At 33.7% G+C, this 57,671-nt stretch carries 45 protein-coding genes and 1 tRNA gene (2 of these 46 running past the window's edge); 18 read left to right on the top strand and 28 right to left on the bottom strand.

Going from position 1 to position 57,671, the window contains the following annotated elements:
* Both GCQ56_RS13970 and GCQ56_RS13975 read right to left on the bottom strand, forming a co-directional pair.
* Window positions 1-272, bottom strand: partial view of a hypothetical protein gene (locus GCQ56_RS13970; RefSeq protein ID WP_152735109.1) — the beginning only. 325 nt of this gene lie to the left of the window's left edge; 272 of the gene's 597 nt are visible here — the first part of the coding sequence; its start codon is at window positions 270-272; the stop codon falls past the left edge of the window.
* A gap of 230 nt (window positions 273-502) precedes the next feature.
* On the bottom strand, window positions 503-2,218 hold the full coding sequence (locus GCQ56_RS13975) for a glutamine--tRNA ligase/YqeY domain fusion protein (RefSeq protein WP_152735110.1): 1,716 nt from the start codon (window positions 2,216-2,218) through the stop codon (window positions 503-505).
* A 329-nt stretch (window positions 2,219-2,547) separates the two neighbouring features.
* Between GCQ56_RS13975 and folB the strand changes: the two genes are divergently transcribed.
* The 3 genes from folB (at window position 2,548) to GCQ56_RS13990 (ending at window position 4,881) form a co-directional block, all read left to right on the top strand.
* Window positions 2,548-2,898, top strand: coding sequence for a dihydroneopterin aldolase (gene folB, locus GCQ56_RS13980; protein ID WP_152735111.1), 351 nt, complete (start codon window positions 2,548-2,550; stop codon window positions 2,896-2,898).
* A 116-nt stretch (window positions 2,899-3,014) separates the two neighbouring features.
* Window positions 3,015-3,085 (top strand) — tRNA-Cys (locus GCQ56_RS13985).
* A 245-nt stretch (window positions 3,086-3,330) separates the two neighbouring features.
* Entirely contained in the window at window positions 3,331-4,881 is a 1,551-nt protein-coding gene (locus GCQ56_RS13990; RefSeq protein WP_152735112.1) for a Fic family protein, read from the top strand.
* Between the two features lie 62 nt (window positions 4,882-4,943).
* Here the strand turns inward: GCQ56_RS13990 and GCQ56_RS13995 are convergent, their stop codons facing one another.
* Entirely contained in the window at window positions 4,944-5,606 is a 663-nt protein-coding gene (locus GCQ56_RS13995; protein ID WP_152735113.1) for a helix-turn-helix domain-containing protein, read from the bottom strand.
* A 146-nt stretch (window positions 5,607-5,752) separates the two neighbouring features.
* Here GCQ56_RS13995 and GCQ56_RS14000 point away from each other — a divergent pair, with 146 nt between their 5' ends.
* From GCQ56_RS14000 to GCQ56_RS14030, 7 genes are all read left to right on the top strand, one after another.
* Window positions 5,753-5,989 (top strand): hypothetical protein, encoded by a 237-nt coding sequence (locus tag GCQ56_RS14000; RefSeq protein WP_152735114.1) that lies wholly within the window; start codon window positions 5,753-5,755, stop codon window positions 5,987-5,989.
* 41 nt (window positions 5,990-6,030) lie between these two features.
* Window positions 6,031-6,324 carry a helix-turn-helix domain-containing protein gene (locus GCQ56_RS14005; protein ID WP_152735115.1) on the top strand — a complete coding sequence of 98 codons (294 nt, stop codon included), beginning with the start codon at window positions 6,031-6,033 and terminating at the stop codon, window positions 6,322-6,324.
* 214 nt (window positions 6,325-6,538) lie between these two features.
* The gene (locus GCQ56_RS14010; RefSeq protein WP_152735116.1) at window positions 6,539-7,957 is read left to right on the top strand and encodes a hypothetical protein; all 1,419 of its coding nucleotides are present in this window, start codon (window positions 6,539-6,541) and stop codon (window positions 7,955-7,957) included.
* Window positions 7,958-7,959: 2 nt separating this feature from the next.
* The gene (locus GCQ56_RS14015; protein WP_152735117.1) at window positions 7,960-8,283 is read left to right on the top strand and encodes a hypothetical protein; all 324 of its coding nucleotides are present in this window, start codon (window positions 7,960-7,962) and stop codon (window positions 8,281-8,283) included.
* A 3-nt stretch (window positions 8,284-8,286) separates the two neighbouring features.
* A complete protein-coding gene (locus GCQ56_RS14020; RefSeq protein WP_152735118.1) occupies window positions 8,287-8,916 on the top strand; it encodes a recombinase family protein in 630 nt (209 codons plus the stop codon).
* 144 nt (window positions 8,917-9,060) lie between these two features.
* Window positions 9,061-9,303, top strand: a complete 243-nt coding sequence (locus tag GCQ56_RS14025) for a helix-turn-helix domain-containing protein (protein ID WP_152735119.1) — start codon at window positions 9,061-9,063, stop codon at window positions 9,301-9,303.
* A gap of 48 nt (window positions 9,304-9,351) precedes the next feature.
* A complete protein-coding gene (locus tag GCQ56_RS14030; RefSeq protein ID WP_152735120.1) occupies window positions 9,352-10,032 on the top strand; it encodes a hypothetical protein in 681 nt (226 codons plus the stop codon).
* A 646-nt stretch (window positions 10,033-10,678) separates the two neighbouring features.
* Here the strand turns inward: GCQ56_RS14030 and GCQ56_RS14035 are convergent.
* The 6 genes from GCQ56_RS14035 to GCQ56_RS20635 form a co-directional block, all read right to left on the bottom strand.
* Complete coding sequence (locus GCQ56_RS14035; protein WP_152735121.1) at window positions 10,679-11,197, bottom strand: hypothetical protein; 519 nt, start codon at window positions 11,195-11,197, stop codon at window positions 10,679-10,681.
* A gap of 57 nt (window positions 11,198-11,254) precedes the next feature.
* Entirely contained in the window at window positions 11,255-13,474 is a 2,220-nt protein-coding gene (locus tag GCQ56_RS14040; protein ID WP_227006081.1) for a peptidase domain-containing ABC transporter, read from the bottom strand.
* Window positions 13,475-13,480: 6 nt separating this feature from the next.
* Complete coding sequence (locus GCQ56_RS14045; RefSeq protein WP_152735122.1) at window positions 13,481-15,703, bottom strand: outer membrane beta-barrel protein; 2,223 nt, start codon at window positions 15,701-15,703, stop codon at window positions 13,481-13,483.
* 4 nt (window positions 15,704-15,707) lie between these two features.
* A complete protein-coding gene (locus tag GCQ56_RS14050) occupies window positions 15,708-17,012 on the bottom strand; it encodes a radical SAM/SPASM domain-containing protein (RefSeq protein ID WP_193323792.1) in 1,305 nt (434 codons plus the stop codon).
* A 588-nt stretch (window positions 17,013-17,600) separates the two neighbouring features.
* Window positions 17,601-17,774: a hypothetical protein gene (locus GCQ56_RS20310; RefSeq protein WP_193323793.1), complete on the bottom strand. Its 174-nt coding sequence runs from the start codon at window positions 17,772-17,774 to the stop codon at window positions 17,601-17,603.
* A 271-nt stretch (window positions 17,775-18,045) separates the two neighbouring features.
* A complete protein-coding gene (locus GCQ56_RS20635; RefSeq protein ID WP_255473221.1) occupies window positions 18,046-18,177 on the bottom strand; it encodes a hypothetical protein in 132 nt (43 codons plus the stop codon).
* A 423-nt stretch (window positions 18,178-18,600) separates the two neighbouring features.
* Here GCQ56_RS20635 and GCQ56_RS14055 point away from each other — a divergent pair, with 423 nt between their 5' ends.
* Window positions 18,601-19,977 (top strand): sensor histidine kinase KdpD, encoded by a 1,377-nt coding sequence (locus tag GCQ56_RS14055; RefSeq protein WP_152735124.1) that lies wholly within the window; start codon window positions 18,601-18,603, stop codon window positions 19,975-19,977.
* Between the two features lie 12 nt (window positions 19,978-19,989).
* A complete protein-coding gene (locus GCQ56_RS14060; RefSeq protein ID WP_152735125.1) occupies window positions 19,990-20,667 on the top strand; it encodes a response regulator transcription factor in 678 nt (225 codons plus the stop codon).
* 47 nt (window positions 20,668-20,714) lie between these two features.
* Here GCQ56_RS14060 and GCQ56_RS14065 read toward each other — a convergent pair whose 3' ends face one another.
* The 8 genes from GCQ56_RS14065 to GCQ56_RS14095 all read right to left on the bottom strand — a co-directional run bounded on the left by GCQ56_RS14065 (window position 20,715) and on the right by GCQ56_RS14095 (window position 27,669).
* Window positions 20,715-21,989, bottom strand: a complete 1,275-nt coding sequence (locus GCQ56_RS14065) for a site-specific integrase (protein ID WP_152735126.1) — start codon at window positions 21,987-21,989, stop codon at window positions 20,715-20,717.
* 376 nt (window positions 21,990-22,365) lie between these two features.
* Window positions 22,366-22,851: a hypothetical protein gene (locus GCQ56_RS14070; RefSeq protein ID WP_152735127.1), complete on the bottom strand. Its 486-nt coding sequence runs from the start codon at window positions 22,849-22,851 to the stop codon at window positions 22,366-22,368.
* A 442-nt stretch (window positions 22,852-23,293) separates the two neighbouring features.
* Window positions 23,294-23,890 carry a transposase gene (locus tag GCQ56_RS14075; protein WP_152735128.1) on the bottom strand — a complete coding sequence of 199 codons (597 nt, stop codon included), beginning with the start codon at window positions 23,888-23,890 and terminating at the stop codon, window positions 23,294-23,296.
* A 56-nt stretch (window positions 23,891-23,946) separates the two neighbouring features.
* Window positions 23,947-24,678, bottom strand: coding sequence for a DUF6261 family protein (locus GCQ56_RS14080; protein WP_152735129.1), 732 nt, complete (start codon window positions 24,676-24,678; stop codon window positions 23,947-23,949).
* Window positions 24,679-25,032: 354 nt separating this feature from the next.
* Window positions 25,033-25,197, bottom strand: coding sequence for a hypothetical protein (locus GCQ56_RS20315; RefSeq protein WP_193323794.1), 165 nt, complete (start codon window positions 25,195-25,197; stop codon window positions 25,033-25,035).
* A 52-nt stretch (window positions 25,198-25,249) separates the two neighbouring features.
* Window positions 25,250-26,230 (bottom strand): permease, encoded by a 981-nt coding sequence (locus GCQ56_RS14085; protein ID WP_152735130.1) that lies wholly within the window; start codon window positions 26,228-26,230, stop codon window positions 25,250-25,252.
* Between the two features lie 251 nt (window positions 26,231-26,481).
* On the bottom strand, window positions 26,482-27,054 hold the full coding sequence (gene sigZ, locus GCQ56_RS14090; protein ID WP_152735131.1) for an RNA polymerase sigma factor SigZ: 573 nt from the start codon (window positions 27,052-27,054) through the stop codon (window positions 26,482-26,484).
* A 216-nt stretch (window positions 27,055-27,270) separates the two neighbouring features.
* Entirely contained in the window at window positions 27,271-27,669 is a 399-nt protein-coding gene (locus GCQ56_RS14095) for a mercuric transporter MerT family protein (protein WP_152735132.1), read from the bottom strand.
* Between the two features lie 358 nt (window positions 27,670-28,027).
* Here GCQ56_RS14095 and GCQ56_RS14100 point away from each other — a divergent pair, with 358 nt between their 5' ends.
* The 3 genes from GCQ56_RS14100 (at window position 28,028) to GCQ56_RS14110 (ending at window position 33,196) form a co-directional block, all read left to right on the top strand.
* The gene (locus GCQ56_RS14100) at window positions 28,028-29,044 is read left to right on the top strand and encodes a LacI family DNA-binding transcriptional regulator (protein WP_152735133.1); all 1,017 of its coding nucleotides are present in this window, start codon (window positions 28,028-28,030) and stop codon (window positions 29,042-29,044) included.
* Window positions 29,045-29,123: 79 nt separating this feature from the next.
* On the top strand, window positions 29,124-32,681 hold the full coding sequence (locus GCQ56_RS14105; RefSeq protein ID WP_152735134.1) for a glycosyl hydrolase-related protein: 3,558 nt from the start codon (window positions 29,124-29,126) through the stop codon (window positions 32,679-32,681).
* Between the two features lie 188 nt (window positions 32,682-32,869).
* Window positions 32,870-33,196 carry a cupin domain-containing protein gene (locus tag GCQ56_RS14110; protein WP_152735135.1) on the top strand — a complete coding sequence of 109 codons (327 nt, stop codon included), beginning with the start codon at window positions 32,870-32,872 and terminating at the stop codon, window positions 33,194-33,196.
* Window positions 33,197-33,307: 111 nt separating this feature from the next.
* Here GCQ56_RS14110 and GCQ56_RS14115 read toward each other — a convergent pair whose 3' ends face one another.
* On the bottom strand, window positions 33,308-35,023 hold the full coding sequence (locus GCQ56_RS14115; RefSeq protein ID WP_152735136.1) for a M56 family metallopeptidase: 1,716 nt from the start codon (window positions 35,021-35,023) through the stop codon (window positions 33,308-33,310).
* On the bottom strand, window positions 35,020-35,388 hold the full coding sequence (locus tag GCQ56_RS14120; protein WP_152735137.1) for a BlaI/MecI/CopY family transcriptional regulator: 369 nt from the start codon (window positions 35,386-35,388) through the stop codon (window positions 35,020-35,022). Before GCQ56_RS14120 ends, GCQ56_RS14115 begins: the two co-directional genes overlap by 4 nt.
* A gap of 372 nt (window positions 35,389-35,760) precedes the next feature.
* Here GCQ56_RS14120 and GCQ56_RS14125 point away from each other — a divergent pair, with 372 nt between their 5' ends.
* Window positions 35,761-36,114: a rhodanese-like domain-containing protein gene (locus GCQ56_RS14125; RefSeq protein ID WP_152735138.1), complete on the top strand. Its 354-nt coding sequence runs from the start codon at window positions 35,761-35,763 to the stop codon at window positions 36,112-36,114.
* A 117-nt stretch (window positions 36,115-36,231) separates the two neighbouring features.
* Here the strand turns inward: GCQ56_RS14125 and GCQ56_RS14130 are convergent, their stop codons facing one another.
* The 7 genes from GCQ56_RS14130 to GCQ56_RS14160 all read right to left on the bottom strand — a co-directional run bounded on the left by GCQ56_RS14130 (window position 36,232) and on the right by GCQ56_RS14160 (window position 51,829).
* Window positions 36,232-36,939: an ABC transporter permease gene (locus GCQ56_RS14130; protein ID WP_152735139.1), complete on the bottom strand. Its 708-nt coding sequence runs from the start codon at window positions 36,937-36,939 to the stop codon at window positions 36,232-36,234.
* 43 nt (window positions 36,940-36,982) lie between these two features.
* Window positions 36,983-41,722: an efflux RND transporter permease subunit gene (locus tag GCQ56_RS14135; protein ID WP_152735140.1), complete on the bottom strand. Its 4,740-nt coding sequence runs from the start codon at window positions 41,720-41,722 to the stop codon at window positions 36,983-36,985.
* A gap of 64 nt (window positions 41,723-41,786) precedes the next feature.
* Window positions 41,787-44,930, bottom strand: a complete 3,144-nt coding sequence (locus tag GCQ56_RS14140; RefSeq protein WP_152735141.1) for an efflux RND transporter permease subunit — start codon at window positions 44,928-44,930, stop codon at window positions 41,787-41,789.
* 51 nt (window positions 44,931-44,981) lie between these two features.
* Window positions 44,982-46,031 carry an efflux RND transporter periplasmic adaptor subunit gene (locus GCQ56_RS14145; protein WP_193323795.1) on the bottom strand — a complete coding sequence of 350 codons (1,050 nt, stop codon included), beginning with the start codon at window positions 46,029-46,031 and terminating at the stop codon, window positions 44,982-44,984.
* Between the two features lie 40 nt (window positions 46,032-46,071).
* Complete coding sequence (locus GCQ56_RS14150) at window positions 46,072-47,571, bottom strand: TolC family protein (protein ID WP_152735143.1); 1,500 nt, start codon at window positions 47,569-47,571, stop codon at window positions 46,072-46,074.
* Between the two features lie 22 nt (window positions 47,572-47,593).
* Window positions 47,594-50,938: a hypothetical protein gene (locus GCQ56_RS14155; protein ID WP_152735144.1), complete on the bottom strand. Its 3,345-nt coding sequence runs from the start codon at window positions 50,936-50,938 to the stop codon at window positions 47,594-47,596.
* Window positions 50,939-50,944: 6 nt separating this feature from the next.
* Window positions 50,945-51,829, bottom strand: coding sequence for an ABC transporter ATP-binding protein (locus GCQ56_RS14160; RefSeq protein WP_152735145.1), 885 nt, complete (start codon window positions 51,827-51,829; stop codon window positions 50,945-50,947).
* Between the two features lie 488 nt (window positions 51,830-52,317).
* Here GCQ56_RS14160 and GCQ56_RS14165 point away from each other — a divergent pair, with 488 nt between their 5' ends.
* On the top strand, window positions 52,318-52,710 hold the full coding sequence (locus tag GCQ56_RS14165; RefSeq protein ID WP_193323796.1) for a carboxymuconolactone decarboxylase family protein: 393 nt from the start codon (window positions 52,318-52,320) through the stop codon (window positions 52,708-52,710).
* A 107-nt stretch (window positions 52,711-52,817) separates the two neighbouring features.
* Window positions 52,818-53,162 (top strand): rhodanese-like domain-containing protein, encoded by a 345-nt coding sequence (locus GCQ56_RS14170; RefSeq protein ID WP_152735147.1) that lies wholly within the window; start codon window positions 52,818-52,820, stop codon window positions 53,160-53,162.
* A gap of 46 nt (window positions 53,163-53,208) precedes the next feature.
* On the opposite strand, the gene GCQ56_RS14175 is transcribed toward GCQ56_RS14170, so the two are convergent.
* Complete coding sequence (locus GCQ56_RS14175; protein WP_152735148.1) at window positions 53,209-55,326, bottom strand: hypothetical protein; 2,118 nt, start codon at window positions 55,324-55,326, stop codon at window positions 53,209-53,211.
* 4 nt (window positions 55,327-55,330) lie between these two features.
* Window positions 55,331-57,671, bottom strand: partial view of a carboxypeptidase-like regulatory domain-containing protein gene (locus tag GCQ56_RS14180; protein ID WP_152735149.1) — the 3' portion only. 380 nt of this gene lie beyond the right edge of the window; the window shows 2,341 of its 2,721 coding nt (coding positions 381-2,721); its start codon lies off the right edge, out of view; it ends in the stop codon at window positions 55,331-55,333.

Raw genomic sequence — 57,671 nt, forward strand, 5'->3', positions numbered from 1 at the left:
TTCCAACCTTTACGTACAATTTTACCGAATGATTTTTGACCTTCATCGAAAAAAGTGTAAGCAGTTGAGAAATCTAACCATTTATCTGCTTTGATACTGTAATTTATTTTTTCTCTTGAATCATCGCTATAAATTTGGATGTCTTCTTTTAGCTTAAACATTTTTTGTCTCACATAAGCCAAAGTCTTTCCATCAGCGTCAGTAGCAGTAAAATCGTTCGCTAGTGTAGAAATGTTGAATTTGAAGTTTACCGGGAATTGTAAGTTTTGCATGCTCTGTATTATATTAGTTTTAACAAGGCGCAAAATTAACAAAATAAATATATTTTAGAAGTTGAGCTATTTCTTTTCTATTGAGGCACTCACTCTAAGTGAATGTCTCAATTAATTTTTTGGGTATATTTTAAATAAGGAGAGGTAATAAAAAAACCTGTCAGGATTCTAAATCCCAACAGGTTTCTAATATTATCTTGAAGCTTGCAGCTGAATGCTGACAGCTTAAATTATTTCTTCTTCTGTGCCTTAGCCCATGAATCTTTCAATGAAACTGTACGGTTAAAGATTAGCTTGTCAGCTGTTGTATCTTTATCAACCGAGAAGTATCCCAAGCGAGTAAACTGGAAATGTTCCTCAACTTTGGCATCTTTCAAACATGGTTCAACGTAACACTCTTCCAATACATTTAAAGAATCAGGATTAATGAATTCTTTAAAATCTTTGTCTTTGTGTCCGTCAGGAGCTTCGTCGTTGAATAAACGATCGTAAATGCGAACCTCAGCTTTAGCAGCATGCTTGGCAGAAACCCAGTGAAGTGTTCCTTTGACCTTACGCTTGCTCTCTTCAGATCCGCTACCACTTTTCGATTTAGGATCGTAGGTACAGTGAATTTCTGTGATGTTACCATCAGCATCTTTCACAGCCTTTTCGCACATTACAATGTAAGCAGCCTTTAAACGAACCTCACGTCCCGGAGTCATACGGAAGAATTTACGTGGTGCATCTTCCATGAAATCGTCACGCTCGATATACAGTTCACGAGAAAAAGGAATCTCACGAGTTCCTGCATTCTCATCTTCTGGATTGTTATCGATGCTTAATAATTCTTCCTCACCTTCAGCATAATTGGTAATAATCAGCTTGACTGGATTTAAAACCCCCATTACACGAGTAGCTGTTTTGTTCAAATCCTCGCGAACGTGGTGCTCCAATAAGGAAACATCGATTACATTGTTACGTTTTGCCACACCAATGGTATCGGCAAAATTACGAATTGATGCTGGCGTAAATCCTCTACGACGCAAACCAGAAACGGTTGGCATTCGCGGATCATCCCATCCATTAACATGACTATCGTTTACCAATTCCAATAGCTTACGCTTACTCATAACCGTGTAGCTTAAGTTCAAACGTGCAAACTCGCGCTGTTTTGGTCGGTACTCAGTATCGGTTAAGTTCTCAACAAACCACTCGTAAAGCGGACGGTGAACTTCAAATTCCAAAGTACAGATAGAGTGAGTGATACCCTCGATATAATCCGACTCGCCATGAGCATAATCGTACATTGGGTAAATACACCACTGATCGCCAGTACGGTGATGATGTGCATGCATGATACGATACATCAATGGATCGCGCATGTGCATATTTGGTGATGCCATGTCAATTTTGGCACGTAATACTTTCTCTCCATCCTTAAATTCACCATTCTTCATTCTTGCGAACAAATCAAGGTTTTCTTCTACGCTACGACTACGGAATGGACTCTCGGTTCCTGGAACTGTTGGTGTTCCTTTTTGCTCTGCAATTTGCTCTGCAGTCTGATCGTCAACGTAAGCTTTACCATCGGTAATCAACTTCACAGCCCAATCGTATAACTGATCGAAATAATCAGAAGTATACACTGGATCTCCATCCCACTTAAAACCTAGCCATTTGATGTCTTCCATAATGGAATCAACATATTCGGTATCCTCTTTTACAGGATTGGTATCGTCGAAACGCAGGTTACATTTTCCCTGATATTGTTGGGCAAGGCTAAAGTTCAGGCATATTGCCTTTGCATGACCGATGTGAAGATACCCGTTTGGTTCCGGTGGGAATCGCGTGTGAATTCTTCCATCATTTACATTGTTTTTCAGATCTTCCTCGATAATCTGTTGGATAAAATTAAGAGATTTGCTTTCGTTAACACTCTCTTCTTTTACAGTTTTGTTATCCATACTTTTCAATTTAAAATGATACATGATTTGCCCTGGATTCTCTCGAATCCTGCCTTGCCTTTCGATTCGAAACGCATGAATATAAATTTACAATAAATAAACTTATCCGATGGCATTCGAAAACGAAAAAACAAAAGTAGATAAAATACGCTAAACTCGTTTCAAATTAAGCCATAAAGAAGAGTTGAGAAAGGATAAAGTTTGAAGTAAAAAGGAGAAAGTGGTAAAATCCCAGGAATCAAATCCCAAATCTAATTGTTTTGGAACCTGGGTTTTGGAATTTGAATTTTCTTACTTTAATTTCGCCACAGATTAATAAGAGCAAAAAGATGGGAATTATTGAATTGGAAGGCATGGAGTTTTATGCCTATCACGGATGTTTTAAGGAAGAACAAATTGTTGGGAATAAGTTTACCGTGTATGTGCGTATGGAGTACGATGCAAGGCAGGCAGCGAGTAGCGACCACATTGGTGATGCTTTAAACTACCAGAGAGCTTACGAGAAAATTAAAGAACAGCTGCAAATTAAATCGCATTTGTTGGAGCATGTTTGCGAAAGAATTTTGGATATGTTGTACGAAAACTTCGCAGAATTGAAGCACGCAACAGTAAAAGTTTCGAAAATGAACCCTCCAATGGGTGGGCAAATCGAAAAAGTGAGCCTAACTCTCTCTCGCTAATTGTTTGATTCTGCAAGAATTGCAAAAAAGCTGTAATTTTTTTCTTACAAAAGCTTTAAAAAGTTTGTTTTGATAAAACCAAAATTTATATCTTTGCAACGCCTTTAAGGAAAAAGGGTCTCTTGGCCGAGTGGCTAGGCAGTGGTCTGCAAAACCATCTACGGCGGTTCGAATCCGCCAGAGACCTCAAGAAAAAAGCTTAACTTGTTAAAAGTTAAGCTTTTTGTTTTTTATGCCTGACGGAATACCTGACGGTTTTAAAATCTACTGTGATATTTACCACCAGCCGTCATTCAATCAAAATTAAGATCTCTACAGTAATAACTGATAGTAATTATCGTAATTCATGAAAAATATCGATTTGTCATCATATTTCATGATGAATAAATATTATTCATGTATATTCGTAATTGAATTTCATACAATAATCACATGAGTAATCAATTTTCACAGAAAAAAACTGTTTTTCACGGTAGAGAACTTCCAGAAGAAGGATTTTTAATCGGTTATGCATTAATAATTGATATTATTGAATATGAAACTAACAAATCCATTCCTTTACCTGAAATATTAGCTATTGCAACTGAAAAACATCAAAGATACAATTCTAATAATTGGCAGATATTTACAATTAGGCATAAACCAAATGACAATTTGATTAGTCATTTGATATTTGCGATAAAGTATGAAGGTATTGATCTCTTTATTATTAAAAATCTTTTTCAATTAATGGGTAAAGATCCAGTTTTGAAAATGATTAATGAAGAACCTACAAGTCAATATACTAGAAGGATATGGTTTTTGTATGAATGGCTAATGAATATAGAACTAGACGTACCAAATTTAAAAGCAGGAACTTATGTAGAAATAGTTAATTCTAAGTTTCAATATGCTGGTATAGCTAGAAATTCAACCAGACATAGAATCAAAAATAATCTTCCCGGTATTCCTGAATATTGTCCAATGATTAGGAAAACAGTTAAATTGGATAGATTTATTGGTGAAAATTTATCTGGTCAAATTGAAAAGGGATTAAATAAGCACGATAAAGAATTAGTTAGAAGAACTGCTGCTTTTTTATTACTAAAGGATTCTAAAGCATCATTTGCAATCGAGGGAGAATATCCTCCAAATTTAAGAGCTCGAAATTGGGGAAAAATCATAGGACAGGCTGGAAAGATAAAGTTGACTATAAGTGAAATTGAACGATTACAAGATATCGTAATTGGTTCGAAAAAACTTAAGAATATGGGGTTACGAAAAGAGGAGGGTTTTATTGGAGAACATGATAGAGATACTTTTTCACCGATTCCTGATCACATTTCTGCGAAGGCAAATGATTTACCAATTTTAATGAAAGGTTTGATTGATACAAATAATTTATTGACCCCAATAAATTATGATCCAGTATTAATTGCTACAACTGTTGCTTTTGGATTTGTGTTTATACATCCGTTATCAGATGGGAATGGTCGAATACATAGATATATTATTCATCACATACTTGCTGAAACAGGTTACACAAAAAGGGATATGATTTTTCCTGTATCAACGGCAATTTTAGACAGGATTAGCGATTATAGAGACATATTAGAATCATATTCACATCCAAGACTTGATTTAATTAAATGGGAAGAGACACAGAATCACAATGTTAAAGTTCTAAATGAAACAATAGATTTGTATCGTTATTTTGATTTAACTAAACATGCTGAATTCTTATATGAATGTGTTGAAGAAACTATAAAGACTATTATTCCTGATGAATTGGATTATATTAGAAAGTACGATTTATTAAATAATTATATTAATAGTAAAGTAACTCTTTCAGATAATAATGTTGACTTATTAATAAAATTTCTAGACCAAAATAATGGAAGGTTATCCAAAAAAAGAAGGTTAAATGAATTTGAAGAATTATCAGACAATGAGTTAGCACTAATAGAAGAATATTATAACGAGATATTTTTAACAGAAGATTAGAAAATTTGAATATCTAATACAAAAAAAGCCACATTGATAATATTATCAATGTGGCTTTTTTGTTATTCTGTTGCTTTATTCTTTTGGTTGATGAAGTTGTTATAATCTTTAATTTGTTGTTCCAATCCTCCTAAATAGTTTTCTATATGATTGTAATATATTGGTACAATAGATTGTAAATTGTCAGGATCTGAGATGTTAATATATCTAGTCAGTTCTTGTACTTTTTTTAATATCTCCCAAAATTGAAGATCAACAATTCTAGAAAGCTCCAATTCACTTTTATCAAACAAACTATATTCAGTTTTGGTTTTGATATTATTAATTAGTTTGGAAGTTTCTAATATTTCATCAATACCAGTATGTATAGCTTTAATGCGTTCATAGGTTTTACTATCTTTTTGAGCAAAACTTTCTAAAGATTCAATAAACGGCTTAAAGTGAGTAAGGCAGGGAGTTAGCAAAGAAAGTTCAAATATTCTTCTTGAAATCAATTCTTCACTATCATTACTACTATTTTCACTTGCCTCAGTACCAAATAATAACCAATCAGAAGAAATCTCAAATTGCTTATGAAGAGATTCGATCATCTTAAAGTTGATTTCTCTTTCTCCTTTTTCAACCAATAAGTAAGTTGATCTTGATACGTTCAATATCTCGGCAAATTCATTTTGAGATATTTTTCGTTCTTGTCTTATTTTCTTTAAACGTTCACCTACAGACATTTGGATAAGGATTTAGGTTTTGTGTTGAATAAAACACAATTAAAGTGTTGTTTTGTAAACTTTAAATGTGTTAATTTGTGAATACAAAACATCTCTAAAAAGAAACTTAATCGTTACTAATTGTTCACAAAAAACACACAAGCACAATGATAAAGATAGAGAAAATAATAAAACTAGGAAATCAACTACCTAGAGGAGCAAAAGTTAAAATTTCAAATAAGTGTGGAGTTTCTAGATCTCTTGTTGCTCAATTCTTTAAAGGAACAAAACTTCCTTCAAATAAAACAATGAAAAAAGTACTCAATGCTACGAGTGAAGTTCTGGAAGAGTATCGAAATGAATCCAATAATATCAACACAATTGTTGATGGAATGAAACTTTAATAGTCACAAAAACGAACTCTCATATCTACAATACAACACATATGACCGAAAAACTACTACAAGTCTCTGAAATGAATGCTGCCGATTTAAACAGGCAGTTTCAAATAATTGCCAAAAAACTAAGTGAGTTGGAACAATTCGTTAAACCAGCAAAACAAGAAACCTTACTAAATCCTAAAGAAGTAATGGAATGGCTCAAAATTACACCACCAACTTTAAATGATTGGGCGAAAAAAGGAATTCTTAATCGCTATAAACTTGGAAACAGAGCTTTTTATAAAAAAGAAGAAATTATTGCAAGCCTTGACGGAACCAAATATGCTGATAAGCTTTAAAACTTGATTATTGTAATTGGCATGAAAGCCAATAAAAAACAGGAAACACAGAACACATCACGCAATAAAAACTGTAACGAATACACCAGTATTTTACAGGCACATTTTACTCAATTTTTCAATTTTTGAGTAAGGAAAACGCGGCAAAAAGTGTAACGCATACACCACATTTTTGGAAAATTAACTCACCTCTTTTTTTACTCTTTTCTCACCCTTGATTGACGGATTTATCATAGAGCTTGCTGACTTCGATTTTAGCCTTTGGAATGAACATCCAAATCTAAAATTCTCTTATCGGGTCGATGAAGATTCAGGTGAGAAAATGGGAAGTAAAAAAGCCAGTTACAAGGGTTTAGACTTCATCATCGAACCCAAAGGAAAGGTGAAAATTAAAGGTTCTATTCATAAATTCTTTAATGACGGAGCTCACAATGCAAATCGATTCACCTTTGATAACTTTCTGGAAGCTGTAAGCCGTTTATCTGAATTCGGAGTTATACCAGATAAAGCCATTCTGAGAGGTTTTGAAATCGGTTTGAACCTTGATACAACATCCTGTAAGATTGACAACAAGACTTTTTTAGATAGTATCCTGTATTGCCGTGGTGTTAGGCGTTCTGATATGGATATCAACGGAGAATCAGGCAACGGATACAAGTTTAAAACCACAAACACCAAGTACAAATTCTACGATAAATCGGCTCAATCTCAAATACATCATGTGGATTTACTGAGAATTGAAACCAAGTTCACCAGAATGAGAGCCGTTGAAAACTTCAAGATAAGAACATTGGCAGACCTAATGGATAAAGAGAAACTTAGTAAGTTGATAGCTACTAAATATCTGAAATTCATTGATGAAACCATCTTCTTTGAATGGGATCAAATCAAGACTACCCGAAAACTTCCAACCAAGTACAAAAGCAAATTCAAGGATTTGAGAAATCCTGATTGGTGGATAAAAGACGAAAGAAGCCGTATAGATCGCCAGCGAAATAAGGAATTACTTGAAAAGCTAGTAAAAAAGTATGCAAAACGTGACATTAAAAACATCCTGAAAGATTTGATTTTATTAGAGCTATCAGAGTTTTCACGCAATAAAAAACGTTACGAATACACCGAATTTGAAGAGCTGAAAAACTGGAATAATCCAGAAATAAACGCAAAAAAAAATGTTACGAATACACCACGTATTGTACGGTGCGAATCAACCGATCAAGGAGAGGTTAAAAAAGAGAAAAGATATTGTTTGACTTGTGGAAAAGAGATAACAGGTCAGAAAAGCGGTTCCAAGTACTGCAACGATCAAAGAAAATGCAGGGATAAAGCCTATAACCTGAAAGTATCCCAGAAAAGAAAAGCCAAACGAAGCAAAAAGGAAAAAGAGATTATCAAACTGATTAAAGATTTAGGAAATGAATTCAACCTGATAAGAACGACCAACCCAAACAGAAAAAAGATAAAAGGAGTTCCGAGTCGAAAGACATCAATCATTGCAACCATAGGAGGAAAGAAAAAATATTACCATGGAGCTGATGCCCGCTTCTTCCTCAATGAATTTGATAGAAAGACCAAAACTGAAACATTAACTCAATGCCCTAATGATACAAGGCTTGAACAAGAACAATTTTAAAGATGAGTACAAAGAAAAAGAATGTCATTATTGATCTGATAGAGGATATTGTGGTCACCACCCGAATATTTGAACATATAGAAAAAATAACTTCATGTACCGATCATGGCTTAAACAGTTGGTATCCTATCACCTATTTAATGGGAATTGATATTAATGAAGGTGGAGAGGAAAGTGATATTATAACCGATCAATACAGAACTGTCTTTTCAAATTACCTAGATAAAGAAATTGACAATAAAGATACTGCTGTTTTAATCTACAATCAGTTTGATAAGATGGTAACTGATCATTTAAAAGAATATCCATACCTAAAAGCATCCTAACCTATGAGTATCGAAAAGAAAGTGTATAAATATGCCCGAGTATCAACCACAGGACAAAATGAAGATAGACAGGTTGACGGACTAAAAGACATTAAAGGTGAATTGGTCGTAGATAAGTATTCGGGCATGATGCCATTTGCAGAAAGACCAAGCGGAAAGATCATTATTGATGCAGTCCGAAAGGATAAAATATCTGAATTGGTGGTTTATGACTTTGACCGATTAGGCAGAAGCGTTCCCGATGTTTTAAACACTCTGGAACTGATGAAAGATAATGAGGTAACGGTTACCATTTACAAAATCGGAATGAAAAGCTACATCGATGGTCATTACAACCAAATGTTTGATTTCATGTCTGCTCTTATGGTATTGGCTGCAAAAATGGAATATGACCGAATCAAAGACAGACAATCGGAAGGAATTGCGATTGCAAAAGCTAAAGGAGTATATAAACTTCATGCTGGAAAAGGAAAAATGACAAAAGAGCAATACGAAAAACAGCATGCCGATATTATTGAACTTTTAGGTGATGGGAAATCCATTCGGAATATTGCCAAGCTGGTAAAAAAATCCGCTACCACAGTTCAACGAGTCAAAAAGCATATCGAAACACAAAAAGCGTATTCAAATTAGGCTCACCACAATGAATACACAAAACAGGACAGTTTTCACCCTATTTGATGTGTATTCCTGTAAAACCTAAAGGGTATACGCTAAAAAGAATACAAACAGTGAAAAAACCGAACTGAATACATCCACAATAAAAATTTTGAAGAAATGAAATACAGAACAATGAACCGAACAGAGCTTGCAATAGAATTAGATATTTCAAGATCAACTCTTATTCGAAGAATGAAAAAAATGGATCCTGCTTTTTTGGAACACATCAAGAATCGATCATTGCTTTTCGAAAATGAAATAAAATACATTCATGACAATATCGAGTGGAGAGCTCCGTGGGAAATTGGATTAGATGAACAAACCAGAAATTCCCTATCAAAAGAAGAATCACCATCCTAAAAAATCAGAGCAATTAAATAAATCAACAATTTAAAAAACAATGAAAAAATGAAATGTGAAGTATGTAATGAAACCATATCAGGAAAACGCTCAGATAGCCGTTATTGCTCTACAACTTGTAGAAATAAGGCATATCAATTGAGAAGCACTGATAAAGATGAAAACGAACTGGAAGAAACCTATCCAAATGAAGAAATAGAAATTCCCGAACTGAAACCTATTCCTTTAAATGTTATGGAGGAACTAAGAAGAGTTGAAAGAGAGCATTTCAATACAATTCTTGATTTAAAAACTGATTACGGTGATAAGATCAGAGCTTTGCAGGAAGTAAAATTGAAAAATGAATTTACCATTGATAAGCTAAAAGACAAAATTAGTGACCTCAAGGATGATCACACAAGGGAACTTGCAAAAATAAGTACCAATACAACCAAAGATACAGTAACGGCAATCACCCAAATGCCAGCCATTCAATCCGTATTGGGAACACTAGCAAACAACCTTATTCCGAGTGGTGGAAATTCTTTGGAAGGTGTTGCTGATCAATTCAATGTTCAGGAAAAACAAATAATTGATGCAATCAGGCGAATGGAATCTGATGCACAAGGTTATTTAATACAAATGCTCTATTTTCTTTTTGCAAAAAATCATGATGAGCAAATGGAAATATTCACCACTTTGCAATCATTCATGATGCCAACTGAGGAAAACGAGGATGTTGATATTTAATTTATCCCAGATAAAAACCATCTAACCACAATTCTTTAGTTGTGATCGAGCCAACTGATATTTTAGACTTCGGGCAATTAAGACCTGAGCCAATAAAATACCAATTGGCTTTTTTTATCTACTCATCCGTCTTATAAACGTTTATTAAGTAGCTTATGGTAGGGTGTGATTATCTGCAAATCCCCTGTTTTAAGGGCATAAGAGGGGTTTTACCTATGGTAAACTACTTAAATACCTTAATTAGCCGTTTATCCGTCTTATAAGTAGTTTAGTAAGTAGCTTATAGTAGGGTGAGATTATCTGCAATTTCCCAATTTTAAAGGCTTAAGAGTATTTTCACCTATGGAATACTACTTTAAATATCTTAATTAGCCGTTTATCCGTCTTAATAAGTAGTTTAATAAGTAGCTTAAGGTAGGATGTGATTATCTGTAAATTCCCTATTTTAAAGGCTTAAGAATGTTTTTAGCTATGGAATACTACTTTAAATACCCTATTTATCCGTTTATCCGTCTTATAAACGTTTAGTAAGTAGTTTAATGTAGGATGTGATTATCCGTAAAATCCATGTTTTAAGAGCGTAAGAGTTTTTTACAAAAAAATCTATTTAGATCTGTAAAATTCTATTTAAGGTTTTTATTATGCTTTATAATGATAAAGTAATAGAAGGAAGAAATTTTTCAAGTAAACGTTGTTCACCTACGGTAATTTTAGCATCTCCTTTTAAATTTTGATAAAATGGAATTATTTTATTTTGATTGCTCTTCATACCATTTACTAAAATCACGTTCACAATAAAACAATTTACATTATTTAATACTATTGGTGTAGGATTAATTTCAAATATTTCACCTTTTAATTGTCCAAATTCATTAGCAGAATAACCTTCAATTATGATATTTAATTTTTGCTTTTTTTCTATTTTATTAATGAAATGATATGGTATATACACCTTAGCAAGTGATGAACCAAGAGAATCAGAATATAAATATGCTGTTCCTTTCACAGTATCAGGATATCTAAAAAAATAACTTCCAGTTAAAAGTATTATTACAACTACAAATAAGATTGTAATTCCATTACGAATTATGTGAGATGGGATTTGACCAATAATATTTCTTACTTTTTCACTTCGTAGTTCAATTTTATCTGTTTTTTCTGACATGTTGTAAATGAGATTCGTAATGTTAAAATTATAATTTTAAAATCACTTTTTTATAAATTAATTCCCTAACTCGAGTTGGTTCTTGACTAATCCATAGTAGTATTCTCTATTTTGTATTAATTCTATGTGTGTTCCTTTTTCAACTATTTTACCTTTATTTAATACAATTATTTGATCAGCATATTTAACCGTACTTAAGCGGTGTGCAACAATAACAACAGTTTTACCTTCTAAAAAAACATCTAAATTCTCATTAATTTGTTTTTCATTGTTTGCATCTAAAGCATTTGTAGCTTCATCTAAAAATATAAAATTTGGATTTTTATATACTGCTCTAGCAATCAATATCCTTTGGCGTTGTCCTTGACTTATACCTTGTCCTTCTTGACCAATTATTGTATTATACGATAATGGTAATTCTGATATAAATTCGTGGCAATTAGCTACTTTAGCTGCATGCATTAATTTATCATCATCTATTTCGTCATCCGACACAGCAATATTTTTAGCTATGGACTCAGAAAAAATATATCCATCCTGCATTACGGCTCCACATTCATTTCGCCACCATCGTAAATCATAATCTGAAAGATTATTCTTATCTACCTTAATACTACCATTTTGTGGAATGTAATAGCCTAATAATAATTTGACTAAAGTAGTCTTACCACTTCCACTGGCTCCAACAATTGCAGTTATTTTTCCTTTTGGAATTTTTAAATTAATATTGTTAAGCACTTGGCGGGAGTGAGGACCATCATATTGAAAAGATAGATTCTCTATGTCAATACTTTTATCTCCGAATGGATATTTTTGATATTTTGTCACATTGTTCTCGTCTTCATTTTCTTTTTTGTGAATTTCTGCTAAACGATCAAGACTAATTTTTACATCTTGCATGTTGTGAATAAATCCAACTATTTTCTCTAAAGGACTATTTAATTGACCAATTATATATTGAATGGCAAGCATCATACCTAGCGTTAGTGAGCCGTTTATAACCGCTGTAGCTGCAATAATCGTAATTACAATATTTTTTAATTCATTAATAAATATCATACCACCTTCTTGGTATTGTTGTAAAGTTAGGGATTCGGAATTTACCTGAAACAAATCTGCCTGGATATCTTCCCATTCCCATCTTTTTCGTTTTTCACAATTTTGAAGTTTAATTTCTTGCATCCCACTTATTAGTTGATAATTTTTACTTTGGTTAAGTGCTCGTTGCTCGAAAAGTTTATAGTCAATAGTTCGGCGTTTTTTCAGAAAGAAAATAATCCAAACTGCATATAAAGTGCTTCCAGTTAAGAATATTGAAAATATTTTTATACTATAAATCATAAGTACAATACCGAAGATTATAAAATTGAATAAAGAGAAGATTACACCTAATGATTGGGCTGTAAGGAAACGTTCTACCCTCTTATGGTCTTCTATTCTTTGCAGAATATCACCTACGAGTTTTGTATCAAAAAAATTCATTGGTAGTTTCATCAATTTGATGAAAAAGTCTGAAATTAAAGATACATTTATCCGCGTACTGATATGTAAAAGTATCCATCTTCTGATAAAATCTACAGACATTCGGCTAATAAAGAGGATTACTTGAGCTAGAAGAATTAAATAAATGAAATTAATATTATGATCTGAAATACCAACATCAACGATTGCCTGTGTTAAAAAAGGAAAAATCAATTGTAGAATACTTCCTAAAAGTAAACCAAGCATTATTTGGGTGAAAAATTTCTTATATCTTCCAAAATATGAGAATAAGAAAGAGAAGCTACTCTTATCTGATTTTTCTCCTTCTTTATCGAAAAATTTTGTTGTTGGTTCAATTAATATAGCAACACCTTTATCTTCTCCCTGAGTTTTTGTACTAACCCAGTTTTCTATAAATTCTTCCTTACTGTATTTTACGATTCCCCTTCCTGGATCCGCTACAATAAATTGTATTTTAGGACTTTTAAATAAGGTTTTTCTTTTATTAATAGAGTAAACTACCACAAAATGATTTTGTTGCCAATGCACTACACAAGGAAGGGGTGCTTGTTTGACCAATTTTTCAAATGTAAAGCGACCACAAAGTGTTCTAAATCCTATATTTTCCGCACATTCACTTATACCAGAAACTGATACACCTTCACGAGTTATATAACTTCGTTTACGCAAATAGTCTAATGAGTAATGGCGTCCGTAATGTTTAGCAATCATGCGAATACATGTTGGTCCGCAATCCATAGCATCATGTTGTATATATACCGAATATTTTCTCAAAATGAATTATCTATTTAAATCGTTATCATCTAAAGATTTAATACTTTTAACTTTAGCTTTTCCAAAACTCCATTTAAGTGAAACATATCCTATGCTTTGGACATTTAAATACTTTCTACTTGTTGCAATATTATTATAATTCAAGACCTGATCTTTTGCGTTAGACTTGAAAATATCTCTAACCCCAATTTTAGCTAGTAATTTCTTTTTTAAAAATCGTTTTGATAAAGAAGCACTAAACGAAACCCTATCATCATATTCAACATAACCATTATGTCTGTTATTTAAATAGAGTGTACTTAATGTGACTGTATAAGTTTTGATAAAACGAAAAGCGGTTGTGTTTTTTAATTTAAAGGACCAATAGTTGTAATTAGAATCATCTCTTTTTATATTTTCTGAGTAATTAATGGAAGCTGTTGTATAGCTTGAAAACCACTTATTATCTAAGGAATAGCTACTAGATAAATAATACTCATTCATTCTTTTGAGGTTGATTCTTTGTTCAATTATTACTGGTTCTAAATTGATTAGATCAACAAAGAAATTTGATTCAATAAAATCTCTATTTATTTTCGCACCAATATTAGTTTTAAATCTTTTACTCAAATAAGAAATTTCAAATAGGTCACTTGTAAACGCTTCTAATGATGGATTTCCTTTTTCATACGTCCAAAAGTCAACCTGAATTAGATTATTTTGAATTTCGGATAGTTTAGGGTTACGCATTTTTCTTTTATAGGAGAATGATAGATTTTTCCTTTTAGCTATTGAATACATAACACGAAAACTAGGCAGTAAAAAATCATATTGTTTTTTGTCCTTTGCATTTTTTACAATCAAGTGTTCGAATCTAATTCCACCATTGACGGATATTTTTTTACCAATTTTTTTTGATAATGAAGCGTAAGTTGATATTTTCTCTTCGTCATAGGAAGAATTTTCGTCAGAATAAGTGTCTTCACTACTTAATTTCAGATATTTACCTCCATATCTTAATTTGGTTTCTGAATTACTAAATTTTAGAAAACCATCAAATTTTGTAAGAATAAGGTTGCTTTCATAAGAGTTAGAGAATGATTGTGACGCATTATCATCACTTTTAGAGTAATTTTTGTATTTTGAATAGTTTAAAGTAAAATCATAATAAGAATTCGAATTTGGAGTAAAGGAGTACAATGCTCCAAATTTATATTGATCATACTCTCTATCTGATTGTAAGTCTTGAATGTTTGTGTATTGTTTGATTCCATTCTTAATTTCTAGTACAGATATTTTACTACTTAATAGATGTTTCTTGTTTTCATATGCCAGTCTTGTGTGCCCATATTTCATTCTCATTTTCTCATACAATTTTGAATGAGTTGTATTAGTAAAAGAATCATCTCCGTATTGATAAAAAGTATGATCATCTATATGATTTACTTTCTTATTATTATGATTTGTACCATAAATTTCATAGCGGAAATTTTTAAATTTGCTTTTCAAACTTAGAGATTCATGTCCCGACAATTTTCTATCGTATTCTCTGTAAAATTGTATCCAGCCTTTTGTATAATCTGATATTTTATTTTTTCTTGTGATTATCAAGACGGCATCAACGTCATTATCAAACTCAGATCCGGGAGATTCGATTAATTCAATGTTCTTAATTTCATTGGGTTCTAGACTAGCTAATTCTTGGTGGTTGTTAATCTTTTCTTTATCTATATATATAACAAGATTGTCTTTATTAAATGCGGCAATTGAGTTTTCAGTTGCGACAATTCCAGGCATCATCTTCAATAAATCAATGGCATCATTATGATGTTCTTCAAATTTTTTATTAATACTCATTTTAAAACCACGATCGGTGGGTTGAAACCTTGGCGAAAATGCATTTATACTAACCTCATTTAAGATGATTTCTTGTAAATATATTGGTTCAAGTTTTATTGTATCATTAGAAACATTACAATTAATTGTTTTTCTAAACTCTCGATACCCAACGTAAGATGCTGTTAGAAGAACTTTAGAATTTGAAATGTTATCGAATCCAAAATTACCAAACTTGAAAGCTCCTCCAGCAATAAAGGATGAATCAATATTATTTTTTAAAACAACATGAACTAAATCTAGTGATTCATTTTGCTCGTTTAAAACATTCCCAATAATAACTTTTTGAGAATATAACATTGTATTGAAAAGTATTGATAGAATAAAAAACGCGAAAGTCAAAAAATATTTCATAAATTTATTTTTGTGTTTTAGCTCTAGGTATGTGTAATTCAAGTAATTGGGAAAGGAATTTCTTTCGGATATTACAAAGTTTATTTTCTTTTTGTATTGAATTATCTTCAGCTAAATGCATCCGTTCACTACTGCATCCACCAGTGCAAATTGGAAAAATATTACATTCTAAACATTCAGGGTCTTCATATTTATTGTGCCTTATAAGATAGTTTAATACAACTCCATCATTTGTTCCTTTTTCTGAGGAAATATTACCAATAATTCTATCTTCAATACCAAAATCTGCCATACACTTATATAATTCTCCTTTTGGTCCAACAATATAGGTGTACAGGTTATTTGCCATACATGCACCATTTTTTAATGAAGGATAATAGTTATAAGACACATTATTCTGAGCTAATGAACTTATAAATTCATATTCTTTATCTTTTGTATCTAGGCAATCACAAACACAATTACCGGTATAATCTTTTATAAAGGCAGGATATATTTTAACTTTCTTATTCCATCTTCCAGAATATTTTTTATGAAATTCAATATATTCCATAGCGTTATCCTTATCAACATTAAAGCGAATGTTAATTTTAATCTGAGGGCAGATTTGATTCAATAAATCTACATTCGACAAAATCTTATTGAATGTTTCATATCCCTTTTTATGTACTCTTTTATTATTATGAGTCAACTCCATTCCATCAAAGGTTATCTGAATGGAATTAAAATTGTATTTATTAAAAAAATGGCAAATTTCTTTGTTTATTAGATATCCATTAGTAATAATTGAGTTGTGTATTATCTCAATATCGTTTGACTTAATGCCATCTAGTAAGTCCTTGATAGTATTAATTGATAATAAAGGTTCACCACCAAACCATTTGATAGCTACTTGTTTTTTTTCAAAGCTATTTATAAATTTTAGCAATTGGCTTTGTATTGAAGAAGACATGGTATTGGCATTCGGAATATCTTCAAAACAGTATGTGCATTCAAAATTACATGCAGATGTAGGACATATTACCAATTTTGGATAGGATACCTCTAGATTTGATTTATAGTATAAAAGTTTTTGTTTTGCTATATATTGCAATTCAATTTCTTTTGTGGTTATTGCTCTAGCTTTCTTCAAAGTTTTAATGGTGGTATCATCTAATAAGGATAATTCTAATTTTCCTAATTTTATTTCGCTTAATTGTATATATAACTCATAATTTATTTTTAAAAAGCTATTTGTCATAGCATTATATAGATAATATTCATCTATTTTCGTTTTAAATAAAAAGTTATACTTAGACCAAATTTCCATATGATATTTTTTATGAACTACCATTTGACACTTATATCAATTGATAGATTAGTTACCAATTATTTTCTGATAATTTTCCGCAAATAAATTTATCGTAATTAATTGTTTACATGGATGAATTACCTTAGTTTATTAAGTAATCTTATCCTCATTTAATGTTGATTGTTGTATCTAATTATAGTATATCCTGTAGTCTTAATATTTTCAAATCTAAGCTAGAGAGTGAAATATATACATGTATATAATAAAATTGATATTATGGTAATTTTAAAAACTATCATTTGAAAGTAACATCAAATGATAGTTTATTTTTAATGTTATTATTAACAAAAATCTCCGCAATGAAATTCATCACAGTCAAATGCTCCATCACATTCGAAGGCTGGACAATAAACTGCTAATTGTTTTTGTCCCCCTTTAATGTTGATTGTTTCATTTAAAGACATTATTTCGGAGGGTTCTAAAATTGAAATCATATTTGTATTAATTTTATTAACACTCATATTGAGTAAACTATTAATGATTTATTATTGATAATCCCACCCCCTAATATCTTCGGGAGTGGGCTGATTGATAATCCAATGATTATTAGTTTTCAAAAACTTCACATGAATATTCATCACAGTCAAAGGAGCCGCAACCAAAATCTTCACAAGATATTAATTGGTTCTGTAGTCCACCTTTAAGATTAATGGTTTCATCTAATGTTAATGTTTCAGGTTCTTCAATAAATTCTATTCTTTTTACATTTAAATCTTTCATAATTATTTTTTTTACGCTATTAAATTATATCCAGTCCTTTTACATTAATTTGTAAAATTCACCTCTTTCTAGTAGTTTTGACGTCTCAATTAGGTAGTTTAACTACTTAGGCCGTCCACGGTAGAGGATGGATTTCTAAAAAATATCTTAATCCGGGACGGCTACTTTCCTAAATTATTTTTCCCTAAAATGAAAATTGATGGATATGATTTTCTCATTAAATTCATTATTATTTGAATATTGATTTCTTTTATTTATTGAATGTAAAATATTAAACATATATTTTCACAGGAATTCCATCGATAAATACAACATAGTAATCTCTTTCATCCCCACCTTTTAGTGTCAATAATTCATTCTGAGTTAGTACTTCAAATGTCTTCTTGATATTGTGATTTTTCATCTCTTTTTATTTTAGAAATTTTAACTTAAAACTAGAGAATACTTTGTGTTTTAAACGAATAGGTATCTAATTGTTATTAATTAGAAACCTATTCGTTTAATTTAAAATAACGAGCTCCTAAAATATTTTCTATGTGATAAATGATGCTGCATTGTATTTTTTATTACGAACTTATTTGTAATAAAATTTGTGTTAACTAGTTTACGGTCAAGAGGTAAAGGATAATAAAGAGTGCGTAAGAAAAAGTTTAGACTATCAATAAAAAAAATATATTTAGTTATAATAATTCAGTGGTATTATTAGAAAACTATTTGTACATTGATTAGATTAGAAGGGGTTTATATTATAGCAATTTTATAATTTAGAATAGTTCCAGTAAATATGATTTTCTTTTTTATGTATAAAAAATTATATCTTTAATTTATGAAACTAAGATTACTTCATAGAATAGGAGCAATTATCATATTTGTACTTGTAGTACTGGTTTTTTCACAGGTTCTTTGGTTGTCTAAGCAACTGGATGAAAGGAAAAAATCGTTTAGTATGGATCTTGAAAACACATTACTGAGTATTGTTAATTTCCATGCCTTGCGAGGGTATAGCTCTGCTAATCGGTTAGGTGAAGATACAGCTACTATTTCTATGGAAAGATCTACAGTTAAGGAAACAAATAATGATACCTCTCATGAATTGGGACGTCATGAAATTAGTACGAATAAATATATTAAGAATTTTTCATTGCATAGAGCTATAGAAGCTGCATTTATTGATATATGTTTAGCAAATAAGAGTTTTAAACTTGAAGTTATTGATTCCTTATTTCAAAACAATTTTAAGGATATTCGATATGTTAAGTCGTATGAACTACAAATTCTTAAAAATGGACAAGTTATTGATAGTGTTTGTCATGGAAAAATTGAGCAAATTAAATTCCAAAATTCATCTGACAATTTAAAAATACCTTTAGGAACAGAGGATGTCTATGTTTTTTTAGCAAAGTATAAGTTAAAAAAAATTCCTTTCTTACAATCCATGATTTTTTCTTTAAGTCTATCTGGTATTGCTATTATTTTTGTTGCTCTTCTACTACTTTGGTTACTTTGGGCATTACAACAGCGAGCAATTCAATTACAATGGCGAGAACAAACAGTAAGAGGTATTGTACATGATTTGAAATCTCCACTTTCTTATGTTTATACACTTTTAGATTACATTGCTAATAAAGAACACCATAATTCTATGCAAGAACAGCTTCGAATTACTGGAACAAATGTGTCAAAATTGATCACTAAAATTGAACTTATACTCACAATTTTTAGTAGTAAGAAAAAACATTTTTTTATGGAGGCTGCTCCATATAATTTGTCTGAAAGGTGTGAAAATTTATTTGCAGAATTAAGTGTTACTTATAAAGAGAAAAAGCCAAAGTGTAAAATGCTTATACCTAAGGATTTATTTGTTAATGTAGATCCACTTTATTTTGAAGCTGTGTTGAGAAATCTGATGGATAATGCAATTAAATATTCTGATAGACCTGCAATGATAATTATTAGTGCTATTCAAGAAAAAAAGGAGTTATTACTTAACATTGAAGATTTAGGCATTGGTATATCAAAGAAGAAACAAAGAAAGATTTTCCAGGAATTTTATCGGGTAAATAATACAACCAAAGGTCATGGTATTGGTTTAACTTTTAGTAGACAAATAATTGAAGCACACGAAGGACGAATAACATTAAAAAGTGAATTTGGAAAAGGAAGTACTTTTAGTATTAGTTTGCCTTATTCTTTAGTGTTGTAAATATAAAATAGTATGAGGAAAATATGCGTAATATTCGTTGATGATGATATCAACTTAGGAAATTTGGTATGCACTGCATTAGAAACTGATTACGGTTATTGTGTTCATTTTCAAAATACGATGGCTGGAATTAACAATATCATACCAAGTATTAATCCTGATATTATCATTTTAGATGTTGAAATTGGTAGAGAAAATGGAATTGAGAAAGCAAAGGAAATTATTGAAAACTATCCTCAAATACCACTCATTTTTGTTTCGTCACATACAAAAGAAAGTTTTATTACAGAGGGTATAAGTATTGGTGCAAACGCGTACCTTCCAAAACCATTATCAATACCCATCCTTGCTTCGTACATTAAACGATATACAAATTGCTCTCAATCAAAAGCAATTATAAAAGTTGCTAGTTATGAACTTAATTTGTCATCAAGTGAACTTATTTATGAAAAAAAATTATTAAAGAAATTGAGTCCATTTGAAAAAAATACACTCGAGTTATTGATGAATCATGCAAATAAAACTGTAAGTAGAGAACAATTAGCTAAAAAATTATGGGGTCATTCTTTGAAAGAACAAAATATTGCTAGCATCCACAATACGATTTCAAAATTAAGAGACTTGTTTAAAACTCATAACCGTGTTAAAATTAATACAATTAGAAATATTGGATATATTCTTCAATATTAAAATATATGGAAATATCAATTATTTAATAGATAATTGGACCAATGGGATCATGTATGTATTGAATTTTTATCCGTAAAGAACGGATGCTGAGCCATCCTATCAGCCTGTTGTTCTTTCGTTACTTTGATATACTTCATAAAAGAGCTTTCGGTAGTGTGTGTACTGATAGCCATAATATCAATAACTGGAACACCAGCTAGGTAAGCATTCGTACAAAAACTTCTTCGGGCGGTATGTGTTTTTATAAGTTCGTATTTAGGTACATGCTTATTTTCTTTAATACCGCCTTTTGATTTTGCAGTTGATTCAATATCCTTAATTTCTGCCATTTCACCTACCTCTTTTATTTTATAGTTGATGGTTTGGTCAGCCATAGTTTTAGGTGGTTTACTTCCATTTTTTTCTAAGATTTCTACTACAATTGGATGTAAAGGAATAATTACTTTTTGACCTGTTTTCTTAGTGTCAACCTTTAGCATATGAGTGTTTGATCTTAGAATAATATTTTCTGGTTTGAGATCATTAAAATCAGAAACTCTTAAGCCGGTAAAGGCACCAATTAAGAATAAATCTCTGGCTCTTTCATGTTGTGGTTTGTCAGATAAATCAAGTGCATACATTTTCTTAAGCTCATCAACTGTAAGATAGATGTTATCAACCTCTTCTTTCAGAACAATGAAACGCTTACCCTTAAAAGCCATATTGTTAGTTAAACCTTGCTCAACGGCTTCGCCCATAAAAGTTTTTAGGTTTTTAATGTGCTTTCCTGTGTTGTTGGTTGCATAGTTTTTAGAATTACACCATGCAATTAAATCATAGTAGAAATCAAGTGTAATAGCCTCAAAAGTAAGTTTGTATTTAGCAGCTTCAAAGAGCTCTAAAACAACTTTAGTGCCTTTAAGGCTTTTAATGGTTCCTTTGGTTATTGGTCGTCCTGTATTTGGGTTTATTTTAAACTCATATGCTTCGATAACTTTGTTGATAAAACCGAAAAAGCTCTTCTCTTCTTCATTTATTGGTGCAAAATAATCATCAAGGAATTTCTTTAGGTTTGTTTTTGATATTGAAACACCTTTAACCACACATTCATCATAAAATGCAGAAACTTTGTTTTCTAGATCATTTAAGAGACTATTAATTGAAGATTTATCTTTGGCAGCGGCAACATTTCTTACTCTTTGTCTTGACTTGTCCCAATACTTAGGATAGACTTTAACAGGTAAATAGTACACAATTCTTTTATTGTTGAATCGTGTTATTAAAAGTATCTTAGTTTCAATTTCCTTATTTGGGTATTCTAATACAAATCGAACGTTAGCCATGTCTCAAAGTTTTGTTTGAAACAAAGGTAAGTATATTTTAAAACCTGACGGGAAACCTGACGGAATTTCTTTATTGATATTAATTTGTCTTTATCTATTCTTTATTCGAACATATCCTAAAAACCCTAAAAGGTTAATGTTTGCAGGGTGTGTAGTGTAAATCTCAATTAGTTAAGAAATATGTAATTTAAGTAATTTTCAGTCCGCCAGAGACCTCAAAAAACAAAACCTCATTTACTTATGTAGATGAGGTTTTGTTTTTGATACCATCCAACTCTTAGGTCATTCTTCCAATTCTGATTGTCTTTTATCACACGAAAGGATTCGTGCGATAGCAGGGGAAAAGAAATAATATTATTGTGCTTATAGTTTTAATTTAAGTTTCTTGATAATTTTTATCCGTTAATAATTCTTTTAACTCTGGAGCAAAGTGTGACCAAACAAGGTAGAAGGTTTTTCCATTGTGAGAAATAATTTTACATCCCTCTTCTTTCTCTTTTGGAGTAAAAACAATTTCTTGATTATTTATCTTCACATCATTTAAACTTAAAAGTATAGTTCTTCTCTTTAAGAAAAGAATTTTATTAGTACATATCTTAATTTGGTTACTGCTAATAAAATTAACTTTAAAGATTACCCTATTAAAAGTTCTGATATTCTTAATAAAGCCTATCACAATAAAAACTAAAAGAAATACTAATAACGCAATCCCTAAATAAACTATACTCTTATTTTCCGCAGAACCAATAAATATAAAAGACATAATCACTAAATATATTGGAGATAGAAAAATATACTGATATATATTATTTTTTCTTCTTTTAAAAAAAATCGCACCACTATTATTTATTCTAAATTTCATAGTTCTTTATTTTTGATTCTTCAATGTTCTGACATCTCCTACAATAGAATGGACTGTCCCAGTTGTAATAGTTAGATAGTTTATAGAATTAAAAAAAGCTCGAGTGCGAGTCGAGCTTGATTTATTCTATTTAAGACTACTAGATTTTAATTAAAGGTATAAAATATGAAAACCTTTGTTGGATGGGCCAACGACCCAAAATCCGTTAGACGGCAGCGTCTTAAAACACTTGGTATTATTACTGTCGCTATTATAGGTCTTATCGGAATAGCTATCAAACATGCCGATAAATTACAAATACTTGTAGATATGATTTCTAGTAATAGCTGATATTGAGAGCCCTTATGGGCTTTCTTTGTTTCATCTACAAAACAAATATATTCTATATCGGTTTAAATTTAAACCAATTGTTCACTTTTCTCTTATAAATAATATCTATAAGTTAATAATATCTCTTTGATTTCCACCACTTCCGCGGATTCTTCTCAATATATTCCGAAATCATTAAAAAAGCACGATCGTTTCGTATGATTCGTTCATAATAATTTCGGTGCCACAATCTTTTATGGAATGCTTGCCAATTATGCTCTTTTACCCCTTTAATGTACTCTACCGTTGTTATCGACTTAAAAGCCCCAATCATATTGCCTACCGTCGTTTGGGCAATGCCTTGTGCTTGCCCTAACGTTTGGGCAGTATCTTGTTCTTGTTGTTCTGCGGCAACCACAAGGGATTGCCGCCTACGTGTTTCTTTTTTTGTGGGGTGGGGATTGTTTGCGGTTATTTCTATTATCCCATGAAAATGGTTTGGCATTACCACGAATTCGTGCAACTCGATGTTGGGGAATCGTTTTTTTAATGCCAGCCATTCATGTTCTATCATTTTGCCCGCATCGTTTAAAATCATCTTTGCATCGATGATTTCTCCAAACAGAAAAGCTCTGTGCTGGCATACCAGGGTGATAAAATACAATCCTTCTTGAGAGTAATCGTATCCTTTCAAACGTATGGATTGTCGGTTTCGTAATTTTTGAATCATGATAACTACCATAAAAAAGAGCCCCGAAGGGCTCCATACTCATGGCATATAGTTAACTACTCGGCAGCCTCTTCGGCTGGAGTTTCTTCATCTTCCTTTTTAGGAATCATTTTATTGTATTCATCAATCAATTGGTTGATGCGATTGTTGATGGTATCGTAAGCACCATCGGTGCTAAGGGTTGTGTGGGCTTGCAGGTGAGCCAATAGTTCGCGATAAGCTGTAATAATTTGTTTGCGCAATTCTATCGATTTCATATCCGGAGTATCGGCTCTTTCGTTTACCCTTGCCTGGAATTTGTTATCGAACAGGGTATTTTCATCCTTTAACTTGTTTAGCCAGTCGGTTAATCCAAGTAAGCCAATTGCAGCACTTAAATCAGCGGTATTTTCCCACTTGTTGATGATTCCGCCTAGAGTATTGGTCTCTTCGACATATTTAAGGCGAGCAATGCCAGTTCCAAAAGGCGTTAAGGAATTCTCCAGAGCAATAGCTGCTTCCTGTTTAGCAGGATCGAAATGATGGGAAAATGATTGAATTTGCAAATCGATTCCGAACCAGGTGGCATCTCTTTTGCCATCCAATTCCACCAACTCTTCCGAGATTTCGGAGCCTTTATCCGCTTGGGTGAGTTCAAACAATACAGCTACCAATGGCAACAATTCATCGTATTGTTCTTTTACCAGTAAAGTTTCAGGATTTCCTGATTTGACTATTTCCAAAAGATGTTGGAAAAATTGAACGAAAGTTCTGTTCTTAAGTCTTCTGTAATTTAAAGTAGTATACATATAAAAGTTTTAAGTGTTTATAAGTACTATTAAATTTAGACAATTATTACTACAGATAATGTGATGAATTAATGGGATTTATCGTGCAATTGTATGTTTTACAACACATTCAGAGTGAGTATTAGAACAGCAAGTTGAGCTTGGAGGTGTATTTTTGCTCCTGCAGCCTGCAGGAAGAAAAATACACCCCTGAAAATCCTTCCTGCAACCTGCAGGGAACAATTTACACCTTGTGTAATGCTTGCTGCAGCCTACCCGAAGCAAATAAATTTGCTATTTGCTAAATGCCAAATGATCTGTTGCATTAAAGTCATTTTTAACTCAACAGATCGTTTGGCGATACAATTCTATGGATTAACCGCAACATCCTCCATTCGATTTTTTATCTTCTTTTACTTCTTCAATTTTTATATCGCAACAGCTGTTTGCTGCTGGCTTTTTCTTTTTCTCTTCTTTTACTTCTTCAACCTGAAATGTACAACAGCTTGAATTCTTCTTCGATTTTCCAAATAATCCCATAATCTTATATTTTAAAAATTTATTTTAGCGATCAGTTAATCACTTTTGTATATTACATGATAATATTAAATGCATAGCCCGTGATTACCGCTACAAGGAAGATGACCCCGATGAATGATAGCAGTAATTTTCTTTTGAAAATTTTAGCCAGCATGGTCATTTCAGGAATTGCCATTCCAGCGCCACCAATAATAAGAGCAATAGCAGTCCCCATACCAACACCTTTCGAAATTAAGGACATGGCAATTGGGATGGCAGTTTCGGCACGGATATACAATGGAATTCCAACTACCGATGCAATAGGCACCGCAAAGAAGTTTCCATCACCGGCATATTGAGCTATGGTTTCTCCTTTTGGTAAGTAGCCGTAAATTCCGGCTCCAACAGCAACCCCAATAAACAGGTAGGGAAGGATAGGTAGCAATGAATCCCAACCGGCTTTCAATGAAAGTTTCATTTTTTGACCAATTGATAAAGCTCTTCGGGTATCGATACCATTATTAACAGCATGTGCTCCGCCTGATACTTTTACTGCTTTTACATGTTTCGCAAAGCCGAACTTTTGAAGAACGTAGCCAAAAATAACAGCTAAGGTGAATGAAAAAGCAAAGTAGATTGCTGCATTTGTAACACCTACTGTTGCTGCTAACATGGCAACAATAATAGGGTTCAACAGAGGCGATGAAATCAGAAATGACATTACTGAACCAAATGGTACCTTAGCATTAAGGAAACCAACAGTCATTGGAATGGTTGAGCAGGCACAAAATGGTGTTACTGCTCCGAATATGGCTGCTGCAATGTTTCCAATTACACCCTTTCCTTCGAATAATTTCTGAAGTTTGTTTTGGTTTACGTGCATCATGATGTACTCGATGATTGCACTAATGGCAATAAATAAAATGAATAATTCGAGTGTGATAAATACAAAATTACCCAAGGTCTTGGTTAAGCCGTCGTAGAATGGGGTTTGTATTACCCCGAATGTATTGTAAAATAAATTTTTGAATACTAATATTAAACTTTCTTGCATGATATTTTTCTTGTTGTTTGTAATAAAATAATTGTCTGTTTTTCCAGCCAATTACTATCCTGGACAACAAGCGGTTTTTCCGCTTCTTCCATAAATTTGCCTAAGGCAGATTATCGATTCCTTCTTCGCCATTTGATACTCTCATTTAAAATTGAAACTCATAGTAAAGGCGTAGAGGAGATGCGAAAGATGCAAGAAGGGGTGATTTTTTTTTAAAAACCACCCCTTCTTCTGTATAATATCACTGTGTATTAGTCTTTTCTATTGATCTTTTTTTCGAGTAAAGGTGTACAATGGCTCTTTATTACGCACGAAATGATATTGCCCTGGGCATCGAATTCCATATCGCAACATTCATAAAACAGATCGCGAAGTTTTTTACGTGCACGTTGCACTCTCGATTTTGCTCCTGGTAAGCTAATCTCTAATTTTTCGGCAATTTCTTTCTGTGGTATCCCTTCAATATCACTTAGTTTTAAAGGAATAGCATATTCTTCAGGCAAAAGGTCTATCATATCAGATATATCCTCCGAAAGGATCTGTTGAAAATCAATAGAATTCAAATGATTCATATTGATATAGTCATCCTCCTGTATGGATTTGTTCTGGAGTCGGAAGTAATCCACAATTGTATTTCTAGCCACAAAGAACAACCAGCTCTTCAGGTTTCTGATTTCCGTATCGCGAAGGCAGGATTCCATAGCCTTTAGAAAAACCTCTTGCAAGACGTCGTCTGCCGTTGATTCATCTTTAATCTGTTGACGAATAAAAGCCAATAAATGTGTACTGTATTGTTGATATATGCTATGAATATCGCATTGCATGCTGCTTCGGTGTTTGTTAGAAGTACAAATTAGAAAAATATTTCTGGCATTACAAAAGCTGACAATGGAATGGTCTAAGATGATAATTTAAGTCTGTAAAATCGATTTTCAATTGTACAGCGAAAGCCCCACATCAATCTGATATGGAGCTTTTCCTAAATCTTAAATCCAACTGTTTGGATTTCGTTTTTCTATTTTAACCCAACTTATATCTGGTTATCCACAGCATGATTTTTCTGTTGACTCCTGACTTTTTATTGGAGTATCAGCCTTCATATTATTGGTATATATCAACATACCCACAGTAAATACAGTTACAATCCATAAAAATACTTTGGATTTTCTATTGCTTGGAGGTGTAGCTGTAATTGCATCTGTACCACAGCAGTTCTTATTTTTCTTAATATAGAGACGGTAAAAGGCAATCGCCAGTGAAAATAGGGCTAAGGCAATTAGATAAGGCTGTATGATATTTAGAAAGTTAAGCTGACTTGCACCTATTCCTACAGATGCTAAAATTCCTGCAGCTATTGGAGCTCCACAGCAGGTAATACTTCCTAAAATTGCCAAAAATGCAGCTCCGAATCCTGCAAGTGTTGATTTTTCTTTCTTCATTTTTAAAACTTTAATAGTGAAAACACATAGATAAGTCGGAGTGGGATATGGAAAGATGCAAGATTGGAGTAAAAATCTTCCTGGTTTTTACAATTGCAGTGTTTTCCTAATAGTAGGTATTCTGAAGAAAAAGATATCCTGCATCTTATGAGGCTCGTTTACATTTTTAAAATAGAAGGTGAATATTGAGGATCTTTAATTCAATTCTAAATTCTTATTCCAGGTTTGCAGAATAAAAGGATTAGTAGTAAGTTTATCAGAGTAAAAAGCAGAGATAGATGAGTTAATGGTTCAATATGAAGGTGTTGGACTATTTTTAGAACAAAGAGCCAAACCGGTTTAGCAAAATCAATATAAAATGAAGAAAGTTTCCATACAGGATATAGCAAAAAGCTTACAAGTTTCGAAAAGTACCGTTTCGTTGGTACTTAATGGGCGTGGCGATGAAAAGCGTATCCGAAAAGAAACACAGCAAAAAATATTGGATTTTGCAAAGGAACAGAACTATTCTCCCAACCATTTGGCAAGAGGCTTAAGTCGAGGAAAAAGTGAAACCATTGGTCTGATTGTTCCTAATATTTCTGATAATTTTTATGCTCGTATTGCTAAACGAATCGAAACAAAGGCAATTCATCATGGTTATAATGTTGTATTCGGAAGTGCGGATGAAGATCCGAAACGCGAAGCACAATTAATTGATATCATGCTGAATCGACAAATTGATGGGTTGATTATTGCATCGACTCAACAAAACCAGAAAGAAATTAAGCAACTAAAAAACAAGGAATTTCCTTTTGTATTAATTGATCGCCATTATCCGGATATTGAAACCACCTACGTTATTGTTGAAAACTCGAATGGGATTAAGACAACAGTTAATCATCTGCTGAAGAAGGGAAGACGAAACATAGGCTTTGTAACTCTGGAATCTGGTTTGGAAGCAATGGAACAACGTTTGAAAGGTTATAAAACGGCAATGTTGGAAGCAGGAGTAGAGGTAAATCCAAACTGGATTCAGAAGTTGGATTATCAGGATTATGCTGTACAGATGGAACCGGCTATTCAGAGCTTGACAAGCGAACAAGATGAAGTGGATGCTATAATATTTGCAACACATTACCTTACATTAAGCGGAATAAGAGAGTTAAGAAAGGCGAATATCTCCATTCCAAAGCAGGTTGCAGTAGCTAGTTTCGATGGACTGGATGGATTTGATCTGATCGATCCACCGGTTACAGCAATTTCTCAGCCTGTAGATCAGATGGGGGATACGGCGGTTGAACTTCTACTTAAGAAATTGGATAACCATACAGATGAATTGATTCAAATGGAATTACCTCTGGATTTTGTGATTCGAAAGTCATGTGGAGAATAAGAGTACAATGGAATATATTTTAAGAGCCAATAGCCAAACCGGTTTAGCCGGGATCAATAATAGATAAAGAATTGATTGTATGAAGACAAGAACTATTTCGAGATGGAAAATCGTAAAATGCGCAATACTTTGTGTTTTGTTTTTTTCATCAGGGAGCTTGAAAGCTCATGAAAGTGCTGGAAGAAATCAAATTCATGAGATGAACGACAATTTCAAATTGTTTGAGATTTGTAAGAATGATTTAGAAGGTTATTCCAGTCAAGTGAGTGGAGGAATATTTACCTATCCGTCATTGCGTTTGGAAATTAGCGAAGCTGCAATCGCAAGAGCTTCCACAGGGAAAATGGGTTTCGAGATTTTAACTTCCAGGGTTCCTGCCAATTTTCAGGAGAAGGAAGTCAATTTTTTCTTCTACTCCGATATCGATTTGAACAACTTAGAACCATTCGATATCAAAGTAAATGACCAGCCTTTACTGAGCTTTATTGCAGAGAAGAACGGTGAATTGAAGATTCTTGAAAATCCTGCTAAGGGAAAAGCGCAATACATTTTGTTGAGAAGAGATGGGCATGGTGATGGAGTTGGAGCATTTCGATTGAGTGTACCAGTGGGAATGATTCAAAAGGGTGAAAAGGCAAAGATTTCTGTTGTAGGTAGAGCAAAAGGAAGCAATGCTTGGTTTATGCTGTTTAAAGCACCTAATGTAATTCAATGGTTAAAAATGGCTTCGCAGAATGAAATTTCTTTTGCCATTCGTCAATTTAGCGACCAACTACTAATTGATGTGCCTGCTCACTGGGCTGGCAAGAGGTTGTCGGTAGTTTGCGATGGTAAAGAAAGTAAAGAGGTTACTTTTAAGTTACAGGGTGAAATGGCCAAGGGAGCTGTTGTTGCAAATGCTCCTAATAAATCAATTCAAATCATTTATGGCGACGATTATTTTGATGTATCCTTTGAGAATGAAAATGGAATTACCAACCAAAATATGGTTAAAGGAGATTTCTTTTATTCCACAAAATCACATTATCATAGTGTCTGGCAGGCTAGCTTTACAAAGCGTTATCGACCAGATTATTTTGCTTCCTACACTCCATTTTTCGAGAACAAGTACGAAGAAGGTCTGGTTTCAATTATGAATTCCAGCCATCAGGATATTGCCTGGGTTGATCGTCCAGAAGCTTGCATTATTATGCGCGATACCATGCTTTTTACACCAATTATTAAGGCTGCTTTTGAACGTAATGATTATGGCTTTGACATAGAGGATGGTTTAATGCTAAGAGAATATCTTGATCGACATCCGGATGCTCAGGAGAAATTGACTCAACTTTTAAATCGCAAATTACTTTCGGTTGGCGCCACCTACAATTGCCCATACGAAGACATGTACGATGCTGAAGATTTGGTTCGCCAGCTTTATTTGGGCAAGAAATGGGTGAAGAAGAATTTTGGAGGATACGATTCGAAAGTATATTGGAATGTTGATGTTCCCGGAAAAACAATGCAGTTGCCACAGATTTTGAAAAAGGCAGGTGTCGATTACATGATTATTAGCCGACATGCCAGAAGTATGTTTCATTGGATGAGTCCTGATGGAAGCTCAGTTTTTACTTATTCTCCGGGGCATTATGGAGAGGATTTATTGTATCTGGAAAAAGATACTGGAGATAAAATTAAATATGGAGCGGAGCAAGTTGCCTGGTGGAGTCGCTACTTTGAAAATGGTAATACACACACTCCTCTCTTGTCGAGTCAAGATATGTTGCCAGCAATTGATTACTCAGATTTTATTGATAGCTGGAACAAAACAGAGTATGTAACTGATGGTAATGATCAGGAAAGGGAAGTTTATTTTCCACCTATGGAGTTAATGACTGTAGATGAGTTTATGCCTTTGGCTGAACAAAATGCTACTTCCGTAGATACAATTGTAGGTGAGCGACCAAATGTATGGGTGTATATTCATGGTCCGGCTCATCACGATGCATTAACAGCCAGTCGAAAGGCTTCTAAACTTTTGCCAGCTGCGGAGAAATTCCTGACAATTGCTAGTGTTTTAGATGAAGAGAAAATGCCATATCCTACAAAAGAATTAGATGAGGGATGGCAAGCTAAGATTTATCCAGATCATGGTTGGGGTGGACACGATGGTGATGTTACCGATAACTTGTTTAAAGAAAGTTTGATTGAATCGTCTGTGATTGGGGAAAAACTATTGGATAAAGCCACTAATTTTATTGCACAGCGTGTAAAAACGGAGGAGGAAAAAGGAATTCCGGTAGTACTTTTTAATAGTTTATCGTGGGAACGAACCGATCCGGTAACTGTAAGTTTAGATTTACCAAAAGGAAAAGCAAATGGATTGAGTGTAATAGCCTCGAAAAATGGGAAGATACCAATACAATTTTCGGAACTTACGAAACATTCTGATGGTAGTATTAAACATGCGGATATCGTTTTTATTGCTGAAAATATTCCATCAGTAGGCTACAAAACTTACTATGTGAAGCCTGAAATGAAAAGTAATGACCAGAAAATTCTTTCGAATAGGGTTTCTGAATATGAAAATGATTTCTATAAAGTAAGTTTTGTTGATGGTGGAATTGAACAAGTTTACGATAAGGGATTGAAACGTGACCTGTTTACTACTAAGCAATTTAAAGTAGGTGAGATTTTTACATTACAGTCGGAAGGTAACGGAGCGGGTGAATTTGGCGATGTTCAGCAACCATTTATGAAGGATTTCGATCAGGTAAGTAAACACAATCCTAAGTGGGAGTTGGTTGCTTCTGGTGATGTATTTTCAACTTACCGTTTGAAACAGGAAATTTTGCACTCCGAGGTAGAAAAAATGGTAACCATTTACCATCAACTTAAGCGCATTCAATTTGATAATAAACTGCATAATTGGGATGGTGAAATGTACAGGGAATTTAGAACGGCATATCCTGTTGCAATTAATGAATCCACAGTTAAACATGAGGTTCCATTTGGTACTGTTCAGGTTGGAAAAAATGAGATCAATAGTGCCGGTGAAAGATATACTCCACTCTGTAAAGATGTTCATCCAAGAGCAATAATGGATTGGATTTCTGCCTCGGATGATAAGATTGCGATCACATTAAGTTCTTCTGTTGCAGCAGCAGATTGGATCAATCCAACTAGAGATGGTGATGCTGATTTGTTACAGCATGTATTGTTAGCGAGTAGAAAATCATGCCACTGGGAAGGGAATGAATATTCACAGGCGGGAAATCATACTTACAGTCACGTTCTAACTTCTAATCGTGTTGGAGATGTTAATGGATCACGAATTTCCAAACAATTTAATGAGCCAATTAAGGTGGTTGTAAATCCTGAAAGATCTATAAAAGCTAACTTGACTGAGGATATGGAGTTTTTCAGTATTGATAATAAGAATGTGATTGTGACCTGTATTAAAAAAGCTGAGGATAGAGAGGCATTGGTAATTCGTATGTACGATCCCGAAGGTAAGGATGCCAATGTGAATTTGAAGTCCTTTTTCAAATTAATAAATCTTAAGCACACCAATATTATTGAAGAAAACCCTAAAACTGTAGATAAGATTGTAATACCACATCATGGAATTGAGACCTTTCAACTTGAAGTGGAGTAAGTAAACGAATTGTTTATCTATAAAACTTTATTATTTATACCTTGAACAAATTGTAAAAACCCATCTGTAATTTACAGATGGGTTTTTTGTATATCTGTATTTCCTTTTGTAACAAATGTTACTGTTTTTTAGATGAGGATGTTCGACCTTTACAAAAAAGGGAGAAAAATAAGTTAATACGGTAAGTCATGGAAATAAAAAAGATATTTGAAACGGAATCATTTGTAAACCATCATGGTGTTGAAGCGAGAAAGATTCACCAAAACGATCACCTATTTATGGTGCACCTGAATTTAAAACCGGGTGATACTATAGCCAAGCATGCAGCTCCTGTTGATGTTTGCTTTTTGGTTTTAGAAGGAAAAGGGATTGTTGAAATTGGCGAAGAAAGCCAGGAGGTAGAAGCAAATACATTAATTGAAAGCCCGGCAAATTTAGGACATGGCTGGAGAAATGAGAGTGAGGAAGTATTACGTATTTTGGTGATGAAAACACCAAATCCAAATAAAAAGTAGGCAATAATTAATCCGTTTGATAAAAGCTCATCAGTATTCATCGCTGATGAGCTTTTTTGTATCATAGTTTATTAATATCAGAATATATTGGCGCTTAAAAGCAATCCAAATTTAATTTTCTGATTCGTTTAATGTTATCATTCCCGAGTAGTTAATTCTTTTGATGCCTGCACTTAGGAGCTGATTTTTGATCTTTTCAACCTTCTCCTTTTTAAGTGGAGAATCGAGTACTCGTATTTCAGCTACTGTTTTGCCATTGTTCTGCATTAATACTTTAACTCGTTCGCTAATCTTATCAATTGGACAAATCTTTTTGTTGATAAAAATTCCTTCAGATGACACAATTAACTGAATTGCACTTTTTGATGGAGTTATTGCAGTGAAGGGTGCCATTCGAACTGGAACTCTCTCATCAATTTCTAATTTTTGAGCCTCAGATAAATCAAAATAATCCTTTTTAAAGATTTCCTGAGCTCTTTCTGATCTTACTTCCAAATAAGCTTTTCCGATTGCTTTCATGCTATGTGCAACCGATTCTTTAGGAGTTCCTCTGTCAACCTGATAACTAATGGCAATCTGATTTATTAGTGCTGCTGTACCATTGCTAAGCTTACTTGAAATGATTTCAGGATTAGTTCTGCTCCAATAATCTTTGCCATTGAGAAAGGATTTGACAACAGCTTTTAACTCTGTTTTTGCTACTAACTCTCCATTAACAAGTAATGCACCACGCTTATTTTGCAAAATGGCTAGAACATTTCTTTTTTTAATAGGCTTGTTTTTCCAGCTTAAATCGGGTGCGGTGACAGGTTGCTTGCCAAAGAAAATTCCTGCATTCAGATTGGCGATATTGTCATATCTCCACTCGTTTAGCCAGTTTTCACTATCGTTGGTTTGAGCAATTAGCTTTGGTAACGTATCTACCTTTTTATTGACTTCAGGATTCGAAAATGCTTGTAAAAGCAGAAAACCTGCAGGTAAAAAGAATAGTGTTTTTGCAACGCTCCATCGTAAAATTTGTTTCTTTTTCATCATTTTTAATCGTTTTGAGATTGAACCTTGTTTGAAATGATTTGCTGAAGCAAAACGTCTTTTACCTACAGCTTTTTCTAAAATCAACAGTTGATATTGTGTTGCATCGATGCCTGAGTTGAGTACGGCCTGATCGGCCTGAAATTCGTGAACTAGTTTTAGCTCCTTTTTAAGTAACCATACAAATGGATTGAACCATTGCAGATAACAAACCAGTTCTATAAAAACTACATCAATTGTATGGTGTAATTTTAAATGTGCTTCTTCGTGAAGCAGAATAGGAGTTTTATTGTGTTGGTAATCTTCTTTTGAAAGTACGATGTATTTCCAAAACGAGAATGCCTGTATACTATCGTTTACTATTGCTAGCAAAATATTTTTATAGGGTTTTATTCTTGCTCTTTTTAGCCATTTAAAAATACTCTGGTAGGATATTAAAAATCGCAAACAAAGAACTGATAGAATGAACCAATAAAATAGGACAGACCAATTGATTTGATAGGAACTTTTATTTTCAATTACAGTAGCCGTAGGAGTGGAGTAGGTACCAACTGTTTCTATCAACGGCAATTCAATTAGCTCGCGAACATTTGCAATTGCTTCAGAACCAATTTCCTTGGCAGAAACAAATTGAGCCAATATAGGAATTACAAAAGCGGCTCCAATTGATATCAGAAGTACCACTCTTTTGTAGGCATGTCTGCTATCCTTACTCAATAACAATTTGAATAGTAGGTAAACCAATGCCAAGCCTATGCCTGCTTTTATCATGTATGTAATAAAACTAAACATCATTTGTTTTCTTTATTATCCTCGATATCCTGAATTAGCTTTTTAAGTTCATCAATTGATAATTTCTCTTCTTCAACAAACATAGAAACTACACGCTTATAAGAATTGTCGAAATATTTATGTACCACATTTCCCATGGTTTTCTTGCGATAATCCTCTTCGCTAATAGAAGCAAAATAGCGATGAGTTTTCCCGAATGATTCGTGAGCAATAAAACCTTTCTCTTCTAAGGCTCTCACCATAGTTGATAGTGTGTTATAGTGTAATTTCTGATCAGGAAATATTTTTTGAAGTTCCTTGACGAACATAGGTCCTTCCGTCCAAAATAACTTCATGATTTCCTCTTCTTTTTGTGTAAGCTTCTTCATATTTAATTTATTTTAATCAAATATAACTATAAATTCTAGTTAAACAACTAAAGTGATAGTTTTAAAACTATAAAATATAGTTGATTAATTTTGTGGCAGCCTATAAGTCCTTGTAAATCTATAATAAACCAAGTGTGTTAAGGATGAATTTATCCATTTTACCTTCATGAGTTTATTGAAAATATTCATCTTTATTCTTCAATTGAAGTCAAGTTGATGAACCCAAATTGAATTGGTTAGGCTAAGAATGCTTGTATCTTTTTCCATTTAAAAGGCTCAAGGTTTACTAATTTTTTTATATTTGATAGGGAATACGGAGGGTTTGTAACAATTCCCTTCTATAGTTTTAAACCCAATAAAAAACTATCGAATATGAGTATTTTTTCAAATAATGATAACGGTCCAAAGACGAGTTTTACCGCTCTTGAACTAATGGAGGAGTTGGAAAAACGTGATGATATCTTGCTAATTGACATTCGCGAGCCGCACGAATTGGCAAAAGATGGAATTGAAAATGCTATGCATGTTCCAATGGGAGAAATTCAAAATAAGATTCCAAGCTTACCTAAGGATAAGGATATCATTATATTCTGTCACTTGGGATTCAGAAGTAAGCAGGTAAGAAATTACCTTCGTAAGATTGGTTTCCATAAGGCAGCTCACTTAAAAGGTGGATTGTATAGTTGGAATCGCCAGATGAAAAAGATTAAGGCAGCAGCCTATTAAAGCATTAAAATAAAGCTCAATAATCTAAATTATTGAGCTTTATTTTTAAAGGTACTATATGATCCGTAGTGGATAAACAAAATAATTAATTACCAGAATTGGATAGGTTTTTCATTTTTACACAAACTTCTCTCTGCGTTGCATATTAATTAAACTCCACAATACGCAAATAACCGATCCTATCATCAGCATCATTCTGTTTTGGTAAAGAACATTTTGCCAAATGCTGTAACTCATATCGCCAGGAACATCGAAAGGATTTAAGAAGATGTTCCATTTGCTATTTTCAAGAGGTTCCGCCAATATCAAAAAGATTAATCCGATAATAACCATTATAACAGCTGCACCACTGGCATTTTTCACCAGCGAAGCCAATAGAAAAGCCAAACTTGCCAAAAACAAGAGGCAATACATCAGTTCATATACCATGTGGAATACAGGTATTTTTATCACCACAAATACCGTTATCCATGACATTAGGCACATGATTGCAAATAGCAACAATATGCTTAAAACAAATCGCACCAAATAAACTTTGTACCTGTAGTTGGGGATTCCGAAGATGATTTCGAGCATCCGCGTATCCTTGTCGCTTTGTATGTTGTAAATTACCGGGTAGAAAAGTATTAGTATTCCCGGGAAAATTAAAGTTCCGTAAATGTCTGCCTCTTCAGGACTGGTATCATTAAACAGCATAATACCCAATACCATCAGAAAGAAGGCAAATGCAGCTATCAGGAAGTATATGAACTTGTTCGCAAAAATGATTTTTACATTGTAGCGAACAAAGTCGGTTAGTAGTTTAAATTGTTCTATTGCTTTCATACATTCTTATTATTCCTCCAGATAAATCTGGAGTCAATTGATATTATGCATTAACCATTGTTATTTTTTTCTCATCCGAATCGTTCAACAAACATAAGTAAGCATCTTCAAGGTTAGCCTTGGTATGTACTGCATCGTATCCCGGATGTTCATCTGCCAGACAGCGAACACGAATCGTATCCTTATCGCGCATGTGATGAATGATAACCTGTTCGGTTTTTAATTGCTCAAATTCTTCAGGAGTTACATTCAACATCCAAACTTTCTGATCGGCTATTCCTGCCATGTGAACCGGTTCGCCCAAATATTTCAAGTCACCTTTTTTCATTACGGCAACTCGGTTACACGAGCTGGCTACATCTTCGATAATATGAGTAGAAAAAATCACAATTCTATCCTGACTCAGTTCAACCAACAAGTTTCTAAAGCGAATTCTCTCTCGAGGGTCCAGTCCGGCAGTTGGTTCATCAACTACCAATATTCTAGGCAAGTGAAGGAGAATTTGTGCAATTCCGATTCTTTGTTTCATACCTCCCGAGAAGGAACCAATTTTCTCATCTTTCTGATCGAGCATGTGAACGGCTTTTAGCACATACTCTACACGTTCTTTTCTGATTTTATTGTCCTTTAGATTTTTCAGAATTCCCATATAGTTCAAGAAATCCCAGGCACTCATGTTTTCGTACATGCCAAATTCCTGAGGCAGATATCCAATTAATCCCTGCAACTCTTCACGCTTTTCACGAACATCAATACCGTTAATGGTTATTTGACCATAGCTTTGTTCCAAAATTCCACAGATTACTCTCATCAGAGTAGATTTTCCGGCACCATTAGGTCCCAGTAAACCAAACATACCATTTCCGATATCAAAAGAAACACCTTTAACTGCTTTAAATGGTACTTTCTTTTTTCCGATAATTGGAATAATCAGCACAAAGCGATAGAAGAATTTGCGCAGACCACTAAACGATCCTTTTAGGCGATTGATATTGATTTTTTCGCGATAGATTTTATCCGAAGTCACTTTAATCTGTAAGGCTAAATACCATATGATACCTATAGGAATCAACAAGCCAACCAATTGATATTTCTGGTAGAAATAGGCGAATAGTATCAATGGAAATGCCCAATAAATTGTTCTATGTAGAACAAATATCAAAGCGCGACCAATCTTCCCTTTTTTTCTTTCTTGCAAGTTTTTACGATATTCCATTATTGGCGCTATAAAATACAAGAGCATAATCTGGAAAAGAAGGGATAGAAACAGCATCCAATACTCATTTTCGAGATGATAGTAGTTGAAGAACACTACAAAGGCAATTAATGGCAACTGCCAGATAAGGGTCACAAAATCTTTAAACGTATCGTAAGACTCCTTTAACCCCAATCGTTCCCGAATTTTTAATCCCGATTTCCACTCACGAGTAAAGCGTCCGTCCCAATCGTAAATCTTCACTAAATTTCTGATTTCGATACGCAGAGGCTCGTCGGCAGCAATTAGCTCTTCGTTGGCTTTTCTTAAACCTGCCTGAACAAAGTATGTGCATGCAGGAACTGAGATCAGCAATACCAGAAAATCAATAATTTGCCATATTTTACTATCTACTTCGGTGTAAATAAAATAGGCTCCAGCTACCCATGCAATTATCTGTATTGCTTTAACCCACACCTCTTGGCTTTGCATCCAGTTTAAACTGGTTCGCAATCCGGCGTATAAAGTCGGAATAAAAACCAGAGTTAATACCGTACTTAAACTTAAGCCTCCAATTACGGTAATTGCAAAAGGAACTCCAATTTGGGTAACGTACTCAGCACGACCTAATGCCAGTGGCATAAGTGCTATAATTGTTGTAATTGCTGTAATTAATATTGGGCGAATACGAGCCAGTCCAGCCATCATCAATGCACGAGATTCACGATAACCTCTTTTTTGCAACACATTGGAATAATCAATCATGATGATTCCGTTGTTGACTACAATTCCCAGTAGAATGATTAAACCAGTAAATACATTGGCATTCATCAAAGATGTTCCGGTTACAATCAGCGCAAGCAATGATCCAATAGCTGCCATTGGAATGGAAAACATCATTACAATTGGCATGGTAAAAGATTCGAATACCGATGCAAGAATCATAAAGATCAAAACAATTGCCATCAGCATTAGAAAGCTAAATTCGCCAAGGGTATTGTCCTCGTGAATGATTTCAACGGCAATTCCCGAAGGCAATGTCATTCGTTCCACCATTTCGTCAACATCAACTCTGCCTGCGGTAAGTAAATCTTTTTCATCGTTTACTTCATCTAAAAAGCTGTACTGTACCTCAAGTTGCTTCTCCTGATTGGTTCTTTTAATGGTTGACAATCCATCAGTAAAATTTAGCTTACTGATGGATTGCAATTCGAATTCAGCACCCTGGTTGCCACGGACTGTTAACTGTCGTAAGTCTTTTGCATCGCGGGTTTCCAGTTCTGTGTCATTAATAGTTTTTATAATGATATCGTACTCTTCGGTTCCATCTTTAAATGTGGCACCACTGGCAAATTCCTTTTGAAAGGAATTCAATTCAGATAAAACAGAGCTGACAGGAATATCATACAAAGCCATAACTTGCTTGTCGAGTTCCAGTAGCAATTCAGGTCGTTTTGCAGGAATCCTAACATTCACATTTTTAATGGAACTCAATTGACTTAAATAGTATTCTAAATCCTCTGACAGATCCAGCATCTTATCAAAATCTTGTCCTTTAATTACCAATTTCTCTTGTTGTGTTCCAATTCCCAGCATTTCCATAAATGGATTATCTCCACCGAAATCGCCTCCGCCACCACCAAATCGGCGACCTTGCGCAGGAGGTTCCCAACTAAATGATGCTTTTGGTAAATCATCCAAACGTTCCAGAATGTTTTGCTTGATTCCCGGAACTGATAAATTTTGTTTCTCACGATAATCATCAATCAAGGAAATGGTAAGAACAGCTTCTTCTTCGTAAACCTGACTTGTAATGTCTTTTTTCTCCTCAAGAGATTCCAGTTTTCCTTCTACCTCACGAATAAACAGATCGGTATTTTTAAGTGTAGTTCCCCCGGGAAGGGTTACATACAACTTCAAATCCTTGGTTTCGGTCTCTTCTGTAGATATAAAACTTAATCCTAAACTGATAAGCAGTGTGATAAAGAACAATCCCAATGCTCCCAAAATGGTTCTTCCAGGATGGCGCATACAAGACTTTAGCATTACCAAATAAATCTGAACCAAACGGTTGTGATAGGAGATGTTTTCAAAATTAACTGTGCGAATCCCACCTTTTCTCTTCAGGAAACTATGGGTAATCATTGGAATTAGTAGAAGAGCAACAACAAGCGAAACCAATAAAGTAGAAATAATGGAAACACCAATGTGTTTGCCCATTAACCCAATCAGGAAATTAGATGAAAAGGTAAAGGGAAGAAATACGGTAATTGTTGTAAGTGTTGCTGCAAATATCGATCTCCAAACTTCACGTGTTCCCTGAATGACAGCTGTATCTGGATCTTTCTTTTGTGCTGCCAGTCGGTATATGTTTTCGAGAACTACAATGCTGTTATCCAGAAGCATCCCAATAGCCAGTGCCATACCTAAAAGGGTAAGTGTGTTTACACTAATACCATAAGCGTAAAAGAAATTAAAAGCGGTATAAACCGATATTGGAATTGCCAAGGCAATAGCAGCCACCAATCGGATGTTTTTCAGGAAAATCCACAGAATGAAAATAGCCAGAACACCACCAACCAAAGCCAGTTCGATTATTAAATCGATATTGGTTTCCATGGTTTCAGCCATATTGGTTTGCACCACAATTTCAATATCCTTGCCTTTCAGTTCTTCATTTAATTCCTTAATTTTTTCGAGAGTGACCGCGGATAGTTTAATAATGTTCGATTGAGCATCTCTGGTAATCTGCATGGTAACAGCTTCCTTGCCATTTACACGACTGTATGAGGTTTGTTCCTTTACACCAAAACTAATGTAGGCGATATCTTTTAACCTGATATCTCCCTGTTTTTTAACAACAAGTTCATGCAACTCCTTAATATCGGTATATTCCGAAACTACATTCACAAAGTGCATTTTATCATTTTCGATCACCTTACCCGCAAAAGTTCTGGAGTTATTGTTCTGATTTAAAACGGATCTTACCTCTGATGGACTAATGCCATAACTTTTGCAAACATCATCGCGAAGCAATATTTCTATCGACTTTTCACGACCTCCAAAAACAGCCGCATTAGCAATCCCTTCTATATTTTGGAATTTATCCAGAATCTCATTTTCGGTAATTTGTCGAACTCTGTCAACACCTCCACTTCCACGTACCTGAACGGTCATGAACATGTTGTTGAGTTGCTCCATATCAAACTTTAAAACTTGTATTTGAAATTCTGCCGGCAGATCTTTCTTTACCTCCTCAACCTTTTCGGCAAGCTTTAAATAGGCATATTTGATATTGGTTCCCTGTTCGAAGGAAATTTCAATACTTCCACGTTGCTGTCCTGCTGTTGAGGAAATTTTCTCAACTCCTTCCAAACTTCCTGCAACTCCTTCCAAAGGAATAATTGCCTGACTCTCCATGTATCGAGGATCAACCTCTATTCCTGTTCCAACCTGAACAAAAAGCATGGGAAGATTGGCATTAGGAATCAACTCAACGGGTAATTGCTTGTAGGAGAAATACCCCAACATGCTTAAACCCGTAAAGAGCATTGCAATTAAAACCTTTCTTTTTATGATGAAATTCATATAATCTAAGCTTAAAGCCTATAGCCTTTGGCTGTTTGGCTTGTTACTGTTTGCTGATATCTGTTTACTCTTTTGTGTAGTTAAGCCTTTCCTTTCTTGATTCAAGGAAAAAAGTTTGCACTCTATCAAAAGCATAGTATACACAAGGTATTACAACCAATGTAAGTAAGGTGGATGTTACCAAACCCGCAATAACCGCAATTGCCATTGGAGCTCTTAAAGCAGCACTTTCACCAAAGCCTATTGTCAACGGAAGTAGGGCTAATATGGTGGTTATACTTGTCATGATGATTGGGCGAATTCTATTTTCTCCTGCCATCACAATCGAATCTTTTAGAGAATTGCCTTGTTGCTTGAACTGATTGATAGCATCAACCAGAATAATAGAGTCGTTTACCGCAATACCTCCAAGCATAATAATACCAATGTAAGCCATAATATTCATTGGAATTCCCAATATAAAGAATGCCCAAACTGCTCCAACTCCAGCCAAAGGAATGGTTAGTAAAATGGTGAATGGATGAATTAAAGATTCAAACTGAGAAGCCATAACCATATAGACCAAAATGATGGACAACATTAATGCAAAACTAAGATTTGAAAGGGCTTCCTGCCTTTTCTGTTCTTCTCCAATTAAGCTTACCTGATAACCTTGTGGTAAATTAACATTTGCTAATTTGTCGTTGATTTTCTCTATGACTTGATCAAAAGCAGCATCTCCCTGAATATCGGCACTAATCTTACCAATTCGCGTTTGATTTCTTCTTAACATCTGTTTTGGAGAAGACGACTTTTTGATAGTAGCTACTTCGTATAGAGGAATTTCAGAATCTCCACTTTTTAGCAAAAGGGTATTCAATTCGGATAAACCTGGTTCAGGCATGTGAATGCTAATGTCGTTCATTTCTCCACCTTTTTCGAATTTACCAGCATTTTTACCCATCAACATATCTTGTAGCTGACCCGTAATGGCATCTGTTGAAAGGTTGAAAATTCCAGCCTTATAACGATCAATGATAACATCAATTTCTGGAGCTCCTTCTTCGATATTGGTTTTCACATTTGCCAAATCAGGAACTTGAACCAATAGCCCTTTAATTTCGTTTGAAATTCTTTCCAATACCTCAATATCTTTCCCTTTTACTTCTACCTCAATTGGAGCATCTTCGGTTCCAATGGTCGATTGAAGTGCTGTTTCATCTCGTATTATTGATATCTCTGCATTAGGAATATCGCTAACCATTGTTCCTACATTTTTGAGAATGCTTTCCGATTGAGCGATATATTCATCCTTCAAGCGAATTTTAATGCTGGCAGTATTTTCATTTTGGAAAACTGCCTTATCGGAATTGGAACCACTACCTGGTCCAACCTGTGTATAAATATTGGCAATTTGGTCGCCCATGGATTGATGGAGCATAGATTCAATTGCCTCCACCGTTTGAGATGTTCTATCCAGTTGCGTGCCTTCCTTTAATTCTATATCCAAACTAAATTCACCAACTCCACTTTTAGGTAGATATTCATTACCAACATAGGGCAGAATTAAACCGGTAAGTATAATTAGTACACAAGCACTACCAATTACCAAACTTCTGCGATTCAAAAGTGTAGAAAGCAGGTCTCCATACCATCCTATTTTTACGGATTTGAATTCTATTTTTTTCTTTTTCCCTTTGTATGCATAATTGAATAACATTGGGATAACCAGAATTGCAACAAAAAGGGAAGCAATAAGGGAAAACGCAACTGTCCAAGCCTGATCTTTGAACAAAGCTCCTGATGCACCATGCAAATAAACGATTGGTAAGAAAACCACAATGGTTGTAAGTGTTGAGGCAACAATTGCACCTCCAACTTCTGAGGTTCCTTCAATGGCTGCATCCTTTACGGATAAGCCCATTTCCATTTTTCTGAAGATGTTTTCAATTACTACAATGGCATTGTCAACCAGCATACCAGCTCCCAAAGCCAAACCACCTAAGGTCATAATGTTCAAACTTAAACCATTAAAATACATCAGATTAAATGTCGCAATAATGGAAATGGGAATGGCAAAGCTTACAATTGCAGTTACCTTCACTCTTCTTAAAAAGACAAATAAAACGAGTATGGCAATTAACACTCCAATTAGTGCTGTTTCTTCCACTTCGTCGATTGCTTTTTGAATAAACTTGCCTTGATTTTGAACTACGATGAACTGGTAACCAGGCAATGCTTTTTTAATAGAAGTCATTGTCTTTTCAAAATCTTCAACTGCTTTTACAGTATTCGATCCAGTTTCTTTGTAGATGGATAAACCAACACATCTTTCGCCATTAATTCTAACCAAGTTTTGAACTTTCTTAGGAGCAAAGCTTACATTAGCTACATCTTTTAAAAGAATTGGAACTCTGTCTTTTACCAAAGTTTGTTGATTGGCACCCATTTGATTGGATGATGAGGCAGAGGCTGCAGTTGACTGTTTTATTCCTACAATTACATTTTCGATCTCTTCAACATTTCGAATCAAACCAGATCCTTTGATGATGTATTTCGTTCCCATTTCTACAATGCTTCCTCCGGAAACATTCTGATTCAGATTCTGAATCTTCTGTACAATCTCGTTTACGGTTATATTATGAGCATCCAAAAGGTACTGATTGGTTTCAATTCGAATCTCTTTTTCCTGAGTTCCTGTTAGTTCAACTTCTGCAATTCCTTCCAAACGAATCAGCTCATTACGAATGTAGTTTTCACCTACTTTTCGCAATTCATCCATGTCTTTAATTTCCGGATGAAGCATTCCTAGAATTAAAATTGGTGATGCATTTGGATCGTGCTGAGTAATGGTGAATTCATCTATTTCAGCATCCTGACTATATGTGGTTAAAGCTTTCTGCAAATCGAGAAAGGCTTCATCCATATCACTGCCCCAAGTGTATTCAACAGTTACTCTCGCCGAACCTACCATACAAACCGACGAAACCTGACTTACACCTTTCTGACGAATGGATTGAGCTTCTATACTTTCAATAAATTGCTTCTCTATTTCTTCGGGTGGACGTTCTCCTGCTTTAATTTCAACAAAAATGCGGGGAGCATTCATCTCGGGAAACAAATCAACATTGAGTTTGCCTAAGGATACATATCCTAAAAGCAATATCGCCATAACAATCATGGAGACTGTTACCGGGTAATTGACCGAAAATTGTGTTATTTTCTTCATTTTGAATTCTTTTAATCTGTGAATAAGGCTAAGTCTATGGAAAAGAACTTGCTATTTCACCACTTTAATTTTCGATCTGTTTCTTAGCGTTTCAAAGCCTTTAACCACCAATCGATCTTTCTTCTCCAGTCCTGAAATCACCTGAACTACATCCGGATTTTCAAGACCAAACTCAATGATTCTTTCTTCGGCTAATCCCTTGTTCACAACAAATACAGTATGTCCCTTTTGTTTGTTAAGAATTACATCCTTAGGGATTACAATAGTAGAATCGGCACTTGCCACAATAATCTCTCCCTTAGCAAACATTCCAGGGCGAAGTTTTAATTTTGAGTTGTTGATATTGACAATGGCTTTAAACGATCTTGTTTCAGAGTCGATTGCCGGTGAAATTTGAGCCAACACAGCTTGTAAAGTATCTCCTAGAAGTGTATAATTCACAATATTTACTTCCTGCCCAGTTTTAATGGATCCCATATTTTTCTCAGCCAACTGTACTTCCATATGTAGTTTGCTGTAATCCATCATGCTAAGAACTGGTGATGCTGCTTCTATACGAGTATTTTCGGTATAATAATTCAGGTTGGTGATAATGCCTGAAAAAGGAGCTTGTACTTTCAATTTCGCTAAACGATATATTGCATCTTCGTAAGAATACTTTGCGTTGATTAAATCAATTTCAGCATTTTTCAACTCAGAAAGGGTAACACCGCCTTTTTTATAAAGAGATTGTTGTTTCTCAAATACTTGCTTGGAAATTTCCAATCTCAGTTCTAAGGATTTGATTTTAATATTGTTCTCGTACTCTTTATCCTCTAAAACAATAACATCGATTCCTTCCTGTACATAGTCTCCCAACTCAAATTTTCTGTTGGTTCTTGGATTGATCATCAGGTGGTATTTTCCTCCAACCTCACTCTTTAAATCGACCGTTTTAATCGGATTCACTGTTCCGGTTGTACTGATGTATTTTTCTATTCCTTTGGGAACAATTTCTTCAACAGATACCTGAACGGCGATATCTTTATTTAACTCCGTATCTTTTTCGTTACAGGCTGTAAATAAGGCTAAACTAATGATGATAAATGCAATTCGTTTCATATTGTAGGCGTTTGTATGGTGTGTCATGATTGTTTGTAGATTATTCCATTATCAGATTTTCCTGAAGCTCCTGTGGAACAAAAGATCTGTCATTTTCAAAATCCCAAAGAGATTGTATTTTTAAATTCAGCAATTCAAGTTTGTAGTTGATCAGTGAGTTAGCAAGATTCATTTTCTTCTCAGATAACTGATTCTGGAATCGCTCCAGATCTATACTGGTTAAATCTCCGTTTTTATATCTCTCTAAATTGATATCGTAGGTCAATTCAGCATTCTTTTCATTTTGCTTGGCAATGTCTATTTGCTGAATCAAATTCTGTAGGTTTCTATAAATTTTTCGAATGTTGATTGTGATGTCATCTTTCAAGACATTCTTATCAATTTCACGACTTTCCACTTCCAGTTCGGCAGCTCTTATTCTGGCTTTTCTCTCGCCCCAATCAAAAATTGGAATGGAAAAAGTAATTTCAGCTTTCGGACTTTTGGTTGGTCGGTTGTATACGTCTGCCAGTTTTTCGTTATTTCCCATAATCCCGATCGAAAGACTTACATTTCCTTTGAATTCATTTACAGCAGAGGTTTGAATCAAATCGAATTTGGCATTGTTCAGATCAATTTCACGCTGTGTTAATTCCAACCTTTGACTTAAACCATTTTGGATCGCTTTTTCTAAATTAACAACTACAGGGACATATTTAATATCGGTACTAACTGTAATGTCTTCGTAAAGAGAAATACCCAAAAGCAATTTGAATTCGTCTTTTGCATTTTCCAATTCAACCCGATTGTTATCTAAATTAGATTTACTGGTAGCAAAATTTAACTCAGCCTGATACAACTCTTCTTTAGCTGACAACCCACCCTCAACCTTACTTGCAATAATATCCTTACTTATTACTTGATTATCGAACTCCTCCTCGGCAATTTTTAAAGCCATCTGTTTTTGGTAGATTGAATAAAATGCTTGATTTACTTGTCGCTCCATATTCAACATTTGAATGGAGTAGGCAAGAGTTGCATTTTCAAGATTCAACTCATTGCGGGTTAAATCCATTTTGGTTTTATTGTAGGTGAATAGCGGCTGATCATACTGCATATAAAGTGAATTGTTATATCCTGAGTAGGAAGAATTACTTGCTTCAGAGTAGTTATCCTGATAGCCAAATTCATTTCTTAAAGACAATCTACCATCGGTATATTTTATAGGTTGAGAAACAATAAATGTTCCATTTGCACCTTTATTTTCAGACGTATTCCATTTTGAGAAATACTCCTCATAGGTTTCTGTTTTGCTATAAGATAATGGAGTTACATCGAATGAAAATCGGGAACGCAAAGATGCCAACTGAGCATTCAATTGTTCTTTGTTTTGCATCATATTAATCCTCGATTTTTTAATGTCAGGACTATTTTCAAAAGCAATTAAAAGAGATTCCTCTAAGGTGATTTCTTTTTGTGCATTTGCTTTTGTCGAGCTTAAAAATATTGCTCCAATACATATTGCAAGTACAAGTGAGAGCTTTGTTTTGGTAATGATCATCGCCTATAAGTATTTGTATATTTTATTTATTTTCTATCCATTTTATTGCATCAGCAAAAAGATAGGGACCTACCGATTTATTTATAAGTTCCACTTTTGCTGTTTCAGGAGTGATGTAGTAACTACCTAAATAATTCCATCCATTGTCCAACTCCTGATCGGATTTATTCACCTCTTCAAAACCATCTTCATGATAAATTTTAAAGTTGTAATCCGCTTTGGATTTTCTTTTTCGTCCCCAGTGTTCTACCTTTTCAATATGGCAGTAGATATCGTAATAACCTTTGTTTTTTACTTCTGCTTTCCAACTGGCAGTTCTTTCTCCTTGTCCGGATTTTGTGAAAAATGCGGATCGCACATATTTTCCAAAGAAACCTGATCGAAGTACATTTTTCCATTCGTTTGGCGGATTCCAGGTTCTCAATCGCGAATATTCTTCTTCTGATCCTCTTCTTTCATCAACCCATTTTTTCAGTTGACTTTTATTTGATATCTGAACGTATTCGAATCCTTTGTCCTCATTGTCCACCACAAATTCATTATCGGCAAGAATTCCTTCGAAAGGAGCAACATCTTTTACTTCATTAAAAAACTGACTCTTTTTGGTTTCTGAAAAATCACTGAAATCATATATTAAACTGTTGGGTAAATTCTCAGAAATATGTGTGAAAACATTCATTCTTCCGGGTTGAGATGGAAATACAAAACCTAACTCTCGAGCTGAATTTGCCGGAATAAAAATAGACTTGGTAAAATCGGGATTTTTATTGCCTTGATTTCTTCTTCCTCGTCTACGATTCTGACCGCCAGTTTCGATATTTACACTTACGATTCCATCAACCGATTCCGGATTTGAAATCTTAAAACGGATTTGATATTTAATGTGATCGCCATCTTTTACTTTATAGGTTTCCAGATCTTTAATTAAAAAACCAGGCAGTTTTTTAGTGGTGTACCAATCCTTTACCTCTTCCTCTATTGATGCATCGAAATTGGATTTTATTGCTTGATCGAATTCATTGAAATCGCTATTTTGAAACTGATGAGTATCAACATAGTTAATAAGGAAATCTGTAAAATCTTTTTCACCATATCGAGCATTAAGTAAAGAAAACAGATGAGTTCCTTTAGCTCTTAAAACATCATTCACATAAATCTGTTCATCATTATCATCTGCCTTATTAATTCCGGCAATTGTAAGTTCCTTTAGTGTCGATTTCTTTAATTCCAGATTGATTCGTTCTGTTTTACTTATTCCATCGAAACGCCAGCGAGATTGCCTTTGAGTAGTTTCATGCTTTTCTTTTAAGTAAACTCCTAATGCAAAATTTAATGCCGAATATTCTTTTGAGTTTAAATCGGTTGTAAATGTATAATAATTCGGAAATAGTGAATAGGTGTTTCTATCCACATGATCGAATTGATACCATTCCGTTGTTGGAGGCATAAAATTTCCACGAATAAATCGTTTCAACATTCTTGCTTGTAATTCTTCGTCAGAAACTTCTTCATTATCACGCTTCATTCTTTTTTCGAAACGATTTCTTCTTCTTTTAAAATCCGTTTCTTCCATTACAACACCTTTTTCAGGATAGAAAATAATCTCTGGTTGCACAGCATCACTGGCTATAGACCAAATGTGCTTGTCCAAAGCAAATTGAATTGGGACTTCGGCAAGAGAAAATCTTTTAAAAGGATATTCCAAACCATGTGTGGTTTCATATTCGTTCTTCAATTCACGAATTAAACTTGGTAGGCTATCCTGAATTGCATCGAAATGTTTTAGGAAAAATTCATTCCCTTTAATCGAGAATATGGAATAGTCAATAGAATCTATCGTAGTTGTATATTGTTTGTAATCACCTATTAATAGACTAATTTGTGGCAGTTTATTTTCTGGTCGAAATTCATAAACGCCATCTTCAGTTGTTTTAAGATCTCCTTGGGAAACCGGAACTAAAGAATTCGAAGTATGTACATCAAGAGAATATTGTGTGAAATCTGGAGAATGTAAAGTTGGATTTTTCGATGAGTAACCTACTCCTGAAATCGGATACCAAAGAGCTTCGTTTGTTAGGCAAACAAAATCTTCTTGTAGGTAAGAATATCTCTTGCGAATACGAAACATTTCAGCTGTAAAATTCCCAGTTGCCAATTCCGGATTTTGATCTAAAAAGTGAGTTCTCTCATCAATACCACCTCTGTAAAAAATATCCAAAATCATTTTCTCTTCAGAACTTAAACCTTTAGCAGGAATGACTTTTAATACTTGTAATTCTCGTCTAAATTCAAGATTTTCGCCCATAGAACTTACCGAGTAAACTTGTAAGTCAGGATTTAAACTAAAGATTATTGTATCTATCGATGATTTTGAAGAATTTAAAATTTCCAGTTTTGCTTTTACAGAAATCTCTTCTCCTGTATGCGCTAAATCAATAAAATTTGAAACAACATCAACCTTAGGTTGGTTCACATACTTATCGTTTAAGGCTATTAATTGTTCTCTATATTCCTGTCCGCCAATTTTAATATCCAGGTATTTTTTAGATAGCAGCCCACCAATGATAAAACAAAAAAATGCTAGATAAATTGGTAAGGAAACCAGCCTCTTTGCTTGAGGCAAACGCGGTAATTTTGCGATGGTAAAAAAGATCAAGCCAATACCTAAAAAGAAATAAATACCACGATGAATTGCCACCTCAACAATATCTCCAAATCCACCAATGGTAGAATTCATCATTGGAATTTGATAGGCGATATAGTCGAAGATGTGGTAAAATTTCGTATTGAGATAAAAGATAGTTAGGGCAATATATCCAAGTAAAATGATGAATGTAATTGCTTGATTTTTCAGGACAATCATTAAAAAGAAAGCCAAACCAAGAATGTAAATCAATGTTGGTATAGATATCAGAAGTGGGTAATAAAATAGTACCCAAATGCTTTTTGATGATTCGTTACTAATGAAGGAGAATCCTATTCCCATTAGTAATATCAATACATTAAGAATTACAAATACCATGATAATTCCAAATGACTTACCCAGAATATATTCACTATTGGTCATCGATCGGGCATAAATCACTTCAACGGTATCATTCTTACTATCCTGTTTCAAAAATTCTGATGCCAGAAACACTGCGACAATTGCTTGTCCCAAATTTAGAATGATAAGGTTGGCATAAGGAATGGCTGCAGGTATTGCTCTGTATAGCCAAGGTGCGCCACTATCTTCAACAAAAGCAGCAATATTAAAACCTGCAACAAACAAAATTGATAAGCCTGCAAAAATTCTAAAAAACCAAGATCTGAGCAGAGTTCTGGTTTCGTATTTGGCAACTGTACGTATGGTGTGTAGAGAAATCATATTAGGCTAAATTAAGGTCGGTGATTTTTCCATAAAATAAACATAGGCATGTTCCAGATTTGGCTCCAACTCAATTGCGTTCTTAAATTGACTGCCATCACCGATTAGTTGCACTTCCCACCCTTCCTGAGTTGGAATGGTTGAAACCACGGCATATTTGTCTTTAATTAAATCGTACTCGTAGCCCGATGTGCTAACCTGCCAAACATGCCCTTTGGCTTGTTCTATTAAAGCTTGTGGTGATCCTTGAAATGCAACTTGTCCACTATTTAAAAGTGCCAGGTTGTTACAAACGCTCGAAATATCTCCAACAATATGAGTCGATAGAATAATGATCACATCTTGCTGACTAATTTCAGAAAGTATATTTCTGAATCGGATTCTTTCTTCAGGATCAAGTCCTGTAGTTGGCTCATCAACAATCACAATTTTAGGATTACCAATTAAGGTTTGAGCGATACCTAATCTTCGCTTCATTCCTCCTGATAGTTTATTGGCGTCGCGTTCTCGAACATCAAATAAACCGACTTTTTCAAGCCACTCATCTACTTTTTGCAATCTGATTTTCTTGCTTTTTTCACCTGATAAGGAAGCTGCGTAATCCAGAAATTCCCAGGTTTTTAATTTTGAAAAGAATCTGAAATCTTGCGGTAAGTAGCCCAGCATGCTTCTTATTTCCTTTCGATTCTTCATTAGGTCATAAGAATCAACTGTAACAGAACCTTGAGTAGGCTCCATTAAGCTTACTAAAATTCTCATTAAACTTGATTTTCCTGCACCATTTGGACCTAGTAATCCAAACATGCCGTTTCCAATTTCAAGGTTAACATTATCTAATGCTTTTTTACCATTAGGATATATTTTACTTAGCTGATTGATATTGATCTGCATTAAAGGCTTCTTATTTAGGTTAGCGCACTATTGGTGTGTAATGCAATGCAAAAGTAATTGGTTGGTTTCCTATCAAATTTACAATTTATGCTAAACTTTACTTCATTGAGTTTATACTTTTCGACGAAGTTGATAGTTTACACGACCTACATAAGATATGAGACAAGGTATTGGAAGAAATGGTTACAATTTTTTACAATTATTCTAAATAAATTATTCGGGAAATGTATTTTCAATTAAAATGAGAAATCTAAATAGAATCTGATTATAGATTTTTAACAGATCAATTTTATGATATATAGTATTGGTTGTAAATATTTTTATAAAGGAAATATACGAGTTGGAAGAATAAGTTCAAAGATTAATGAAAATCGCTTTTTCTTAATTTATTGCAAACTCATTCAATTGTTATTTAGATTTTGATAAAGTATTGACATCGTTCTGATAAAGAGGTAATTTGTGTTTTATCACAAATGGAGGATGATGATATGAAGCGGAAGAAAATTTATGATGAAATTGAACAAATGTTTGGATTGGTGCCAACAATGTTCAAACTGATTCCGGATAATACTTTGGAATTAGAGTGGAATTTATTTAAAAAATTACAGATTGAAGATGGTGCGATTAATGCCAAGAATCGTGAATTAATTGGACTTTCGATTGCTGCTGTTACCAAATGTAGATATTGTACATATTTTCATGCTGAGATGGCTAAGTTAAACGGAGCAACGGAACAAGAACTTGAGGAAGCAGTTCATTTTGCAAAAGCAACTGCTGGTTGGAGTGCGTATGTGAATGGAATGCAGTTGGATTACAATGAATTTACAAAGGAAATTGATTCGGCATGTGATCATGTAAGATCATTGCACCTGCAAGATTAATTAATTTATGAAGACCAAATAGTATGGAGAGAATCAAAATTGATTCTCTCTTTTTTTCTGAATTCTATCTATCTTTATATTGATACAAACGGAAAAGTTTAATTATCATGTTTAAAAAAGATCCTTTAGAGATAAATGAATTTACTCCTCTTGAATTGTTGCAGGAGATGGAGAAGAGGCAAGATATGCTGATGTTGGATGTTCGTGAACCTGTTGAAATTCAAATTTGTCATATTGAGAATGCCATGCATGTACCTATGGGACAAATTCCTACTAAATTGGAAGAACTTCCTAAAAATAAGGATTTAGTCGTATTCTGTCATATGGGAATAAGAAGTCGACAGGTAATGAATTACCTGAAAAAAAATGGATTTTCTCGTGTTTATAATTTAAAGGGAGGAATTGATCGTTGGTCTATTGAGGTGGATTCTAAAATGCAGAGATATAGATAATTAAGATCAATCGAGCCACAAAATTATTGTGACTCGATTCATAGATTTATTCAATTAAAATACTTTGTTTTAACACAATCGGTTCCCCTTTTTCTGAAATTCCTTCTAGAACCAATTCATACTCTCCTTTCACATCACTGGATATAAATTCTAACTTAATTTCGTTGTTTTTGGTTAGAGTTAAATTTGGTTCCCAGAGTAGATCTGTTCTAAAATCAGGTTGATGTTTTTCGGGCTTTTGATAACCCGATTTTTGAATTTCAGAAATAAACAGAGGCAGATAATAGCGTTCTGTATTATTTGGTAAACTCGAAACTTCGCATGTTTTATTTCTTGAAATAACGTGAACAATGCCGTAAAAATGAGAAGATTTATAAAAGTATTCGTAAGGAACAACTTCTATTCTTTCAATTTCATTTGGGCTTTTAGCAAGTATTTCAGTAGGATTGGATATAATTAGCCCATCGTAAAGAAATAATGGTTTTTGATTCATCAATCTATGCTGATCATAGTTGTAAACATTCATTAAAGCCTGTTTTTTACGGTATTTGATTTTTACATGCGAAATTAGTTCATGAAAATATTCATCTAAAGAATCCAGACGAACGTAGTCATCAATACTGATTTTTAATTTAGGATCATTAAAGAAATTGCTTTCGGCTCTGTATAAAGTTGAATCACTTTGATTATTGATATCTAGTTGTTTGTATATGTTGCGAATTTTATAATTCTCCCACTGATTTTTAATAAACTCTTTGTTTTTCTCAGATGAAAGGTTCAGTGCCTTCAACGGATAGAACAATCCTGTTTTATTGTATTTCGATTTTAGATCAAATCTTATATCGATTGAGTCATTATCAATTACTTGCAGTGATATGTCATGCAAACCAGATTTTAAAGGAAGGTGAAAATAAAACTTCCCATTTTCTTTGGTTAAAAAAGGTTGTATATCAGCAAATTCACCAATTTTCGATAAGAAAACTTCGGAATTTGAGTGAGGAGAGTTTGTCTCCTTATTTACAGCTTGTCCTTCAAGTATATAATTGTCTTTTTCAATATATCTTGAATCAGATTGCGGATATGTTGAATTTACATTTAGCCAAATTGGTAATAGTTTTTTATTCCCAAGCCATTTATTATTAGTGATTTGATCTAAATTATCATTCGTTTCGTTTGATTGATAGTTAAAATTTTTATAAAAGTTTTGAAAGGTGATTATATTTTTAGCAATAGGAATAGGCTCTTTTTTTATGATACTAGCAGAAACAAAGAGACTATCAGATTTATAGGAAAGGTCAGATAATTGCAAAATGATCTTGTTTTTTTGCCTGCTTTTTACTTTTAATCTAGGTTTTTCAATAACTTGTTTATACCAAATCTTATCTAAATATAGTGTGTTTTGATAGATGGAATTTCCTTCGTGATTGGTAATGTTAAGGTAATATATTGGAGATTTTAATTCAGATAACTTTATGTTTGTGTCCCATTTACCATTCACAAATCTAAACTCTTTTTTCCATTCAATATCAGTTTGTGATGAAAGTTTAATGTGATGTAATTCGCTGGCAATTATATTTGTATCAGGATGTTCTATGTTTATGGCAAGAATTCGTTCCAGATCAATCAATTTTGTTTTAACATTCACTTCATCATTCGAATCATTTCCAATTGAAGTACTATTTACCCAATCATTGGTTTTTATAATATTGATTTGTGAGTTGTTGGTAAATATTTCTGGCTTCTGTCCATTAGCGTTATTATTGTAAATATAAATCGGATATACACTGATTAAGTCTTTGCCGATGTTGTTTCCCCAATGCGTATATGCGTTTATAGAGTAATAACCACTTGGTAAAAGTTCATTTGTAATAACTCCACCATGTCCTGCTCCGTTCTCTATAATTATACTTTGCTTGGCAACAGGAAATCCATTTTTATTAACCAATTCTATGTATGCAATATTACTTAGTTTAGAGAGTTTGTTGTTTGATAAATCAAGACAATATGCTTTAAAGTTTACATCTTCTCCTGCTATAAAAATGCTTTTTTGCAGGTGAAGATATATTTTTTCGGTAGGGTAACTCTTTTCCTTTTGAGCTACAGCGGATTTACCACTAAATAAAATGATAATCAGTACTGATATAGTAAAAAATATTTTTCTCATAGCTCTAAAATTCAATATTATAGGTTACGGTTGGAATTGCCTGTCCGAAAATCGACAACTTATAACCCGTTACTTCGTTATGATCAGATCTAAAATAAACTGAATAGGCATTATTCCTTCCAGTTAAATTGTAAATACCAAAGGCTAAAGAGGAGTGAAAAGCTTTCTTTTTCTTTAAATTACCTTGCATGAGAATGGAAAAATCCATTCTAAAATAATTCGGTAAACGATAGGCATTTCTCTTCGAATAGTATAAAACAGGAATATCTTGTACATAGTATTTTGCAACTGGATAAGTGGAAGGACGCCCAGTGTGATAGGTAAGGTTTGTAGAGACAATAAATCTTCTAGACAGTTTCAAACTTAAGAATGTTTTTAGGTTGTGAGGTTTGTCAAATGGAGCTCGATAGAATTCACCATTGTTTACTGCGAATTCACCTGTTTTATCATCTGATTTTAAATAACTCCTTGAATAGGAATAACTAATTGCAGCCTTAAATCTTCCTACATTTTTTCGGTACATAAGTTCAATTCCATAATTCTTACCAGTAGCATTTAATACTTCCGTTTCGGCAAATTCATTTAAATACAATTCTGCACCATCTTTGTAATCTTTTGCATTTTCTATTCTCTTGTAGTAAACTTCCATTGAAAATTCTGAAGCTGCGTTGTTTATGTTTTTATATAAACCAAGCGAATACTGATCACCAATTTGTGGTTTTATGTATTTATCGGATAATTTCCACGTGTCGGTTGGTGAAATTGAGGTTGTGTTAGATAAAAGATGAATGTATTGCCTGTTTCTATTGTAACTTGCTTTTATTGATGAGCTCGAATTTAAAGTGTAGCTAAAGCTTAAACGGAATTCAGGTCCATGCTCAAGATTGTTGAATCCTGATTTCGTTATTGTATCTAATATGCTATAGCTTCCAGGAGTATTATTTAAATAAACCAATTCCTCTTTAGATCCAACATTTCCATACATGGAATATCGCAAACCAGCTTCCAGAGTTAAAGAAGGTAGTAAATTAAAATTTCCACCTAAAAAAAGTGCCGATTCAACAGCTTCTTCCGGATCTATTTTATTATAGGCAACTAGGGAAGAATCGGAATTAGCTTTTAGTTCTCCAGGGGTGATGTTGTAATGTTTAACATCTGCTCCAAATTGGTAACTGGTATTCAGATTTTTCTCGTATGTCCAAACAGATTTTCCTCCAGTTTCTTTAACTTCATGTTCCAATTTAAAAGCACTACTTGCCACCTCGCTTGTACTCATATCATACGAAAACTGAGTTCTGTATACTGTATTAACTGTTTTTAATTTCTCAGAAAATCGATGACGCCAGTTTAGTGATCCAATGAAATTGTTAAAATTATATAGAGTATCAGAATGCAACTGAAATTCATCATTACTTTTATAATAGCTCAATTCAATTTGATTGTTGATATTTGGTTTAAACAAAACTTTCCCATGTAGATCGTAAAAATTAGATGAGCTGTTAATTAGTTCTTTAGAATCTATTTTTTCCATGATCCAATCTGAATAGGTAAATCGGAATGAATTGATGATAGATAATTTATTTTTTATCAGAGGAGCATCTAAATATAACTTAGATGAAACTGGGCTAATACCCATTTTTGCATGAATTTTATCGGTTACTTTTCTGTGCGAGTGAATATCGTATGTTGAGGATATTCGACCTCCAAATTGCGTAGGAATACTAGCTTTATAGAGGCTTGCCTCATTTATAATATCACTATTAAATGGAGAGAAAAATCCAAAAAAGTGTGCCGGATAGTAAATTGGAGCATTATCAATTAGGATAAGGTTCTGATCAGAAGATCCACCTCTTACATTAAATCCTATCGACCCTTCACCTGAACTTTCTACACCAGGTAACATTGTTGTACTTTTTATAATATCAGGTTCACCTAAAGCCGTTGGCAAACTATGTACTTCCTCCATTTTAATGTGCTCAGTACCCATCGATGTTCTCCGAACTTTATCATCTTTGGCTGTAACTCGAACTTCTTTTATTTGTCTAATTTCATTGGTCATTTGAATGTCTAGGCGACCGTCTCCTCGCAAATTAATTTTTCGGCTCGTAGGTTTAAGACCCATGAACCTATAATTCAAAGTATAGCTTCCAGGTGGCAGTTCTAACTCATAATATCCTTTAGTGTCGGATGTTACGCCTTTCGATTTATTAGGCAGAAATATTTCAACTGATTTTATTGGAGATTGGCTCTCAAAATGAGAAATATATCCAAATAGTTTTACTTTACTTTTCCCAAGTGATGATCCAATATAATGAATGATATATTCTTGTTCCTGTAAGTTATTG

Source organism: Marinifilum sp. N1E240, from assembly GCF_009295825.1.
In the GTDB taxonomy this organism is placed as follows: domain Bacteria; phylum Bacteroidota; class Bacteroidia; order Bacteroidales; family Marinifilaceae; genus Marinifilum_A; species Marinifilum_A sediminis.

Bases quoted from the DNA above. Each gene is read 5' to 3' on its own strand.
- folB (WP_152735111.1), top strand. From the start codon at position 2,548: ATGGGAATTATTGAATTGGAAGGCATGGAGTTTTATGCCTATCACGGA.
- GCQ56_RS13990 (WP_152735112.1), top strand. From the start codon at position 3,331: ATGAGTAATCAATTTTCACAGAAAAAAACTGTTTTTCACGGTAGAGAA.
- GCQ56_RS20310 (WP_193323793.1), bottom strand. From the start codon at position 17,774: ATGAAAGATTTAAATGTAAAAAGAATAGAATTTATTGAAGAACCTGAA.
- GCQ56_RS14100 (WP_152735133.1), top strand. From the start codon at position 28,028: ATGAAGAAAGTTTCCATACAGGATATAGCAAAAAGCTTACAAGTTTCG.
- GCQ56_RS14120 (WP_152735137.1), bottom strand. From the start codon at position 35,388: ATGAAGAAGCTTACACAAAAAGAAGAGGAAATCATGAAGTTATTTTGG.
- GCQ56_RS14145 (WP_193323795.1), bottom strand. From the start codon at position 46,031: ATGAAACGAATTGCATTTATCATCATTAGTTTAGCCTTATTTACAGCC.
- GCQ56_RS14115 (WP_152735136.1), bottom strand. From the start codon at position 35,023: ATGATGTTTAGTTTTATTACATACATGATAAAAGCAGGCATAGGCTTG.
- GCQ56_RS14025 (WP_152735119.1), top strand. From the start codon at position 9,061: ATGAAATACAGAACAATGAACCGAACAGAGCTTGCAATAGAATTAGAT.
- GCQ56_RS20315 (WP_193323794.1), bottom strand. From the start codon at position 25,197: ATGGGATTATTTGGAAAATCGAAGAAGAATTCAAGCTGTTGTACATTT.
- GCQ56_RS14080 (WP_152735129.1), bottom strand. From the start codon at position 24,678: ATGTATACTACTTTAAATTACAGAAGACTTAAGAACAGAACTTTCGTT.
- GCQ56_RS14050 (WP_193323792.1), bottom strand. From the start codon at position 17,012: ATGGAAATTTGGTCTAAGTATAACTTTTTATTTAAAACGAAAATAGAT.
- GCQ56_RS14150 (WP_152735143.1), bottom strand. From the start codon at position 47,571: ATGATCATTACCAAAACAAAGCTCTCACTTGTACTTGCAATATGTATT.
- GCQ56_RS14165 (WP_193323796.1), top strand. From the start codon at position 52,318: ATGAAGCGGAAGAAAATTTATGATGAAATTGAACAAATGTTTGGATTG.
- GCQ56_RS14055 (WP_152735124.1), top strand. From the start codon at position 18,601: ATGAAACTAAGATTACTTCATAGAATAGGAGCAATTATCATATTTGTA.
- GCQ56_RS14140 (WP_152735141.1), bottom strand. From the start codon at position 44,930: ATGAAGAAAATAACACAATTTTCGGTCAATTACCCGGTAACAGTCTCC.
- GCQ56_RS14045 (WP_152735122.1), bottom strand. From the start codon at position 15,703: ATGAAATATTTTTTGACTTTCGCGTTTTTTATTCTATCAATACTTTTC.
- GCQ56_RS14160 (WP_152735145.1), bottom strand. From the start codon at position 51,829: ATGCAGATCAATATCAATCAGCTAAGTAAAATATATCCTAATGGTAAA.
- GCQ56_RS14125 (WP_152735138.1), top strand. From the start codon at position 35,761: ATGAGTATTTTTTCAAATAATGATAACGGTCCAAAGACGAGTTTTACC.
- GCQ56_RS14095 (WP_152735132.1), bottom strand. From the start codon at position 27,669: ATGAAGAAAGAAAAATCAACACTTGCAGGATTCGGAGCTGCATTTTTG.
- GCQ56_RS14005 (WP_152735115.1), top strand. From the start codon at position 6,031: ATGACCGAAAAACTACTACAAGTCTCTGAAATGAATGCTGCCGATTTA.
- GCQ56_RS14170 (WP_152735147.1), top strand. From the start codon at position 52,818: ATGTTTAAAAAAGATCCTTTAGAGATAAATGAATTTACTCCTCTTGAA.
- GCQ56_RS14175 (WP_152735148.1), bottom strand. From the start codon at position 55,326: ATGAGAAAAATATTTTTTACTATATCAGTACTGATTATCATTTTATTT.
- GCQ56_RS14015 (WP_152735117.1), top strand. From the start codon at position 7,960: ATGAGTACAAAGAAAAAGAATGTCATTATTGATCTGATAGAGGATATT.
- GCQ56_RS14020 (WP_152735118.1), top strand. From the start codon at position 8,287: ATGAGTATCGAAAAGAAAGTGTATAAATATGCCCGAGTATCAACCACA.
- GCQ56_RS14030 (WP_152735120.1), top strand. From the start codon at position 9,352: ATGAAATGTGAAGTATGTAATGAAACCATATCAGGAAAACGCTCAGAT.
- GCQ56_RS14085 (WP_152735130.1), bottom strand. From the start codon at position 26,230: ATGCAAGAAAGTTTAATATTAGTATTCAAAAATTTATTTTACAATACA.
- sigZ (WP_152735131.1), bottom strand. From the start codon at position 27,054: ATGCAATGCGATATTCATAGCATATATCAACAATACAGTACACATTTA.
- GCQ56_RS14070 (WP_152735127.1), bottom strand. From the start codon at position 22,851: ATGAAATTTAGAATAAATAATAGTGGTGCGATTTTTTTTAAAAGAAGA.
- GCQ56_RS13975 (WP_152735110.1), bottom strand. From the start codon at position 2,218: ATGGATAACAAAACTGTAAAAGAAGAGAGTGTTAACGAAAGCAAATCT.
- GCQ56_RS14060 (WP_152735125.1), top strand. From the start codon at position 19,990: ATGAGGAAAATATGCGTAATATTCGTTGATGATGATATCAACTTAGGA.
- GCQ56_RS14075 (WP_152735128.1), bottom strand. From the start codon at position 23,890: ATGATTCAAAAATTACGAAACCGACAATCCATACGTTTGAAAGGATAC.
- GCQ56_RS14000 (WP_152735114.1), top strand. From the start codon at position 5,753: ATGATAAAGATAGAGAAAATAATAAAACTAGGAAATCAACTACCTAGA.
- GCQ56_RS14065 (WP_152735126.1), bottom strand. From the start codon at position 21,989: ATGGCTAACGTTCGATTTGTATTAGAATACCCAAATAAGGAAATTGAA.
- GCQ56_RS14035 (WP_152735121.1), bottom strand. From the start codon at position 11,197: ATGTCAGAAAAAACAGATAAAATTGAACTACGAAGTGAAAAAGTAAGA.
- GCQ56_RS13995 (WP_152735113.1), bottom strand. From the start codon at position 5,606: ATGTCTGTAGGTGAACGTTTAAAGAAAATAAGACAAGAACGAAAAATA.
- GCQ56_RS14130 (WP_152735139.1), bottom strand. From the start codon at position 36,939: ATGAAAGCAATAGAACAATTTAAACTACTAACCGACTTTGTTCGCTAC.
- GCQ56_RS14110 (WP_152735135.1), top strand. From the start codon at position 32,870: ATGGAAATAAAAAAGATATTTGAAACGGAATCATTTGTAAACCATCAT.
- GCQ56_RS14155 (WP_152735144.1), bottom strand. From the start codon at position 50,938: ATGATTTCTCTACACACCATACGTACAGTTGCCAAATACGAAACCAGA.
- GCQ56_RS14135 (WP_152735140.1), bottom strand. From the start codon at position 41,722: ATGAATTTCATCATAAAAAGAAAGGTTTTAATTGCAATGCTCTTTACG.
- GCQ56_RS20635 (WP_255473221.1), bottom strand. From the start codon at position 18,177: ATGAAAAATCACAATATCAAGAAGACATTTGAAGTACTAACTCAGAAT.
- GCQ56_RS14105 (WP_152735134.1), top strand. From the start codon at position 29,124: ATGAAGACAAGAACTATTTCGAGATGGAAAATCGTAAAATGCGCAATA.